The 55,237-nt window shown below is 65.5% G+C and carries 58 protein-coding genes and 4 pseudogenes (1 of these 62 cut by a window edge); 33 read left to right on the top strand and 29 right to left on the bottom strand.

The features are described 5' to 3' along the window. The 3 genes and pseudogenes from acnA to AUC69_RS13265 all read left to right on the top strand — a co-directional run. Positions 1–969: pseudogene (gene acnA / locus AUC69_RS13275) on the top strand (aconitate hydratase AcnA); it begins 1,826 nt to the left of the window's first position. Positions 970–1,041: 72 nt separating this feature from the next. Then, positions 1,042–1,794 (top strand): DUF1223 domain-containing protein, encoded by a 753-nt coding sequence (locus AUC69_RS13270; protein WP_069442570.1) that lies wholly within the window; start codon positions 1,042–1,044, stop codon positions 1,792–1,794. Between the two features lie 366 nt (positions 1,795–2,160). Continuing rightward, entirely contained in the window at positions 2,161–2,511 is a 351-nt protein-coding gene (locus AUC69_RS13265) for a DUF2794 domain-containing protein (RefSeq protein WP_069442619.1), read from the top strand. Positions 2,512–2,734: 223 nt separating this feature from the next. On the opposite strand, the gene AUC69_RS13260 is transcribed toward AUC69_RS13265, so the two are convergent. The 4 genes from AUC69_RS13260 to AUC69_RS13250 all read right to left on the bottom strand — a co-directional run bounded on the left by AUC69_RS13260 (position 2,735) and on the right by AUC69_RS13250 (position 6,899). Beyond that, the gene (locus AUC69_RS13260) at positions 2,735–3,496 is read right to left on the bottom strand and encodes a Bax inhibitor-1/YccA family protein (RefSeq protein WP_069442569.1); all 762 of its coding nucleotides are present in this window, start codon (positions 3,494–3,496) and stop codon (positions 2,735–2,737) included. A 115-nt stretch (positions 3,497–3,611) separates the two neighbouring features. Beyond that, positions 3,612–4,328: an ABC transporter permease gene (locus tag AUC69_RS16610; RefSeq protein WP_083239444.1), complete on the bottom strand. Its 717-nt coding sequence runs from the start codon at positions 4,326–4,328 to the stop codon at positions 3,612–3,614. Beyond that, on the bottom strand, positions 4,289–6,073 hold the full coding sequence (locus AUC69_RS13255; RefSeq protein ID WP_083239443.1) for an ABC transporter permease: 1,785 nt from the start codon (positions 6,071–6,073) through the stop codon (positions 4,289–4,291). The genes AUC69_RS16610 and AUC69_RS13255 overlap by 40 nt, the downstream gene beginning before the upstream one ends. A 109-nt stretch (positions 6,074–6,182) precedes the next feature. Next, on the bottom strand, positions 6,183–6,899 hold the full coding sequence (locus AUC69_RS13250) for an ABC transporter ATP-binding protein (RefSeq protein WP_069442568.1): 717 nt from the start codon (positions 6,897–6,899) through the stop codon (positions 6,183–6,185). A gap of 94 nt (positions 6,900–6,993) precedes the next feature. Here AUC69_RS13250 and AUC69_RS13245 point away from each other — a divergent pair, with 94 nt between their 5' ends. The 7 genes from AUC69_RS13245 (at position 6,994) to AUC69_RS13215 (ending at position 13,489) form a co-directional block, all read left to right on the top strand. Further along, entirely contained in the window at positions 6,994–7,665 is a 672-nt protein-coding gene (locus tag AUC69_RS13245; protein ID WP_342018599.1) for an arylesterase, read from the top strand. Between the two features lie 242 nt (positions 7,666–7,907). Beyond that, entirely contained in the window at positions 7,908–8,234 is a 327-nt protein-coding gene (locus tag AUC69_RS17160; RefSeq protein WP_141700801.1) for an NUDIX hydrolase, read from the top strand. 116 nt (positions 8,235–8,350) lie between these two features. Further along, positions 8,351–9,877, top strand: a complete 1,527-nt coding sequence (locus AUC69_RS13235) for an inorganic phosphate transporter (RefSeq protein WP_069442567.1) — start codon at positions 8,351–8,353, stop codon at positions 9,875–9,877. A gap of 172 nt (positions 9,878–10,049) precedes the next feature. Continuing rightward, positions 10,050–10,547, top strand: coding sequence for a CDP-alcohol phosphatidyltransferase family protein (locus AUC69_RS13230; protein WP_244500259.1), 498 nt, complete (start codon positions 10,050–10,052; stop codon positions 10,545–10,547). Between the two features lie 10 nt (positions 10,548–10,557). After that, a complete protein-coding gene (locus AUC69_RS13225) occupies positions 10,558–11,502 on the top strand; it encodes a phosphatidate cytidylyltransferase (RefSeq protein ID WP_204377331.1) in 945 nt (314 codons plus the stop codon). Positions 11,503–11,512: 10 nt separating this feature from the next. Beyond that, a complete protein-coding gene (locus AUC69_RS13220; protein ID WP_069442566.1) occupies positions 11,513–12,166 on the top strand; it encodes a lysophospholipid acyltransferase family protein in 654 nt (217 codons plus the stop codon). A gap of 255 nt (positions 12,167–12,421) precedes the next feature. Continuing rightward, positions 12,422–13,489: a glycoside hydrolase domain-containing protein gene (locus AUC69_RS13215; RefSeq protein WP_069442565.1), complete on the top strand. Its 1,068-nt coding sequence runs from the start codon at positions 12,422–12,424 to the stop codon at positions 13,487–13,489. An 8-nt stretch (positions 13,490–13,497) separates the two neighbouring features. On the opposite strand, the gene AUC69_RS13210 is transcribed toward AUC69_RS13215, so the two are convergent. Both AUC69_RS13210 and AUC69_RS13205 read right to left on the bottom strand, forming a co-directional pair. Beyond that, a complete protein-coding gene (locus AUC69_RS13210; RefSeq protein WP_069442564.1) occupies positions 13,498–13,998 on the bottom strand; it encodes an anthrone oxygenase family protein in 501 nt (166 codons plus the stop codon). Between the two features lie 38 nt (positions 13,999–14,036). Beyond that, a complete protein-coding gene (locus AUC69_RS13205; protein ID WP_069442563.1) occupies positions 14,037–14,324 on the bottom strand; it encodes a hypothetical protein in 288 nt (95 codons plus the stop codon). Positions 14,325–14,732: 408 nt separating this feature from the next. Between AUC69_RS13205 and AUC69_RS13195 the strand changes: the two genes are divergently transcribed. Both AUC69_RS13195 and AUC69_RS19100 read left to right on the top strand, forming a co-directional pair. Further along, positions 14,733–15,692 carry a glycoside hydrolase family 3 N-terminal domain-containing protein gene (locus AUC69_RS13195; RefSeq protein WP_069442561.1) on the top strand — a complete coding sequence of 320 codons (960 nt, stop codon included), beginning with the start codon at positions 14,733–14,735 and terminating at the stop codon, positions 15,690–15,692. Continuing rightward, complete coding sequence (locus AUC69_RS19100) at positions 15,659–15,895, top strand: hypothetical protein (protein ID WP_280136653.1); 237 nt, start codon at positions 15,659–15,661, stop codon at positions 15,893–15,895. Before AUC69_RS13195 ends, AUC69_RS19100 begins: the two co-directional genes overlap by 34 nt. 6 nt (positions 15,896–15,901) lie before the next feature. Here AUC69_RS19100 and cydB read toward each other — a convergent pair whose 3' ends face one another. The 5 genes from cydB to AUC69_RS13165 form a co-directional block, all read right to left on the bottom strand. Then, the gene (gene cydB, locus AUC69_RS13185; RefSeq protein WP_280136652.1) at positions 15,902–16,936 is read right to left on the bottom strand and encodes a cytochrome d ubiquinol oxidase subunit II; all 1,035 of its coding nucleotides are present in this window, start codon (positions 16,934–16,936) and stop codon (positions 15,902–15,904) included. A 10-nt stretch (positions 16,937–16,946) separates the two neighbouring features. Next, on the bottom strand, positions 16,947–18,332 hold the full coding sequence (locus AUC69_RS13180) for a cytochrome ubiquinol oxidase subunit I (protein WP_069442559.1): 1,386 nt from the start codon (positions 18,330–18,332) through the stop codon (positions 16,947–16,949). A gap of 141 nt (positions 18,333–18,473) precedes the next feature. Beyond that, positions 18,474–19,907: a cryptochrome/photolyase family protein gene (locus AUC69_RS13175; protein WP_069442558.1), complete on the bottom strand. Its 1,434-nt coding sequence runs from the start codon at positions 19,905–19,907 to the stop codon at positions 18,474–18,476. A gap of 4 nt (positions 19,908–19,911) precedes the next feature. Next, positions 19,912–20,433: a macro domain-containing protein gene (locus tag AUC69_RS13170; RefSeq protein WP_069442557.1), complete on the bottom strand. Its 522-nt coding sequence runs from the start codon at positions 20,431–20,433 to the stop codon at positions 19,912–19,914. A gap of 50 nt (positions 20,434–20,483) precedes the next feature. Then, a complete protein-coding gene (locus tag AUC69_RS13165; RefSeq protein ID WP_069442556.1) occupies positions 20,484–21,473 on the bottom strand; it encodes an MBL fold metallo-hydrolase in 990 nt (329 codons plus the stop codon). A gap of 73 nt (positions 21,474–21,546) precedes the next feature. Between AUC69_RS13165 and AUC69_RS18735 the strand changes: the two genes are divergently transcribed. Both AUC69_RS18735 and AUC69_RS18730 read left to right on the top strand, forming a co-directional pair. Further along, positions 21,547–22,023 (top strand): hypothetical protein, encoded by a 477-nt coding sequence (locus AUC69_RS18735; RefSeq protein WP_244500258.1) that lies wholly within the window; start codon positions 21,547–21,549, stop codon positions 22,021–22,023. Beyond that, positions 21,995–22,360 carry a helix-turn-helix transcriptional regulator gene (locus AUC69_RS18730; RefSeq protein ID WP_069442554.1) on the top strand — a complete coding sequence of 122 codons (366 nt, stop codon included), beginning with the start codon at positions 21,995–21,997 and terminating at the stop codon, positions 22,358–22,360. Before AUC69_RS18735 ends, AUC69_RS18730 begins: the two co-directional genes overlap by 29 nt. Here the strand turns inward: AUC69_RS18730 and AUC69_RS16595 are convergent. Continuing rightward, complete coding sequence (locus tag AUC69_RS16595) at positions 22,323–22,793, bottom strand: c-type cytochrome (RefSeq protein WP_204377330.1); 471 nt, start codon at positions 22,791–22,793, stop codon at positions 22,323–22,325. The two genes, AUC69_RS18730 and AUC69_RS16595, sit on opposite strands and share 38 nt — an antisense overlap. 387 nt (positions 22,794–23,180) lie before the next feature. Between AUC69_RS16595 and AUC69_RS13140 the strand changes: the two genes are divergently transcribed. The 8 genes and pseudogenes from AUC69_RS13140 to ispG all read left to right on the top strand — a co-directional run bounded on the left by AUC69_RS13140 (position 23,181) and on the right by ispG (position 29,061). Next, positions 23,181–23,597 carry a Fur family transcriptional regulator gene (locus tag AUC69_RS13140; RefSeq protein ID WP_069442552.1) on the top strand — a complete coding sequence of 139 codons (417 nt, stop codon included), beginning with the start codon at positions 23,181–23,183 and terminating at the stop codon, positions 23,595–23,597. A gap of 33 nt (positions 23,598–23,630) precedes the next feature. Further along, positions 23,631–23,780 (top strand): hypothetical protein, encoded by a 150-nt coding sequence (locus AUC69_RS17540; protein ID WP_158008119.1) that lies wholly within the window; start codon positions 23,631–23,633, stop codon positions 23,778–23,780. A gap of 83 nt (positions 23,781–23,863) precedes the next feature. Beyond that, positions 23,864–24,547: pseudogene (locus AUC69_RS13135) on the top strand (metal ABC transporter ATP-binding protein); the annotation flags it as partial. Next, a complete protein-coding gene (locus AUC69_RS13130) occupies positions 24,544–25,410 on the top strand; it encodes a metal ABC transporter permease (RefSeq protein ID WP_069442550.1) in 867 nt (288 codons plus the stop codon). The pseudogene AUC69_RS13135 and the gene AUC69_RS13130, both read left to right, overlap by 4 nt. 23 nt (positions 25,411–25,433) lie before the next feature. After that, positions 25,434–26,410 (top strand): annotated as a pseudogene (locus tag AUC69_RS13125) (metal ABC transporter substrate-binding protein). A 28-nt stretch (positions 26,411–26,438) separates the two neighbouring features. After that, positions 26,439–27,341: a hypothetical protein gene (locus AUC69_RS13120; RefSeq protein WP_158008118.1), complete on the top strand. Its 903-nt coding sequence runs from the start codon at positions 26,439–26,441 to the stop codon at positions 27,339–27,341. Between the two features lie 68 nt (positions 27,342–27,409). Next, on the top strand, positions 27,410–27,802 hold the full coding sequence (locus AUC69_RS13115; protein WP_141700798.1) for a VanZ family protein: 393 nt from the start codon (positions 27,410–27,412) through the stop codon (positions 27,800–27,802). Between the two features lie 14 nt (positions 27,803–27,816). Beyond that, positions 27,817–29,061 (top strand): flavodoxin-dependent (E)-4-hydroxy-3-methylbut-2-enyl-diphosphate synthase, encoded by a 1,245-nt coding sequence (gene ispG / locus AUC69_RS13110; RefSeq protein ID WP_244500265.1) that lies wholly within the window; start codon positions 27,817–27,819, stop codon positions 29,059–29,061. 17 nt (positions 29,062–29,078) lie between these two features. Here ispG and AUC69_RS13105 read toward each other — a convergent pair whose 3' ends face one another. Then, entirely contained in the window at positions 29,079–29,771 is a 693-nt protein-coding gene (locus AUC69_RS13105; RefSeq protein WP_158008117.1) for a DUF1345 domain-containing protein, read from the bottom strand. A gap of 400 nt (positions 29,772–30,171) precedes the next feature. Here AUC69_RS13105 and AUC69_RS18725 point away from each other — a divergent pair, with 400 nt between their 5' ends. Together AUC69_RS18725 and AUC69_RS19440 are read left to right on the top strand one after the other, a co-directional pair. Next, complete coding sequence (locus AUC69_RS18725; RefSeq protein WP_069442545.1) at positions 30,172–30,981, top strand: hypothetical protein; 810 nt, start codon at positions 30,172–30,174, stop codon at positions 30,979–30,981. 359 nt (positions 30,982–31,340) lie between these two features. Continuing rightward, on the top strand, positions 31,341–32,948 hold the full coding sequence (locus AUC69_RS19440) for an autotransporter outer membrane beta-barrel domain-containing protein (protein ID WP_342018601.1): 1,608 nt from the start codon (positions 31,341–31,343) through the stop codon (positions 32,946–32,948). A 14-nt stretch (positions 32,949–32,962) separates the two neighbouring features. Here the strand turns inward: AUC69_RS19440 and AUC69_RS13090 are convergent, their stop codons facing one another. Further along, complete coding sequence (locus AUC69_RS13090) at positions 32,963–33,856, bottom strand: polyprenyl synthetase family protein (RefSeq protein WP_069442543.1); 894 nt, start codon at positions 33,854–33,856, stop codon at positions 32,963–32,965. A 197-nt stretch (positions 33,857–34,053) separates the two neighbouring features. Between AUC69_RS13090 and mtgA the strand changes: the two genes are divergently transcribed. The 3 genes from mtgA to AUC69_RS13075 all read left to right on the top strand — a co-directional run bounded on the left by mtgA (position 34,054) and on the right by AUC69_RS13075 (position 37,185). Beyond that, positions 34,054–34,701, top strand: coding sequence for a monofunctional biosynthetic peptidoglycan transglycosylase (gene mtgA, locus AUC69_RS13085; RefSeq protein WP_244500257.1), 648 nt, complete (start codon positions 34,054–34,056; stop codon positions 34,699–34,701). A gap of 163 nt (positions 34,702–34,864) precedes the next feature. Next, on the top strand, positions 34,865–35,050 hold the full coding sequence (gene rpmF / locus AUC69_RS13080; protein ID WP_069442542.1) for a 50S ribosomal protein L32: 186 nt from the start codon (positions 34,865–34,867) through the stop codon (positions 35,048–35,050). Between the two features lie 320 nt (positions 35,051–35,370). Then, on the top strand, positions 35,371–37,185 hold the full coding sequence (locus AUC69_RS13075) for a putative bifunctional diguanylate cyclase/phosphodiesterase (protein WP_069442541.1): 1,815 nt from the start codon (positions 35,371–35,373) through the stop codon (positions 37,183–37,185). Here the strand turns inward: AUC69_RS13075 and AUC69_RS13070 are convergent. From AUC69_RS13070 to AUC69_RS13060, 3 genes are all read right to left on the bottom strand, one after another. Continuing rightward, on the bottom strand, positions 37,182–37,712 hold the full coding sequence (locus AUC69_RS13070; protein WP_069442540.1) for a gamma-glutamylcyclotransferase: 531 nt from the start codon (positions 37,710–37,712) through the stop codon (positions 37,182–37,184). The genes AUC69_RS13075 and AUC69_RS13070 overlap by 4 nt on opposite strands. Positions 37,713–37,779: 67 nt before the next feature. Beyond that, complete coding sequence (locus AUC69_RS13065) at positions 37,780–38,355, bottom strand: hypothetical protein (protein ID WP_141700797.1); 576 nt, start codon at positions 38,353–38,355, stop codon at positions 37,780–37,782. A 199-nt stretch (positions 38,356–38,554) separates the two neighbouring features. After that, entirely contained in the window at positions 38,555–39,739 is a 1,185-nt protein-coding gene (locus AUC69_RS13060) for an alkane 1-monooxygenase (RefSeq protein ID WP_069442538.1), read from the bottom strand. A gap of 140 nt (positions 39,740–39,879) precedes the next feature. Between AUC69_RS13060 and AUC69_RS13055 the strand changes: the two genes are divergently transcribed. After that, positions 39,880–40,725, top strand: a complete 846-nt coding sequence (locus AUC69_RS13055; RefSeq protein ID WP_069442537.1) for an SDR family oxidoreductase — start codon at positions 39,880–39,882, stop codon at positions 40,723–40,725. 92 nt (positions 40,726–40,817) lie between these two features. Here the strand turns inward: AUC69_RS13055 and AUC69_RS16590 are convergent, their stop codons facing one another. The 3 genes from AUC69_RS16590 to hisC form a co-directional block, all read right to left on the bottom strand. Further along, on the bottom strand, positions 40,818–41,693 hold the full coding sequence (locus AUC69_RS16590) for a diguanylate cyclase domain-containing protein (RefSeq protein WP_244500256.1): 876 nt from the start codon (positions 41,691–41,693) through the stop codon (positions 40,818–40,820). 301 nt (positions 41,694–41,994) lie between these two features. Then, positions 41,995–42,921 (bottom strand): prephenate/arogenate dehydrogenase family protein, encoded by a 927-nt coding sequence (locus AUC69_RS13045; protein WP_069442535.1) that lies wholly within the window; start codon positions 42,919–42,921, stop codon positions 41,995–41,997. After that, complete coding sequence (gene hisC / locus AUC69_RS13040) at positions 42,918–44,018, bottom strand: histidinol-phosphate transaminase (RefSeq protein ID WP_069442534.1); 1,101 nt, start codon at positions 44,016–44,018, stop codon at positions 42,918–42,920. Before hisC ends, AUC69_RS13045 begins: the two co-directional genes overlap by 4 nt. Before the next feature lie 183 nt (positions 44,019–44,201). On the opposite strand from hisC, the gene metX reads away from it, so the two are divergent. After that, positions 44,202–45,410 carry a homoserine O-acetyltransferase MetX gene (gene metX / locus AUC69_RS13035; protein WP_069442533.1) on the top strand — a complete coding sequence of 403 codons (1,209 nt, stop codon included), beginning with the start codon at positions 44,202–44,204 and terminating at the stop codon, positions 45,408–45,410. A gap of 13 nt (positions 45,411–45,423) precedes the next feature. After that, the gene (gene metW, locus AUC69_RS13030; protein ID WP_069442532.1) at positions 45,424–46,050 is read left to right on the top strand and encodes a methionine biosynthesis protein MetW; all 627 of its coding nucleotides are present in this window, start codon (positions 45,424–45,426) and stop codon (positions 46,048–46,050) included. On the opposite strand, the gene AUC69_RS13025 is transcribed toward metW, so the two are convergent. Continuing rightward, positions 45,997–46,782 carry a methyltransferase domain-containing protein gene (locus AUC69_RS13025; protein WP_069442531.1) on the bottom strand — a complete coding sequence of 262 codons (786 nt, stop codon included), beginning with the start codon at positions 46,780–46,782 and terminating at the stop codon, positions 45,997–45,999. The genes metW and AUC69_RS13025 overlap by 54 nt on opposite strands. 153 nt (positions 46,783–46,935) lie before the next feature. On the opposite strand from AUC69_RS13025, the gene gloB reads away from it, so the two are divergent. Then, positions 46,936–47,706: a hydroxyacylglutathione hydrolase gene (gene gloB, locus AUC69_RS13020; protein ID WP_069442613.1), complete on the top strand. Its 771-nt coding sequence runs from the start codon at positions 46,936–46,938 to the stop codon at positions 47,704–47,706. Further along, positions 47,707–48,134, top strand: a pseudogene (locus tag AUC69_RS13015) (cupin domain-containing protein). A gap of 30 nt (positions 48,135–48,164) precedes the next feature. On the opposite strand, the gene phbB reads toward AUC69_RS13015, so the two are convergent. Together phbB and AUC69_RS13005 are read right to left on the bottom strand one after the other, a co-directional pair. After that, positions 48,165–48,887: an acetoacetyl-CoA reductase gene (gene phbB / locus AUC69_RS13010; RefSeq protein WP_069442530.1), complete on the bottom strand. Its 723-nt coding sequence runs from the start codon at positions 48,885–48,887 to the stop codon at positions 48,165–48,167. Positions 48,888–48,997: 110 nt separating this feature from the next. Continuing rightward, positions 48,998–50,179, bottom strand: a complete 1,182-nt coding sequence (locus AUC69_RS13005) for an acetyl-CoA C-acetyltransferase (RefSeq protein WP_069442529.1) — start codon at positions 50,177–50,179, stop codon at positions 48,998–49,000. A gap of 195 nt (positions 50,180–50,374) precedes the next feature. Between AUC69_RS13005 and phaR the strand changes: the two genes are divergently transcribed. Then, on the top strand, positions 50,375–51,010 hold the full coding sequence (phaR, locus tag AUC69_RS13000) for a polyhydroxyalkanoate synthesis repressor PhaR (RefSeq protein WP_069442528.1): 636 nt from the start codon (positions 50,375–50,377) through the stop codon (positions 51,008–51,010). A 27-nt stretch (positions 51,011–51,037) separates the two neighbouring features. On the opposite strand, the gene AUC69_RS12995 is transcribed toward phaR, so the two are convergent. From AUC69_RS12995 to ftsE, 6 genes are all read right to left on the bottom strand, one after another. Continuing rightward, the gene (locus AUC69_RS12995) at positions 51,038–51,454 is read right to left on the bottom strand and encodes a hypothetical protein (protein WP_069442527.1); all 417 of its coding nucleotides are present in this window, start codon (positions 51,452–51,454) and stop codon (positions 51,038–51,040) included. A 147-nt stretch (positions 51,455–51,601) separates the two neighbouring features. Beyond that, positions 51,602–52,348 carry a lysophospholipid acyltransferase family protein gene (locus AUC69_RS12990; protein ID WP_244500255.1) on the bottom strand — a complete coding sequence of 249 codons (747 nt, stop codon included), beginning with the start codon at positions 52,346–52,348 and terminating at the stop codon, positions 51,602–51,604. Further along, the gene (locus AUC69_RS12985; RefSeq protein WP_244500254.1) at positions 52,345–53,052 is read right to left on the bottom strand and encodes a YdcF family protein; all 708 of its coding nucleotides are present in this window, start codon (positions 53,050–53,052) and stop codon (positions 52,345–52,347) included. Before AUC69_RS12985 ends, AUC69_RS12990 begins: the two co-directional genes overlap by 4 nt. 88 nt (positions 53,053–53,140) lie before the next feature. Beyond that, on the bottom strand, positions 53,141–53,863 hold the full coding sequence (locus AUC69_RS12980) for a cell division protein FtsX (RefSeq protein WP_069442526.1): 723 nt from the start codon (positions 53,861–53,863) through the stop codon (positions 53,141–53,143). Continuing rightward, a complete protein-coding gene (locus AUC69_RS17155) occupies positions 53,784–54,137 on the bottom strand; it encodes a hypothetical protein (RefSeq protein WP_141700796.1) in 354 nt (117 codons plus the stop codon). Before AUC69_RS17155 ends, AUC69_RS12980 begins: the two co-directional genes overlap by 80 nt. Next, on the bottom strand, positions 54,134–54,796 hold the full coding sequence (gene ftsE / locus AUC69_RS12975) for a cell division ATP-binding protein FtsE (protein WP_069442525.1): 663 nt from the start codon (positions 54,794–54,796) through the stop codon (positions 54,134–54,136). The genes AUC69_RS17155 and ftsE overlap by 4 nt, the downstream gene beginning before the upstream one ends. Positions 54,797–55,237 lie beyond the last annotated feature (441 nt).

Below are 55,237 nucleotides of genomic sequence, written 5' to 3'. Positions count from 1 at the left end.
GGTACCGACGCCAATGGCAAGCCCGTCTATCTCAAGGACATCTGGCCGACGACGAAAGAGGTGGCCAAGCTCGTGCGCAAGGCGGTGAAGAAGTCGATGTTCAAGGAGCGCTATGGCGACGTGTTCCGGGGCGATCCGGAATGGCAGGCGATCGAGGTCGCGGGCGGGCTCACCTATACGTGGGACACCAAGTCGACCTATGTGCAGGAGCCGCCTTATTTCGCCGGCATGACGGCTGCGCCCGACGCGGTGACCGATGTGGAGAACGCCCGCATCCTCGGCCTGTTCGGCGATTCGATCACCACCGACCACATCTCGCCGGCCGGCGCCATCAAGCAGGACAGTCCGGCGGGCCGTTACCTCACCGAGCATGGGGTGGCCGCGCACGACTTCAATTCCTACGGCTCGCGGCGCGGCAATCACGAGGTGATGATGCGCGGCACCTTCGCCAACACGCGCATCAAGAACCAGATGGTGCCGGGGGTCGAGGGCGGCGTGACGGTGCACTACCCCTCAGGCGAGCGCTTGGCGATCTACGACGCGGCCATGCGCTACGGGATGGAAGGCGTGCCGCTCGTGGTATTCGCCGGCAAGGAATACGGAACGGGCTCGTCACGCGACTGGGCGGCCAAGGGCACGCGCTTGCTCGGCGTGCGCGCGGTGGTGGCGCAGAGCTTCGAGCGCATTCATCGCTCCAACCTGATCGGCATGGGCGTGCTGCCGCTCGTCTTCGCCGAGGGCATGTCGTGGGAGACGCTCGGCCTCAAGGGCGACGAGACGGTGTCGTTGCGCGGCTTGACCGACATCAAGCCCGGGCAATGGCTGGAGGCGGATATCACTTATGCCGGCGGCGAGACGCGGGCGGTGCCGCTGCAAGTGCGGATCGACACGTTCGATGAGCTCGACTATTTCCGGAATGGCGGGATTCTCCATTACGTGCTGCGATCGCTCGCCCGCGATGCCGCGTAGGTCACTGAGTTGTGACCCCAGTTGAGCCGTTTTTCCCGGAAATCTCGGACTAATTCCGGCATTCTAACTGGCATGAGGTCAGTCTTCTTTCTTGCCGCGGGCGTGGGCGCCGTCGCTCTTGTCGGCCTGACGGCGCCGAGCCAAGCCGAGCCCTCCGGGGCCGGCACCGTGACTCTGCTCGAACTGTTCACGAGCCAAGGCTGCTCGTCTTGTCCGCCAGCGGACAAGCTTCTCGCCGAGTACGGCGGCAAGGAAGACGTGATCACGCTCTCTTTCTCGGTCGACTATTGGAATTATCTCGGTTGGCACGACACGCTGTCGAGCCCCGAGAACAGCGAGCGCCAGCGCGACTACGCGCTCGCCCGCGGCGACGGCCGCGTGTACACGCCGCAAGTCGTGGTCGACGGCATCATGCATGTGAACGGCAGCAGCGAGGCGGCGATCGAAATGGCGATCCGCAAGGCCACGGGTCGGCTCAAGGACGTGAGAGTGCCGGTGTCGATGCACGCCGAGGGCAACAGCCTGGTGGTCGAGATCGGCGCGGCGCCCAAGACCTCGGACATGCGCGAGGCGACCGTGTGGCTCGCCGTCGCCAAGGACGAGGAAACCGTCGCCATCACCCGCGGCGAAAATCGCGGCAAGAAGATCACCTATACCCATCCGGTGCGCGAGCTCACGCCCATCGGCATGTGGGCCGGCGAGAAGATGACTCTGCGATTGCCGCTGAAGGATCTGCAGACCATCGGCGGCGATTGCCTGGTGGCGCTGGTGCAGGTGGAGGGCGCGGGGCCGGTGCTCGGCGCGGCCGCCTATGAGCGCAAATAGGCGCTCGAGTTCACGTCCCGCGCGGCAGGATCTCTCGCGAAAAAACAAAAGGGCCGGCTTTCGCCGGCCCTTTTTCGTGGCCTCATGGAGAGTGGCCCGGTCCGAGAGAAGACCCCGGGGGGGGCTGGGGGGCTGAGATTCCGAAGCCTCTCTAGTTGGACCGGGCCGAGAGGCAACATGCATAATCATAGCGAGTTTTGGGGTCTTCCAAGGGCTGAACTTAGGCGGAACTGTGACTTATGTTTCGTTATGTTACAGTTCGTGTGATGGCCTTGTACCGCTTGAATTCCTTGGCCTGCGCGGTCATCATGAAGGTTCCGTTACAGGAGGCGCGCGTTGAGCGATACGGAACCGATAGTCTTGCCGCTGGCCCGCAAGGCTGGCGGCGATCTTACCCCTTCCGAGGGGGCCCGGCGCGCGGACATCTCCTTTAACCGCCAGGAACTCAGCCAAATCCTGAATGTCTACGGCCGCAAGGTGGCGAGCGGCGAATGGCGCGACTACGCCATCGACACGCTGAAAGAGAAGGCCGTGTTCTCGGTGTTCCGGCGGTCGTCCGAATGCCCCCTCTACCGCATCGAGAAGGCGCCCAAGCTGGCGCGGCGCCAGGGCGCCTATAGCGTGATCGCGGCGACGGGGCTCATCCTCAAGCGTGGCCACGACCTCGCCCGCCGTGTGCGCGCGCTCGATAAGGGCTTGCGGCTCGTCGAGGCTTGAAGACCCCCAGAAAATGGAGAAGCCCCGGGAGACGGGGGGGACTCGGGGCTTCTCCGGGTTCCTTATGGGGGGAACCTGTGATGGGGAGGGAAGCCCATCACCGCAAGCAAGTGGGCGCTGGGGGGCCGTTTTTCAACCGCATCCCCTTGCGGCTTGGCGGCATCATTAAAAAGGCCCCAACGCGGACGCTGGGGCCTTTTTTGGTTCGCTTGCCGGCTCGGCTCTAGCGGCGGTCGCCGAAGAGCTGGAGCAGCATCATGAACAGGTTGATGAAGTCGAGATAGAGCCTGAGCGCGCCCATGACAGCCTTGCGGCCGGAGACTGAGCCGTCGTCGTTGACGGAATACATCTCCTTGATCTGCTGGGTGTCGTAGGCGGTCAGCCCGGCGAACACCAAGACGCCGATCACCGACACCGCGAATTGCAGGGCGGTCGAGCCGATGAACAGGTTCACCAGCGAGGCGATGATGATGCCGATCAGGCCCATGAACAGGAAGGAACCCCAACCGGAGAGGTCCTTGCTGGTGGTGTAGCCCCACAGGCTCAGCGCGCCGAAGGAGGCGGCGGTGATGAAGAACACCCGGGCGATGCTCTCCCCGGCATAGACCAGGAAGATCGAGGAGATCGATGCGCCCATGAGCGCGGAGAACAGCCAGAAGGTGATCTGGGCCGTGCTCAAGCTCATGGAGTTGATGCGCGCCGAGATGAAGAACACCAAGGCGAGCGGCGCGAAGATCACCACCCATTTGAAGGCGCTGGCAAACATGAAGTTGCCGAACGGGGTCAGGCCCGTCACGGCGCCGTCGGTCCCGGTCACCACGGACATGGCGTAGATCGCATAGGCGACGACGCCGGTGATGGCGACGCCGGAGGCCATGTAGTTGTAGACGCGGAGCATGTAGGCGCGCAGGCCCTGGTCGATGGCACCTGCTTCGGCGCGACCGGCGGCCGCGCCCTGCCCATAACGTCTGTCGAGTTCCGCCATATAAGAGAATCCCTTGCTGAACGGTTGGTCAGAAAGCCAATTTGGCTATGAATATGGTGGCTTAAGGCTAGCGGCGCAAGGTGAAGACACTGTGTCCGCGCGGGCCGGAAACGCCTTATTCGGCCCGGAGATAAGGGGCCGCCTTGACCGAAAGCACCCGCCAGGTGGTGATGGCGCCGACCGCCAGGACCAGCGCCAGCGCCAGCAGCACGGTCTGAAGCGCGGCCCAGGGCGCGAAGACTAATTTGATGTCGAAGGCGAAGACGCACAGCGCATAGGCCGTGATCGTGGCGATCAGCAGGGCCAGCAAGGCGGTGGCGAGCCCGAGGGTGCCGAATTCCAAGAGCTCGGCGCGGATGATGCGGCCGCGCGTGGCACCCAGCGTCTTGTAGAGCACGGTCAGATATTTCCGCTGCTGCTGGCCGGCGGACACGGCGCCCGCAAGCACCGCGGCGCCGATCAGGAGCGTGACGCCGGCCGTGGCGGTGATGGCGGTCATCAGCTTGGCGAGCAGCGCCTTGGCCGCGTCGATGATGTCGCCGATCTTGATGGCGGTGACGAGGGGGAAGCGCTCGGCCAGCGATTGGATGATCTTGGCTTCCGTGGCGGGATCGGTGCCCTTGGGCAGCTCGAGCGTGGTGACGAGGCGATGCGGCGCGCCTTCCAGCGTGCTGGGCGAGAACACCATGACGAAATTGATGGCGAGCGACTCCCAGTCGATCTTGCGCAAGCTCGCGATCTTCGCCTTCACGTTGCGGCCGAGGATGTTGACCGTGATCTCGTCGCCGAGCTTCAGCCCGAGACCCTCGGCGAGCTCGCCGTCGAACGACACGAGCGGCGGGCCGTCATAGCCCTTGGGCCACCATTCGCCTTCCTCGATGGTCGAGGCGCCGGGCACGGCGCGGTATAGGTGAGGCCGCGGTCGCCGGCGAGCACCCAGCGGGCGTCGGGCTTGACCTCGACCTTGTCCACCGAGACGCCGTTGAGCTCGATGATGCGGCCGCGCAGCATCGGTGCGTCGTCGAGCTTGGCGGTGGGCTCGATGGCCTTGGCGGTGTCCTGGAAGGTCTTGAGATCGTCCGGCTCGACGTCGAGGAAGTAATAGGCGGGCGCGTCGACCTCCACATGGCTCTCGATCTCGGTGAGCAGCGAGGTGTGGATCAAGGCCACGGCGATGAGGAGGCCGAGGCCCAAGCCCAGCGACACGGCGATGGAGCGGGCGAGCGAGCCGGGTCCGCCGATGCTGGCCAAGGCCAGGCCCCAAGCGGGCGGCTTGGTGCGGCGGAAGCGGGCGGCAAGCCGCTGCACGATCACGCCGAAGCCGAGCAGCAGGCCGAAGGCGACGACGATGCCGGCGGAGATGGCCGCGGTGACGATGCGTTCCTCCGACGCGGCGATGGCGAGCGCGAAGAGGGCGAGGCCGGCCGCGGCGGAGCCGATGGCGAAGGGCAGGGCGGAGCGCTCGCTCTCCTCGGTGAGATGGGCGCGCATGAGCACGGCGGGCGAGATGCGGCTGGCGCGGCCCAGCGGCCACAGCACGAACAGCACCATGGTGAGGAGACCGGCCAGCGCCGCCACGAGCAGCGGAATGGGATGCGGCTCGACGGCGAGCGCGATGGGCAGCGCGTCGGCATAGCGGGCGGCGATGGCCGCGGGCGCCAGCGCCCCGAGCACGAGCCCGATGGTGATGCCGATGAGGGCCAGCAGCAGCGCCTGGATCAGATAGACGTTGAGAACCAGCCGGCTCGAGGCGCCGAGACATTTGAAGGTGGCGATGATGTCGCGCTTCTTCGCCATATAGCTTTGAATGGCGTTGCCGACGCCGATGCCGCCGAGCAGTAGCGCGGTCAGCCCGACGAAGTTGATGAACTGGGTGAAGCGCTCGGCATCGCGGCGGAGCGACGGCGCCGGATCGGTCCAGTCATGGATGGCGAAGCCGGCCTGCGGAAACTCGGTCTCGATGCCCTTGCGCGCGGCGGTCAGCGCCTCGCGGTCGATGGCGATCGCCTCGGGCATCTTCACGCGATACGTCCAGCGGATCAGGCTGCCGGGTTGCACCAGACCCGTTCGCTCGAGGGTGTCGCGCGACATCAGCAGCTTCGGACCGTAGGACAGCCGGTCGGCGAGGCGGTCGGGCTGGTCGCCGAGAATGCCGCCGATCTTGACGGTGGCCTCGCCGATCTTGAGCGGATCGCCGACCTTCAAGCCGAGCCGGTCGAGCAACACGCGCTGGGCGACCACGACCCCCGATTCACGCCAGAGCGGTCCGGCATCCTTCGGCTCCAGCACGGCGACATCGCCGTAGAGCGGGTAGGGGTCGTCGACCGCCTTCACCTCGACCAAGGCGCTCTTGCCGTCCTCGGCGCGGGCCATGGCGCGGAAGCTCGCCGAGCCGCTGATCTCGCCGAGCTTCTCCAGCGCCGCGGTCTCTTCCGGATTGGTCTGGCGGTGGATCAGCTCGAACGAGAGATCGCCGCCGATCAGCAGCCGTCCCTGGTTTGCCAGCGCCTTGTCGAAGGCCGCGGCCAGCGAGCCGATCGCGGCGACGGCGGCGACGCCGAGGGCGATGCACAGCACGAAGACGGCAAGTCCGCTCGCGCGGCGCGCAACTCGCGCAGTGCGATGCTCAACGCCAGCGGCAGCCGCGCGCGGGGCGTGGCAGCGTCAGCCGTTGTCACGGCCGCCGTCACGTGGCGCGCGCGCGGCGTTTGGCGCCGCCACTGACGATGCGCCCGTCGGCGACGTTGACGGTGCGGTCGCAGCGCTTGGCGAGTGTGTTGTCATGGGTGATGAGCAGCAGCGTGGCGCCGGTGCGCTCCTTCAGCTCGAACAGGAGATCCATCACCTGCTCGCCCGTGGCGAGGTCGAGATTGCCGGTCGGCTCGTCGGCGAGAATCAGCGTCGGCTTGGTGGCGAGCGCCCGGGCGATGGCCACGCGCTGCTGCTCACCGCCGGAAAGCTGGCCGGGGAAATGCGATTCGCGATGGGCCAGCCCCACCTCGGCGAGCGCGGCCTGCGCCACCGTGAAGGCGTCCTCCTGGTTGAGGAATTCCATGGGCAGCGCCACATTCTCGACGGCCGTCATGGTCGGCACCAGATGGAAGGACTGGAATACGATACCGATATTGGCGGCGCGCAGCCGCGCCAAGCCGTCCTCGTCCAGCGAGCCGAGATCCGTGCCGGCGACGGTGACACGGCCGGCCGTGGCGCGTTCGAGGCCGGCGATGACCATGAGCAGGGTCGATTTGCCGGAGCCGCTGGGGCCGACCACCGCCACAGCTTCGCCTTCCGGCACGCTTAGATCGATGCCGCGCAGGATGGCGACCGCGCCGGCGCGCGAGGGCAGGGTGACCTGCAGGCCTTCGAGATGGATCGCGGGATGCTGTTTCAAGGTCTGATCCATGGCAGGAAGGTCACCGGTCAAAAGCGAATGGCAGGATAGAAGTTAGATAGCCGTTTTAGACATAGCCGCATTAGACAAGGGCAAACAGGTCGAAATGATGATGGTTCGCATAGGCCTCATGGGCTTTGTCGCCGCAGCCCTGATTTTCGCGTCCGGTCCGCAAGCGTCCGCGGCCGACGGCGAACCGACCGTGATCGTCGCTTTGGGCGACAGCCTCACCGCCGGCTACGGCTTGCCGCAGAACCAATCCTTCCCGGCGCAGCTCGAGGCGGCGCTGAAAGCGCGCGGGGCCGATGTCAGGATCGTGAACGCGGGCGTCTCGGGCGATACGGCGTCGGCCGCGGAGAAACGCCTCGATTGGGCGCTTCCCGACGACGCGGGCGCGGTGATCGTCGAGCTCGGCGGCAACGACGCTCTGCAAGGCATTCCGCCCGAAGGGACCAAGGCGGCGCTTGCCAAGATCATCGAGCAGCTCAAAGCGCGCGGTCTGCCGGTGCTGCTCGCCGGCATGGAAGCGCCGCGCAATATGGGGGAGGACTATGTGACGGCGTTCGGCGCGATCTATCCGGATCTCGCCGCGCACTATGACGTGCTGCTCTACCCGTTCTTTTTGGAAGGCGCGGCGCTCAATGACGGGCTGATGCAGAAAGACGGCATCCACCCCAATGGTAAGGGTGTCGCAAAGATCGTGGAAAATATGCTGCCGAAGGTGGAAGAGCTGCTGGCGCGCGCGCGAGGTGACGCCGGGTCGGGCGAGGAGGATTAGGCTTTGCTCATGGGTAGGACGTCTTCCCCGACGTGGATCGCGGTTGCGATCCTCCCACATTTGAGTCTATTCCGGCGCGCCCTATCGGAGTGAACGCGCAGAGACGCGGCCGCGTGCACGCTCCCCCTCAGCCATCCGGTTTGCCCTATGAAGACGCCCATGAAGCAAGTCGCCGCGTTGCCCTTCGTGAATACGCAGAGCGGGCCCCTGGTCCTGCTGATCACCACGCGTGCCATGGGCCGTTGGACCATCCCCAAGGGCTGGGCCAAGCCCGACATGACCAACGCCGAAATGGCCGCGCGGGAAGCCTTCGAGGAGGCCGGCGCGAGGGCGACGTCTCGCCCGAGCCGCTCGGTTCCTACGACTACACCAAGCGGCTGCATCTGTTCTCCTGGACCCGCTGCAATGTCGACGTGTTCGGGCTCGAGGTGCGGTGCCAGGGGCTGGATTGGCCGGAAAAGCAGAGCCGGAAGCTGCGATGGGTGGCGCCGGATAAGGCCGCAGGCATGGTCCGGGAGGCACAACTTGCGGACGTGCTCAGGATTTTTGCCAGCCTCAAGCGCGCCTGAGGGCGACGATTTCCAAGCCAGGCGGTGAAAAGCCGGGACGAACGGCCGGGCGGAGTTGTGGCCGTCCCCCAGACCCCCTATGACCTCACCCTAGGGGACCCGGGGGCCTGACTCTCATGACAACGCGCGACGAGAATGCGGCGGCCGTACGGGTGAGCGGGATTCGCAAATCCTCGCTCGACAAGGATCTCCGCAAGATCGAGCGTCTGGAAGACGCGACGCGCGCCGTCTCGCGCAACCGCGTCGCCGTCGGCATCGCGCTCCTCTTTCTCGCCACGGCCGGCGCGCTGGCCAGCACTCAGATTGGCGTCGAGCAGCACAGCATATTGATGATCATGGCCGCGGTGATCGGCGGCTATATGGCGCTGACCATCGGCGCCAACGATGTGGCCAACAATGTGGGTCCGGCGGTTGGCGCCCGCGCGCTGACCATGACCGGCGCGCTCGTCATCGCCGCGATCTTCGAATGCGCCGGCGCGCTGATTGCGGGCGGCAACGTGGTCGAGACCATCTCCAAGGGCATCATCGATCCGGCGCTCGTGCCGGACGCGGGCGTGTTCGTGTGGGTGATGATGTCGGCGCTGCTCGCCTCGGCGCTGTGGGTGCATCTCGCCACGTTTCTCGGCGCGCCGGTGTCGACCACCCACGCCATCGTCGGCGGCGTGCTGGGTGCCGGCGTCGCGGCGGTGGGCTTCGGCGTGGTCGACTGGGTCGTCGTGTCGTCGATCTTCGTCAGCTGGCTGATCTCGCCGGTGATCGGCGGCGTCATCGCCGCGGGCTTCCTCGCCTTCATCAAGGTCAATCTCATCTATCAAGAGGACAAGATCGGCGCGGCGCGGCGCTGGGTCCCCGTGCTGGTGGCGCTGCTGGCGGCGATCTTCGCCGCCTATCTCGTCACCAAGGGCTTGAAGCATATTTGGCACCCCGGCTTCCCGGCGCTGGCGACGATCAGCATCCTCGTCTTCGCCCTGGTCTATCTGGCGGCGAAGCCTTGGGTGCGCACCAAGTCGCGCGGCATGGAGAACCGCAACCAGGCTTTGCGGCAGCTGTTCAACCTGCCGCTGATCTGCTCGGCGGCGCTGCTGTCCTTCGCCCACGGCTCCAACGACGTGGCCAATGCCGTGGGTCCCTTGGCGGCAATCCTCAACAGCGCGACTACGGGAGCGCTCAGCAGCCAGGTCGGCGTGCCGTTCTGGGTGATGCTGATCGGCGCCGTCGGCATCAGCCTCGGCCTGTTCCTGTTCGGCCCGCGCATCGTGCGGATCGTCGGCGAGCAGATCACCAAGATGAATCCGATGCGCGCCTTCTGCGTGGCGCTCGCCGCGGCGCTCACGGTGCTCGTCGCCTCGCAGCTCGGACTGCCGGTGTCGACGACGCATATCGTGGTCGGCGCGGTGTTCGGCGTCGGCTTCTTCCGCGAGTATTACACGACTCATAGCCGGCGGCGGCGGCACTATATCCGCACCCATAAGCGCAACCAGCCGCAGCGGCGATTCTCGCTCGCCGATCAGGACGAACTGCGCCGCCGCAAGCTGGTGCGCCGGTCGCATTTCATGGGCATCGTGGCCGCCTGGGCCATCACCGTGCCGTCTGCCGCTGGGCTAGCCGCTCTGATATTCTTTGCCGTCGACTGGGTTCGCTAGCCTCCTTCGAGTGACCTTCTCCAGGTGCTTTTCCCAAAGGCAGATGCAAGGCTGACCGCTTGGCCACCATCTACGATCTGAAGCCGAAGTTTCAGGCCTGCTTGCGCCCCATCGCCGCGTGGCTGGTGCGCGCCGGCGTTACCGCCAACGGGGTCACGGCCGCGGCGCTGGCGTGAGCGCGGCTCAAGGCGCGTGGCTGGCGTTTCAGCCCGGCGCCGCCCTGCCCTGGCTGGTGCTGCCGGTCACGCTGTTCGTCCGCATGGCGCTCAACGCCATTGACGGGCTGATGGCCAAGGAGCACGGCCAGGCGAGCACGAGCGGCGCCGTGCTCAACGAGCTGTCGGACGTCATCGCCGACGCGATGCTCTATCTCCCCTTCGCGCTCATCCCCGGCATCGATGGGAGCCTCGTGGCGACTGTGGTGGTGGCCGGCATCATCGCCGAGATGGCCGGCGCGCTCGGACCTCTCATCAAGGCGCCACGCCGCTATGACGGGCCGCTCGGCAAGAGCGACCGCGCCTTCGCCTTCGGCTTGCTGGCGGTGCTGGTCGGCATCGGCTTTGCGCCCGGATCATGGTCGAGCGTCTACCTCGCCATTCTGCTGGCGCTGTCCGCCGTGACCGTCGTCAACCGCGCGCGGGCCATCGTCGCCGAAAGCAGCGCAGAATGAGTCCGTCGCCATGAATATGATGTTCGGCTTGCCGGAGCATGTGGTCGTCGCCACAGCCGGGGTGTGGGGTCTGCTCCTCGCCGCCACGCTGCTGGTGCTGTTTCTGCACTGGCGGTGGCCCGGCCGCTATAGCGAGCTGATCGACCGCACCGCGTCGTGGTGGTGGATGATCGGCGCCTTCACGCTCGCGATCGTCTTGAGCCAGACGGCGGCGATCGTCTTCCTCGCCTTCATCTCCTATCTGGCGCTGAAGGAATATCTCTCGCTGATCCCGACGCGGCGCATCGACCGCGGCCTTCTGCTGTTCGCCTATCTCGCCATTCCCATTCAGTATTATTGGGCGGCGGACGATTGGTACACGATGTTCATCGTGTTCGTGCCGGTGTGGATGTTCCTGTTCTTCCCGGCGCTCATGGCGCTGCGTGGCGACACGCAAGGTTTCTTGCGCGCGGTGGGCACGCTCTCCTGGGGGCTGATGCTGACCGTGTTCTGCCTGAGCCACATGGCGATGCTGCTGGTCTCGGGCGAGGTCTACAACCCGGTCGCCGGCGGCGTCGGGCTCTTGTTCTTCCTCGTGGTGCTCACCCAGTTCAACGACGTGGCGCAATACACCTGGGGCAAGCTGTTCGGCCGGCACAAGGTGACGCCGCTGGTCAGCCCCAAGAAGACGTGGGAAGGCCTCGCCGGCGGGGTGTTGACGACGGTGCTGCTGGCCGCGGCCCTCGGCCCCTATCTCACGCCGATGAATTGGCAATGGTCGGCGCTGGCCGGCGCCGTGCTCGGTATCGCCGGCTTCCTCGGCGACATCACCATCTCGGCGGTGAAGCGCGATCTCGGCGTCAAGGACACCGGCGGTCTGATCCCCGGCCATGGCGGCATTCTCGACCGGGTCGATAGCCTCACCTATGCGGCGCCCGCTTTCTTCCACTTCTTCCGCTATTTCTTCACGCCATGAGGCGCGGCCCATGAACCAGAGCCCGCTCAACAGAGTCTTGCGCTTCCTGTTCTTCGCGGTCGTGGTGCGCGCGGTGATCCTGGTGGCGATCGGTCTCACGGTGCGCCACCGCGAGCGCCTGCCGAAGGACGGCCCCGCCGTGCTCGCGGCCAATCACAATTCCCATCTCGACACGCTGGCGCTGATGTCGCTGATGCCGTTGAAATTGCTGCCGCGCCTGCGGCCCGTCGCGGCGGCCGACTATTTCGCCACGTCGGGCATGTTCGGCTGGTTCGCCAAGAACATCATCGGCATCATTCCGGTGGTCCGGGGCGGCGGGCTAAAAGGCAACCCGCTGGCGGGATGCGAGGCGGCGCTCGACCGCGGCGACATCCTCGTGCTGTTCCCGGAAGGATCGCGCGGCGCCCCGGAAGCCCTGCAAGCCTTCAAGAAAGGCATCGGGCATTTGGCCTGCGCGCGGCCGCACGTGCCGGTCATCCCGGTGTTCATGCACGGGCTCGGCAAGGTGCTGCCCAAGGGCTCTATGCTGCCGGTGCCGTTCAATTGCATCGTCAGCGTCGGCGAGACGCTGCACGGGACGGGCGACCGCGTGGCCTGCGTCACCGCGCTGGAGGCGGCGATGACGGGGCTCGCGGCGGACGAAAAGGTGCCGGCCTGGGAATAGCGCGAGGGCTCAATGGCTTGACCCTCGAGTCCAGGCTTGTAGCTTGGCCACGATTCGACCACCCGTTCGGGGCAGATTCGCTCCTGAAAGAGGATTTCGCGCACTTGGTCCGTTACGGCACGGCTTTGCTGATGATGACGCTCCTGCTGGCGCCGTTCGCGCTGCGGCCAATGACGATGCCGGCCGCATCGCCATCATCGACACCTCCCACAACGTGATGCCGCATCTGCCGGAGCTGCGCGCGGCGGCGTCGAGGTGATCGGGCGCTATCTCGGCCGCTGCGCCCAATGGCGGGGCAAGCGGCTCATCGACAACGGTCTGGCGGGGCAACCGGGGAGCGAGATCGACGCGATCCTCGACCATGGCTTCGCGGTGCTGTCGATCTACCAATATCTTTCCAGCAGCAAATACAAGTTCCAAGGCAAGAGCTTCGACAGCCGCGGCCGGCTGTTCACGCTCAAGGACGCCAATTGCGCGAAGGCCGCGAGCCCGCCGCATTCGACCAAGACGGAAGCGGAGCTCGATTCACGCGCCGCCGTGGCGCAGGCCCGGGCGCTCGGCCAGCCCGCCAACACCGCCATCTATTTCGGTGTCGACTTCAATTTCGACCGCAGCGACGCGGCGACCGCCAAAAAGATGGTCGAGTATTTCACGGTGGTGAACCGCAATCTGCGCAGCGCCGGTTATCTGGTAGGGGCCTATGGCAGCGGCGATGCGCTCATGCTGCTCAAGCATCACAGGCTGATCGATTTCACCTGGCTGTCGGCGTCGCGCTCCTTCGGCGGCTCGACGGCCTTCCACAATTCAGGCCAGTGGCATCTCTTCCAGAACTGGACCGACACGCGCTGGTTCGCAGCGAGAGCCGGCGGCAAATGCAAAGGCGGGCTGCCGCTCGACACCGACATCCAGAACGCGGCTTTCGCCGGCCAGTCGATCGGCTTCTGGACGCGCGAAGGACCTTATGCGGTGCCGAAGGCGCGCACGGTCGCGATCTTCAATCAGCGCCGCTTCGCCTGTAACGGCGATGCGCTGATCCGCGCCACCGGCGCGCTGCCGCCGGGACCGCTGGCAAGCACCGCCCATTGCGGCCGTCCCTATATCGAGTGCGAGCCGCGTCTCGGGCGTGGGCTCGTGGCGCAGATCTGCTACGCCAACACGGCGCGCGTCGGCGAGAGCAACGGCGTCCTCGTGCGCGTGGACTATGACGACGACGGCCGTTTCGACGGCTGGACCATGGTCGACAATCTGTCGAGGTCGTTCGCGCACAAGCCCACCTATATCAAGGACCAGGCGGCGCGGCGGAGCGCGGTCTGCCCGCGCTGATGCATGCGCTAGTGGGTGAAGGGGTTGCCGCTTGCCGCGAGCGCCAGGATCAGCGCGGCGCAAGCGAGAAACGCGGTGAGCGAGCGCACATGGTTCCACGCGCCCCAAGACGACAGGAACCGCTTCCACAGATCGCGGCCTTCCTTGGCGTCGGGCGAGGCGACAGCGAGACGGGTGTTGAGCGGCGCGTGGATCAGCATGGTCACCGGGAAGGCGCCCAAGAGAAAGAGTAACGTACCTGCGAGGCGGTAGCCTGAGCCGGGCTCGCCCCAGGTAAGAAGGGCGAGCCCTGCCAGCACGGCGCAGAGCACCGCGGTGCCGAAGAACAGGACGAGGAAGGCGAGGCTCTTGATCGCCGCGGTGATCGCCTGCATAGCGACGATGCCGCGCTCGGCCGAGAGGCCGGCGAGCGCGCGCATCAGATAGGCCGAGAAGGCGAAGAAATTGCCGGCGAGCAGTCCGGTGCCGAGCGCCGCCAAGAGTGTCAGCACGAATATGAGTCGATCCAAGCCTGGGGCCTCCCCGTCCCTGCGGTCTTCTTAGTCTTCTACCAGTTCGGGTTGGTGCACCTGACGCCCTTGGTGTCGGTCTTGGCGATCTTGCCGGGCGCGGGCTCGGCGGCGTCGCCTTCCGCTTTGGCTTCACTCTTGGACGCGGTCTCGGCCTCGGCCTCGGTCTCAGCCTTGGCTTTGGGCTTTGGTGGGAGCTCGATCGCCCAGGCGCGGCGGACCTCGGTCCACCATTCCCTGTCCTCCGGGCCTCTTGCGTCGCCGATGAAGCGCAGCGTGAAGTCGTCGCCTTGGGTGCAGGCGATGGAGATGGCGTAGCCTTCCACGGCTTGGAGATGATCAGCGCATCGGTCACCTCGTGGGTTCCCGACGACAATTTGCTGGTGAGCACCAGGGACGTGCCGTCCTCCTCGCGCCGATAGAGATGAACATAGATTGGTGGCGAGACGAGGCCGCCGCCAAAATCGGTCCAGCCCTCGATGGGAAGCTCACCGTCATAGGTCTTGCCCAACAGGCTTTGAACGAGCGTCGCGTCCGGATCTTCCTCCTCGGCCGGAGCCTCTGGCTCGGCGAAGGCCGGGACCGCAAGAAGCGCCACGGCGACGCATGCCCCTGACAGGGACCTCAAGATGCTACTGTGCATGGGGCCTTTCCCTCCGCGACCCGTTCGTCCTTTACCCGCGGCCGAGTTTATTCACAATCGCGGCAGATTTCGTCCCTAAACCCACCGGCACATGTCCTTCCCCCGTTTCTTCCTCGTTATCCTCGCCGTCCTCCTCGCGCCGCTGCATCTGCCGAGCGTGACGGCGGTTGGCGCCGCGCCGCTGCCGAGCGGCTGCGGCTCGCCCCGGCTGTCGGCGATGATCGGGCAGATGATCATGGTGGGGTTTCCCGGCGACGACGAGAAGGACGCCGGCGTCATCGCCGTGCGCGATCAGCTGAACAAGGGCCTGATCGGCGGCGTGGTGCTGTTCCCGGAGAATATCCGGTCGGCGGGCGAGTTGAAGAATCTTATCGCCTATTTGCGCAACGCCCATTCCAACCCGCGGCCGTTCATCGCCGTCGACCAGGAAGGCGGCAAGGTGCAGCGGCTCAACAGTTGGAACGGGTTCACACGCTATCCCTCGGCGCAGGCCGTGGGGCGGAATCCGAGCTACGCCGTGCCCGGCGCGGCGCGGCGTCTCTACGACAAGATGGCGGCGGAGTTGGCCGATGCCGGCTTCAACATGAATTTCGGCCCCGTGGTCGATCTCAACCTCAATCCGCACAACCCGGTGATCGGGGGGCGGGGGCGGAGCTTCAGTGACGACCCCGATACGGTGACGGCGCTGGCTGGCGCCTTCATCGAGGCGCATCGCGCGGCGAATGTGGTGCCCGTGGCCAAGCACTTCCCCGGCCACGGCTCAAGCCGCGTCGACAGTCACAAAGCGCTGGCGGACGTGTCGGAGACCTGGCGCGAGGTGGAGCTCGAGCCCTACCGCCGGCTTGCCGCATCAGGAAAGCTCGACGCGGTGATGATCGGGCATCTCTACCATCCGCGCTTCAGCGACATAGAAGGCATGCCCACGTCGCTGTCGGCGAAGACAGTGCGGGCGTGCGCAATAAAAAGTGGATCGACTTCCACGGTGTCGTCATCAGCGACGACATGGAGATGGGCGCGGTGCGCGGCTACACGCGCGAGGACCTGGCGGTGAAGGCAATCAACGCCGGCATCGACATCATCGTGTTCTCCAATGTGGAAGCGAGCGACCCGGACCTCGGCGAGCGCGTGCACGCGGCCATCGCCAAGGCCGTGTGCGAAGGGCGCATCTCGCGCAACCGCATCCATCAGGCTTACGGCAAGATCATGCTGCTCAAGCGGCGGCTGAAGCAGAAGGACCTGGCCGGGACGCGGTGACGTCGCCTAGTGGTAGGCGTCACTCTCCGGCGCATCCCACAGCACGTAATAGGAATAGGCCGTGTAGCCGAGGATGATCGGCAGGAGCGGAACCGCGCCGTACAGCATGAAGAGCTGCGAGTCGGGTGCGGCGGCGGCCTGCCAGATCGTGATGTCCGGCGGGATGATGTAGGGGAACAGGCTGATCGCCAGCCCGATATAGCAGAGCAGGAAGATGGCGGCGCCCCACAGGAAGGGCGCGTAGCGCTGGCGGGTGGAAATGCCGCGCCACAGGCCGAGAACGGCGACTGCGGTGAGCAGCGGCACGGGCGAGAACATCACCATGTTGCCGGGGGAGAACCAGCGCGCGGCGATCTCCGGATGGAGGAACGGCGTCCACAGCGAAAAGACGACGATGAACAGCGTCACCGCGATCAGCGCGTAGCGGGCGACGCTATAGGCCCAGTCGCGCAGCGCCTCGTCGGCCTTCATGATGAGCCAGCCCGCCGACAGCAGGACGTAGCCCGACAGCACGGCGATGGCCGTGACCATCGAGAAAGGCGACAGCCAGTCGAAGGCGCCGCCGGAGAATTTATTGTCGGTCACGGCGAATCCCTGGACGAAGGCGCCGATGGCGCCGCCTTGCATGAGGGCGGCGAGAATCGAGCCGCCGGCGAAGGCGAGATCCCACGCCCAGCGGAAGCGGCTCGACTTGAAGCGGAACTCGAAGGCGACGCCCCGCAGGATTAGACCCAGCAGCATGAGAATGAGCGGGATGTAGAGCGCGGGCAGCATCACCGAATAGGCGAGCGGGAAGGCGGCGAGCAGCCCGCCGCCGCCGAGCACCAGCCAGGTCTCGTTGCCGTCCCAGAAGGGGGAGACCGAGGCCATCATGGCGTCGCGGTCGCGATGGGACGGGGCCAGCGGAAACAGCACGCCGAGGCCGAGATCGTAGCCGCCCAGCAGCACGTAGAGGAACACGCCGAGCGCCAGGATCGCGGCCCAGACGAGCGGCAGGAAGATCGGCAGCAGCTGGCTCATGTCCATGGCGTTGGCTGTCATCTCACGACCCTCATGGATTTCCCGCTGCGGCCATGGGCCTGTGGGACAGGTCCGCCTCGTCTTTCTCCGGCACGGGCGGCGTCTGGCCGGGACCGCGCCGCACGAGCTGGCCCATGTAGTAGACGCCGGCGCCGAACACGATGCCGTAGACGATCACGAACAGGATGATCGAGGTGAGCACGCTGCCGCCGGGCACCGGCGAGACGGCGTCCGCGGTGCGCAGCACGCCGTAGACCACCCAGGGCTGGCGACCGACCTCGGCGACGAACCAGCCGGCGAGCACGGCGATAAAGCCGAGCGGCGAGGCGAGTGCCATGGCGCGTAAGAACCAGCGGCTTGTGTAGAGCCGGCCCATGAGCCACAGCACCGCGCCGGTGAAGCCCAGCGCGATCATGATGAAGCCGATGCCGACCATGATGCGGAAGGAGAAGAAGGGAATGACCGGGTCGGGCCGGTCCTCGACCGGGAAGGATTTCAGGCCGCGCACCTCGCCGTCCCATTCATGGGTGAGGACGAGGCTGCCGAGATCGGGAATGGCGATCTCGTAGAGATTGCTTTCGGTCTTGACGTCGGGCCAGGCGAACAGGACGAGCGGCGCGTCGCGGCGCGTCTCCCAATGGGCCTCGACGGCGGCGATCTTGGCCGGCTGATGCTCGCGCGCATTGAGCCCATGCAGGTCGCCGATGACGAGTTGCAGCGGCGCGAGCCAGACGATGAGGCTCAAGCCCATGCCGAGCATGATGCGGCCGTGGGCCGCGCTCTTGTCTTTCAGGATGTACCAGGCGCCGATGCCGGAGACGACGAAGGCCGTGGTGAGATAGGCGGCTGCCACCATGTGGGCGAAGCGGTAGGGAAAGGACGGGTTGAAGATGACCTGCCACCAGTCGGTGACATGGAGCACGCCGTCCGCGGCGACCCGGTAGCCTTGCGGCGTCTGCATCCAGCTATTGGCGGAGAGAATCCAGAAGGCGGAGATGGCCGTGCCCGCCGCCACCATGCAGGTGGCGAAGAAATGCACCCATTTCGGCACGCGGTCGCGGCCGAACAGCATGATGCCGAGGAAGCCGGCCTCGAGGAAGAAGGCGGTGAGCACCTCGTAGGACAAGAGCGGGCCGATGACGTTGCCGCCGAGCCGCGACAGCTCGCTCCAATTGGTGCCGAACTCGTAGGACATGACCACGCCGGAGACGACGCCCATGCCGAAGGATACGGCGAAGATCTTGGTCCAATGGCGGGAGATGTCGGCATAGATCTGCTTGCCGGTCTTCAGCCACAACGCCTCGAGCACCATGAGCCACGCGGCCAAGCCGATGGTGAAGGACGGAAAAATAATGTGGAAGGAGATCGTGAAGGCGAACTGGATGCGCGAGAGAAGTAGCGGGTCGAGCTCGGACATCGTTCGTTTCCCACCTGCCCAGTCAGAAGGCCGCCTTCGATGGCGACTCATTCACTTGCGGGCAGAGTACCTGGCTTTGACCCAGAAGCCTAGGAGGTGCATGGCCGCAGGGGGTGCTGACATGAGTCATTTGGCCGCCGTTCAGCGGCGGATGGTGTCGAAAGCGCGCAGCGCACGGGCCCGCGCGGCGGCGTGATCGACGATTGGCTTCGGATAGTTGCCGCCCAGCGCAACGTCTGCTTGCGCCAGGATGAGGTCGGGAGTCTCCCATGGCGCATGAATGTCGGGCGCGGGCAGGTTCGCAAGCGCCGGCACCCAGGTCCGCACATAGTCGCCGCCGGCATCGAATTTCCGGCCCTGCAGCACGGGATTGAACACGCGGAAATAGGGCGCTGCATCGGTGCCGCAACCGGCGACCCATTGCCAGCCCGCGGCGTTGTTGGCGAGGTCGGCATCGACCAGCGTGTCCCAGAACCAGGCCGCGCCCGTCTGCCAGGGGATGAGCAGATGCTTCACCAGAAAGGATGCGACGATCATACGCGTGCGGTTCGGCATCCAGCCCGTGTGCCAGAGCTGGCGCATGGCGGCATCGACGATGGGGTACCCGGTCTCTCCACGCTGCCACGCGGCGAGTGAGGCCTCGTCGTTGCGCCATGGGAAGCCGGCGAAGTCGGGCCGCAACGGCGCCGTGGCCATGGCAGGGAAGTGGTGCAGCAGATGATGCGAGAATTCGCGCCAGCCGATCTGCCGCAGGAAGGCTTGCGCCCCTTGGGCCACGCCCGGGGCCGCATCGCTCGCATAGCGCACCGCATGCCACGCCTGGTTCGGGCTGATCTCGCCGAAATGAAGATGCGGCGACAGGCGCGAGGTCGCGTCAGGCTCGAAGCTGTCGCGACTGTTTGCATATCCCGCGACTCCGTCATCGATGAACGCCGCGAGCTGCGCTTGCGCCGCTGCCTCGCCGGGCGTCCACGCGGCGCGCAAGCCGCCCGCCCAGTCGGGCTTGGTGGGCAGAAGTTTGAAGCTGCTTAGAGACTCGCTCTTGGCGTTCGCGAATTTTTCAAGCTTCGGCGCTTTCAGCGGCGAGGCCGGCGCCGGCGCGGCGAGGCAGGCTTTCCAGAACGGGGTGAACACGCGATAGGGCTGGCCGCTTCCCGTTTGAATGGAATCCGGCGCGAAGAGAAGCGCACCGGGATGCAAATGAAGCGCGGCGCCTTTTCCGTCGCAGAGCTTGGCGATCGTGTCCTCGAGGGCGGCGTCCCACGGGTCGTAACCCTTCGAGGCATGCACGGCGGTCGCGCCGGTCTCGTCGAGAAGGCTGGCGAGAGTTTTCGCCGCCGGTCCTTTACGCAGCACGAGATGTCCGCCGAGACTGTCGTTCAGCGCTGCGAGGCTCCCATGCAGCCACCAGCGCGACGCGCCGCCCATTCGAAAATCGCCCGGCGTCTCGTCGTCGAGGATGTAGAGGGGGAGGAGCGGCGCGCCCGATCTCACGGCGGCCGTGAGCGCGGCATTGTCCGCAAGGCGAAGGTCGCGGCGGAACCAGACGATGACGGGCGCGTCCTGTTTCGCCATGGGATCAGTCTTGCGGCGCCGTGGCGGCGAGCGCCGCCTCGTGCAGCTCGTAGGACTCGCGGCCGAAGCAGCAGAACACGACGCGCTCGATGCCAGGACGCTGGCGAAGCGTCTCGCGCACGGTGCGCGCGGCGATGAAGGCGGCGCGGTCGGCGGGGAAGCCGTAAATGCCGGTGGAGATTGCGGGGAAGGCGATCGATTTCAGCCCGGTCTCGGCGGCGAGGTTGAGCGCGTTCCGATAGCAATCCGCCAACAGCTTGCCTTCGCCCCGCTCGCCGCCACCCCATACCGGGCCTACGGCGTGGATCACATGGCGGGCGGGCAGGCGAAAGCCGGCGCATCTTGGCCTCGCCGGTGGGGCAGCCGCCGAGCTAGCGCAAGCCGCCGCCAGTTCAGGCCCCGCTTTGCGGTGAATGGCGCCGCACACGCCGCCGCCCGGCGCCAGCGCCTCGTTGGCGGCGTTGACGATGGCATCGACGGGGAGGGAGGTGATATCGCCTTCGACGATGTCGATTCGGGCCGGCATGGCCGCATTGCACGCCGAAAGGCCTTGCCGATCAAGTCCCTAGCGTCGTCCTAAAGGTCGAGCTGATAGGACTGGGGAATCCAGCGATAGCCGCCCTCTTTCCGCCGCTCCACATAGCCGAGAGAGGGAAACGGCATATGAAACGCGCTGACGGCCACACGGTCCGTCGCCACCCGGTCGAACATGCGGGCGCGGGTCTTCGCCCCTTGCGCCTTGTCGACATCGAACACGCAATGCCAATCGGGGCGCGCCAGCGAGGCGACCTGGTGATGGGCGCAATCGCCCCAGAACACGAGACGCTTGCCGATACTTTCGATGTCGAAGGCGAGGTGGCCGGGCGTATGGCCATAGGCTTCTATCGCGCGAATGCCGGGCGTCACGTCATCGCCCGGCTTGAGGAAGGTGGTCTTGCCGGCGAGCGGCACGACATAGTCGCGGAACAAGGCGGCGAAGGGCTGCAAATCGCCAGCCGGTTTGTCACCCGCCCAAAAGCCGTACTCCTTGTCACCGATCACGTAGCGCGCGTTGGGGAAGAGCGGCCGGCCCTTCTCGATCACGCCGCCGATGTGGTCGGGATGGCCATGGGAGAGCACCACCACGTCGATCTCCTCCGGTTTGAAACCGGCGGGGCCGAGCTGAGCCTTGAGCCAACCGCCGGCGGGGCGCGGGACGAAGCCGCGCTCGCCATTGCCGGTGTCGAACAGGATGAGCTCGCGGCCGGTGTTGACGATCATGGGGGTGAATCCCGGCCGGTATTTATTCGTCGGTAGCAGGTCGTCGCGCATCACCTGATCGACCTCGGCCTGCGTGGCGTTGCCGCCGATGAGAGGCCACGGCCCGTCGATGAACGCGGCCGCGTCGGAGATCGTCGTCACCTCGAAATCGCCCAGCTTGAAGCGGTAATAGGTCGGCTGCGAGACGCCGAGCATCGGGGCTGCGGCCAAGGCGCGGCGTGGGGCGAGAGCGGCGGCAAGAGGCGCCAAGGTCAGCGCGCCCGCGCCGGCAATGAGCCGGCGGCGGTTGGTCGTAAGTTTGGGCATTTGCGGTCTTTCCATTTGCGACATGGCGCGAGACTATCGGCGCCGCCCCGAAGCCCGCTTGAACGAACGTGCTGTGTCAGATCCATCCGAACTCAAACCGCTCTGGTATCTCGACCGTTCGCGGGCGCTGTTCGCCGGGTCGCTCGGCCGCAATGCGCGCCATCGGCACAGCACGCCGGTTTTTCTCGCCGGCCTCTATGGCAAGTTCGCGCTTCGCATCGAAGGGTGTACCTGGCGCGCCTGCCGGACCGCGGCGATCCCCGCCGGTGTCGCCTACGAGTTCGACATGGCAGGCGAGCCGCTTGCCGTTCTCTACGCCGAGGCAAGTGCCGGCGCGGACCGCCTGTCACGCCTCGTGCATCAGGCGGAGGACATGCGCGGCGCGCGCGTGGGAAATGACGGAGAGATCGCCGTGCTGCGGAGCATCTATGAGGACAGCGACAGCCTGTCCTGGCTGCCGCGCGGTCTGGACGATCCTGCTCGGCTTCGCCGGCCGCGGCACACGCCCCCTCGATTCGCGCATGGCGCGCGTCGTCGAGACCTTGCATGAGAGCTACGGGGATCTTCACCGCGTCGGGGTGGTGGCGCACGCGGTCGGGTTGTCGCCGTCGCGCTTCCAGCATGTGTTCACGCGAGAGCTTGGCGTGCCCTTCCGCCGCTACCGCGCCTGGTGCCGCATGCGGGCGGCGATCGGCGTGGTCTTGAACGGCGGCAATCTCACCGCCGCCGCCCATGAAGCGGGCTTTGCCGACCAAGCCCATTTTGCCCGCGATTTCCGCCGCACCTTCGGCGCGCCGGCCACGCCGAGCCTCGCGAAAGTGCGCGGTGCGCGGCGTGACGGTAAAAGCGCTACTGCGCCGAGGCGGCCTTCTTGTCCGGCGGATTGATCGACCAGATCCAGGCGATGATCTTCCACATATCGTCGTTGGATTTCACGATGCCGCCATGAGGCGGCATCGGCCCGACCACGTTCTCCGAGCCCTTGCGCACATAGCCTTGCTCTTTCAGGCCGTCGCTGCCGAGGGCGATGAGACGGAAGAGCGTGTCGCCGTCATTGCCGTAGATCCAGACCTCGTTCGACAGAGGCGGACCCATGCCGCCGCCGCCGGTGCCGCCATGGCAGCCGTTGCAGCCGGCGGCCATGAACTTCTTGTGGCCTTCCTCGGCCACCGACTCGTAGTTGTCGCGGTAGGGGCTCTTCAGGCTGCCCTTCTCGGCGCTTGGCCGTCTCGGCCGGATTGCCCGCCGGATCCACGCCGCCGGCGGCCTCGCCCTCGGGCGTTGCCGCAGCATCGCCGCCATCGGCTGCCATGGCGGCATCGGGCGCGGCTTCGCCGTCCTTGGGGGCGTCCTTGGGCTCGTCTTTCGCCTCCGCTTCGGGTTCATCCTTCGGCTGGTCTTTCGGCTCGGCCTTCGCATCCTTCGCCGCCGTGTCGGCGACCTTGGTCTCCGCGGTCCGCGACGTCATCAGCCAGTCCCGACCGCCGGACATGACAATCAAGGACCAAGCGAGGAAGGCGATACCAATTGCCACCACGATGATGGTGAGTGCTCTCAGCATGGGCGTTTCCTTATCCCTATTGATGGGGCTCTTGCGCGCGGGTTTAGCCCGGCGGCTTTTTCACCCTAGAAAACGACGGCCGGCGCCCACGGTTCCTCATATTGGTCCTTGACGGGCGGTCTCGCTGTTATGTTATATCATCAGCCATGAACGCCCATCATCACGACCACGCGCCCAAGCTGTCGCGCAATCAGAACGAGATCCTGTCCTGTTTGCGCGATGCCAACGAGCCCATGAGCGCCTACGCCATTCTCGACCGGGTGCGGAAAACGGGCATTTCCCATCCGCCCACGGTCTACCGCGCGCTCAACGACCTCATGCGGAAAGGCATGGTGCACCGCCTCCAGTCGCGCTCCGCCTTCGTCGCCTGCGATCACGGCGCCTGCGACGGCAAGTTCGCCTTCGCCATCTGCCGGGCTTGCGACAAGGTCGTCGAGATTTCGCTTTCCGACGAGGACCAGGCCGGGCTGCTGGCGCTGGCGCCGGATGAGATTGCGCCGGAGCAGGTGACGCTTGAACTGGCCGGGCTGTGCCAAAGCTGCCGTCCGGCTGCGTCGGCCTAAGACACAAGACATAAGACACAGGGACCGATCGTCATGGCGTCGCAGGGAGCAGTGGAGCGGCACGAGTCTGTTACGCCCGCGCGCGGCGTCTCGCTCCTGCGCCTGTCGGTGCCGGCCCGGCTCGCCATCGTGGCGGCGGCTGTTTGTCTACTGTGGCTCGCGGTCTATTGGGCGCTGCGATGAAGACGACCGCGCCCGCCATCAGCTTTCACAACGTGACGCTCGGCTATGACCGGCACCCGGCCGTGCACCACATCAGCGGCGAGATCTCCCGCGGCGAACTTCTGGCCGTGGTGGGTCCGAACGGCGCCGGCAAGTCGACGCTGCTGAAGGGCATTGTCGGCGAGCTCAAGCCCTTGAGCGGCAGTCTGAGCCTCGACGGTCTCGGCAAGCGCGACATCGCCTATCTGCCGCAAGTCATCGAGATCGACCGCTCCTTTCCCATCTCGGTGTTCGACTGCGTCGCCATGGGGCTGTGGCGCACCATCGGCGCCTGGCGCGGATTGCGCGCGCGCGACAAGCAAGCCGTGATCGGCGCGCTTCGCACGGTGGACCTGGTGGAACTCGCGGACCGGCCGGTGGGCTCGCTGTCGGGCGGACAATTCCAGCGCATGCTGTTCGCGCGGCTCCTTCTGCAAGACGCCGCGGTGATCCTGCTCGACGAGCCGTTCCGCGCCGTCGACACCAGAACCGTCGCCGAGCTCATCGCGCTCATCGAGCGTTGGCATCGCGAGGGGCGTACCGTGCTCGCCGCGCTGCACGACATCGAGCAGGTGCGCGCGCATTTTCCCGACACATTGCTGCTGGCGCGCGAGGTCGTGGCCTGGGGAAAAACGCCACAGGTTCTGACGCCGGCCAATCTCGCCAAATCGCGCACACTCACCGAGGCCTTCGACAGCCACGCGGAGATTTGCGAGCGCGACGAGGAGTTGGAGCGCGAGACCGCATGATCGACACGCTCGTCCAGCCCTTCATCGAGTTCGCCTTCATGCGGCGGGCGCTGGTCGGCTGCCTCGCCATCTCTTTGACGGCGCCGCCCATCGGCGTGTTCCTCGTCTTGCGGCGCATGAGCCTCATGGGCGACGCCATGGGCCACGCCATCCTGCCGGGCGCGGCCATTGGCTATCTGCTCGCCGGGCTGTCGCTGTTCGCCATGAGTCTCGGTGGTTTCGCCGCTGGCCTCGCCGTGGCGCTCGCCGCCGGCCTCGTCGCCCGCTCCACGGTGTTGCGCGAGGATGCGAGCCTGGCCGGGTTCTATCTGGTGTCTCTGGCGCTCGGCGTGATGCTGGTGTCGGTGCGCGGCAGCAATGTCGACCTCCTGCATGTGCTGTTCGGCACGGTGCTGGCGCTCGACGACGCGGCGCTCCTGCTCATCGCCAGCATCGCCACGGTGTCGCTCGTGGCGCTGGCGGTGATCTACCGGCCGCTCGTGCTCGAATGCTTCGATCCGGAGTTCCTGCGCTCGGTGAGCCCGTTGAGCTCGCCGACCCATCTGCTGTTCCTGTTGCTGGTGGTGCTCAATCTCGTCGCCGGCTTCCAGGCGCTCGGCACGCTGATGGCCGTCGGCATCATGCTGCTGCCGGCGGTGGCGGCGCGGTTCTGGGCCGAGGACGTGTCGGGAATGATCGGCGTGGCTGTGGCGACCGCCTTCGCCGCCAGCGTCACCGGGCTGCTGATGTCCTACTACCTGAACGTGCCCACCGGCCCCGCGGTCATTCTCGCCTGCGGCGCCTTCTATTTCCTGTCGATGCTTGTCGGCGTCAAAGGCGGCGTCCTGTGGCGGCTGATGCCGCGCAAGCATCTCGAAGCCTGATCCAACGCTCAAGGAGTCGCGTCATGCGCAATCGCTTCATCACACTCTTGGGGACTGTCCTTGTACTGCTCGGCCTGACCTGCGGTGCGCAGGCCGCCGACACGGTCAAGGCCGTGGCGTCGTTCAGCATTCTCGGCGACATGGTGAAACAGGTGGGGGGCGACCGGGTCGAGGTCACGACGCTGGTGGGACCGGACAGCGACGCCCATGTGTTCAGCCCGACACCCGCCGACGCCAAGATGCTGGCGGGCGCCGACATCTTCTTCGTCAACGGGCTTGGCTTCGAAGGCTGGATGGAGCGGCTGGAGAACGCCTCGGGCTTCAAAGGCACGCTCGTGGTGACGAGCGGGGGCGTCAAGCCGCTGACCATGGTGGAAGAAGAGGGCCACCATCATGGCGCCGATGCGGAGGACGATCACGACGACCATGCCAAGGGCGAGGACCACGACGACGAGGACCATGACGCGGCGGTGGTGACCGATCCCCATGCCTGGCAGAGCCTCGCCAATGGCAAGCTCTATGTGGAGAATATCCGCGACGGGCTGATCGCCGCCGATCCGGACGGCAAGGCCGTCTATGAGGCGAACGCCGCCAAATACCTGGCCGCCATCGACGCCGAAGACAAGGCGGTCAAGGCGGCCATCGCCAATCTGCCGCCGGCCCGCCGCAAGATCATCACCTCTCATGACGCCTTCGGCTATTTCGCCGATGCCTATGGGCTCGAGGTCATCTCGCCGGAGGGCGTGAGCACCGAGAGCGAGGCCTCGGCCCAGGACGTGGCCAAGATCATCCGCCAGATCCGCGCCGAGCATATCCCGGCGGTGTTCATCGAGAATGTCACCGACCGCCGCCTGCTCGATCAGATCGCGCGGGAGACCGGCGCCAAGATCGGCGGCGTGCTCTATTCCGACGCGCTGTCGGGCCCGACGGTCCGGCGCCGACCTATCTCGGCATGTTCAAGCACAATGTCGGAGCGCTCACCGCGGCGCTATCGTCTTGAGCTGGCAATTCATCGGGGGGCCGAACACGTGATTCAAGAACGACTGCTCTGTCTTCTTCCCTATACCGGCAGACGTTTTTGGTTGATGACCCTGTGGCTCGCGGCCCTTGGGTCGCCGGGAACCGCGACACTCGCCGAGGAAGGCGATACCGCGATGGAGGAACCACCCGGCGTCGAGTTTGGGACCGAGTTCTATGCCGGACGGCGAGGCTATCTTCATGGTGGGATGCATCTCCATGCCCCGCTAAACGAAAACCAGGAAATAGGACTCAACGGGCACTTCGTCCGGGAAGAAACCGGCGGACCAGTATTCCCGTCGCTTGGCGCGACCTTCCACCAGGACTTCACGAGTGGGTTTGGCTTGGAAGCCTATTCGTTCACCTACATACCCGTCGACGAGCAACATGCCTGGGCGATTGGATTGCGCGGCTCCCGGCGTTTCTCTCTCGGAGATGAAGCTACGGTCACGCCATTTCTCGGTCCGGTCTATGCGAGCGTGCAGGCCATTGACGAAGCGACGGAGAGACCCACGGACATCGACCATGTGATGCTGCTCGGAGGGTTCGCTATCGAGACCGGAAAGCTCGAGCTCACCGTGTTCGGCAGTCATTCGTTTTTCAGCCGTGACCCCGTTGGCCTGGAAACCCATGTTGATCTTCAGGAAATGACGCAGTTCGAGGCCTATGAGAATAATGATGGATTCGCGCGAAACAGCTTGGCGACCGAGCTGGCCTATTCGCCGACCGATAGAATCACGCTCACCGGACGTTACGCGTTGATCGAATACGACGACGGGACCCGCAACTCGATCGCATTTGTGCCTTCGATCGCGTTGGGCCCTCGCTGGGAGGCCTTCGCCGGTGTTCAGTTTCTCCGCGGCTATGGGCCGGACCAGGACCTCGTCACGGGCGGTCTTTCCCTTTCTTTCTAAGCTGGAGGCGCCTGTGGACAGACGCGAGCCAAGAAACGATCGCCAGGTTTTGCTTCGCGTTGCCTGACTTGCGCAGGTCGCTGTGGTTCATACTTGCGGTGCTGGCCGGCGCCATCGTGTTCGCGGCGCTGGGGCCGCCTGAGTGGCAATTCCGCCTCGGGCTGCACTGGCTGGTGGAGCATTTCCTCGCCTTTTTCGGGCTGACGATATTCGCCTGTCTCGCCTGGCCGCGGCCGATGGCGGTGGCGGCGGTGCTGCTGCCTTTCGCGGTCCTGCTCGAGGCGGCGCAAGCCCTGACGGCGGACCGCACGGCAGACCCGGCCACGGCGCTCAGTGCGGCCTCGGCGGTCGCGGCCGCGGCGCTTCTTGCAGATGCGGTCCTGTCGGTGCGGAGCCTGGCTGTGCGGAAAAGCGCGGGAAACCCTGAGATCCGGGCGGTAGCGCGGCCTCCACAAATGTGATGTATCCTGGCGCCATGGAGATGAAAGCGCGCAAGCGTACCATAGCGGTCCGGATCGGCGGCGTGACCATGGGCGGCGGTGCCCCCATCGTCGTCCAATCCATGACCAATACGGACACGGCGGATGTGGGCGCGACGGTGACGCAAGTGGCGGCGCTGGCGCGGGCCGGCTCGGAGCTCGTGCGCATCACCGTGGACCGGGCAGAGGCCGCCGCGGCGGTACCTGAGATCCGCGACCAGCTCGCGGCGCTCGGGGTCGACGTGCCGCTGATCGGCGACTTTCATTACAACGGCCACACGCTGCTCGCCGCGTATCCGGCTTGCGCGGAAGCGCTCGCCAAATACCGCATCAATCCCGGCAATGTCGGCTTCAAGGACAAGCGCGACAAGCAGTTCTCCCAGATCATCGAGATCGCGCTCCGCCACGACAAGCCGGTGCGCATCGGCGTCAACTGGGGCAGCCTCGACCAGGATCTGCTCACCCGTCTCATGGATGAGAACGCGCAAAGTCCCGACCCGAAGGACGCGCGCGCAGTGATGCACGAGGCCATCGTGCAGTCGGCGCTGATCTCGGCGGAGCGCGCGCAGGAGCTGGGGCTCGGCGCCGATAAAATCGTGCTGTCGGCCAAGTCTTCCGCGGTGCAGGACCTCATTGCCGTCTATGCGATGCTGGCGGCGCGGTCCGACCTCGCGCTGCATCTCGGGCTGACCGAGGCCGGCATGGGCTCGAAAGGCATCGTCGCTTCGTCGGCGGCACTTTCCGTCCTGCTCCAGCAAGGTATCGGCGACACGATCCGCATCTCGCTGACGCCGGAGCCGAACGGCGACCGCACGCTCGAGGTGAAGGTGGCGCAGGAGCTTTTGCAGAGCATGGGCTTCCGCGCCTTCGTGCCGCTGGTGGCGGCGTGTCCGGGGTGCGGGCGCACCACGTCCACCACGTTCCAGGAGCTCGCCCGCGACATTCAGGATTTCATCCGCGACCAGATGCCGGAGTGGAAGCGCCGCTATCCCGGCGTGGAGACGCTCAACGTCGCGGTGATGGGCTGCATCGTCAACGGGCCGGGCGAATCCAAGCATGCCGATATCGGTATCTCGCTCCCCGGCACCGGCGAGTCGCCGGCGGCACCGGTGTTCATCGACGGCGAGAAGGTGACGACGCTGCGCGGACCGGGGGCGGCGGCGGAATTCAAGCAGATGGTGCTCGACTATATCGAGCGCCGCTACGGCACCGGCGCCATGGGCCGCAGCGCGGCGGAGTAGACGCTAGCGCCCCGCGCCTACTTGATCGAGATCGCGTCGCCCGCGATCGACACCGTCAGCGCGATCATCGTGACATTGAAGACGAAGGCGACGAGGCCGTGTGTCGTCACGGTCTTGCGGATGGTGGCCGAGGTCACTGCCACGTCGGAGACCGCCGTCGAGGTCCCGATGACGAAAGCGAAATAGACGAAGTCCCAATAGCCGGGCTTGTCGCCGCCGGGAAAGCGCATGCCGCCACCAGCCCCGCGATGCTCCGCGTAATATTCATGGGCGTAATGCAGCGCGAACATGGTGTGGATGAACAGCCACGACAGCAAGGTGGTGACAAACAGCAGCGCGAGAAGGCCGGGCTGAATATTCTCGCTCTGCGATGCCGTGCGCAGCCAGAACACGATGGCGATGAGGCTCGTCATGCCGGCGGCCACGGTGAGAATGGGAATGGCGACGCGGCCATCGTCCTGCAGCGGCGATTCGCGGCGCACCCGGTCGGGATCCGAGCGCAGGATCATGACGACCACCAGCAGGAGATAGAGCGCCACGCCAGCGTCGAAGCCGATCAAGAAGCGCGACGTGAGATGATAGCTGTTCGGCAGGACCGCGCCGAGCGCCAACCCGAGAATCACCGCGAAGACGAATCGCCAGCGCGCCTGGAGGAAGCGGGAAACCCGCATGTCCCGCAAGCGATATGAAGGCTGCGGCGTCGTGGCCATGGGCGCCATTCGATCCGGATTCGCAGGTTTCCTCAAGCGCGCCCTTTGCGACAGGCCAAGTCGGTGAGCGCGCGGGGAAAAGTAGTGCCGGCTCCGGATAACCAGAACCATGGCGGGCAAAGTTTCCTGTCACCCAAATATCACAGGGTTCCAGTGAAGTGCGGCTGACCGGAAAATTGCCGTGGACCGGGGCGGGTCCCGGTTCTACAGATTGGGAGCGCGAGGGGGCCGCGCATCGACTGTTTTCAGGGGGTGAATGGGCCGGAACCGCAAAGCGGCCGGACCGCGTTGTCAAGCGTCTGTCTCGCTCACAGGCGATCTCACGATCGCTCGTGCTGCCATCCAGTCCAAACCAACCGGTCTTCGGCGTTCCACACTGCTCGGCACAGTCGCGGCGGGTATGCTGCTGTGCGGGTATGGGCGCCCCGCCCAGGCGCAGGTCGTGCCGCCGGCAGCCCCGTGCAACACCGTCTCGGGCTCGACGGTCACCTGCTCCGGCAATGTCTCCGCCGGCATCGCTATCGATCAGGTCGGCGCCCCGGCCGACACGTTCAGCACCCTCAATGTCAATGGCGTCACCCGGGACATCGCCCCGGCTTCGATGATCGACGGCATCTATTTCGGCAGCGACGGCAACGTCACCATCAATTCCGATACCGGGCCGTTCTCGATCACGACCACCGGCGACAACGCCGATGGTATCGAGGCCTATTCCTATAACGGCAACGTCAAGGTCACGCACGCGGGCGACATCATCACGCGCGGCGACTATGCCCGCGGCATCTACGCCGACGGCGTCGCCAGCACCATCGTCGATCATACGGGCAATATCACGACGCGCGGGTACGGGAGCGAGGGCATCTACGCCACCGGCTACGGCCGCGTCAGCGTCAAGCAAACCGGAACGATCACGACGCAAGGCGTGTATAGCGACGGCATCTACGCCACCGCTTTCGGCGGGCCCATCACTGTCAATCAGACCGGATCGATCGTCACCCACGGCGACGGCGCATGGGCATCAACGCGTTCAGTCCGGTCGCCGACATCACCGTCAACCAGACCGGCAATATCACGACCCATGGCGATGGCTCTTACGGCATCGGCGCCTTTTCGCCTTCTGGAAACATCACGGTCAGGCAGACCGGCAACATCACCACCCATGGCTATGACGCCAACGGCATCACCGCGATCTCCTACGGGGGCGACGTGACGGTCAAGCAGACCGGCAACATCACCACCAGCGGCCACTACGCTTACGGCATCTCGGCTTTCACGTTGGGGGGCGCGCTCACGGTCAACCACACCGGCACGATCAGAACGAGTGGCAGATACGCCGACGGCATCTACGCGGAGATTTGCTGCGGCGGGCCGATCAGCATAACGCAGAGCGGCGACATCACGGTCACCGGCAACGGCTCGGACGCCATCGACGTGAACGCCGGCTACGGGGAAAGCTTCGTGACCATCAAGCGTGGCAGCACCATCACCGGCGGCCCAGGTTCGGGCGACGGCATCGATTTCGATGGCGGCACCACCAACCGGCTCTTCAATTTTGGCACCATCACCACGATGGGCGAGAACGCCATCGAGGGCGAGGGGCCGGGCGCGGAGATCGTCAACAACTACGGCACGGTCACCGGCAATGTGCATCTCGGCCCCGGCGCCAACCGGTTCAACAACCGGTCCGGCGGTCTGTTCAACACCGGCACGGTCGCGTTCATTGGCGATGGCAATCTCTTGCGCAACGCGGGCACGCTGGCGCCGGGCGGCGTGGGCAAGGTGCGCACCACGGCGTTGACCGGCAATATGGTGCAGACGAGCGGCGGCACGTTCGCCGTGGATTTGAACCTGGGCAACGCCACGACGGACCGCGTGAACGTCTCGGGGACCGCGAAGCTCGACGGCACCGTGAAGGTCGCCGTGCAGAACCCGGCCTTGCTCAAGCAGGAATTCGTCATCCTGTCGGCGGACGGCGGCACGACCGACAACGGGCTCGGTCTGCTGGCGAGCCCGGCCTTGCAGGCCGAGCTGCTGTTCCCCAACGCCAACGACGTGGTGCTCGGCATCGATGTGAACTTCGCGCCGGCCGGCCTCAATCGCAACCAGACGCATATCGGCAACAATCTCAATCAGGTGCTTGGCGCCGGGGTCGGCACGCTGGGGCCCGTCTTCGGCGGCTTGTTCAACGTGTTCACCCTCAACGCTTACGCCGACGCGCTCGATCAGCTGTCGCCGGAGATCTACGCCGATGCGGAGATCGCCGCGCTCTACTCGGCCTTTGACTTCTCCAACAGCCTATTGAGTTGCCACGTGAACGGCATGGAGACCGCCGCCATTAACAAGGAAGGGCAGTGTCTGTGGGTGGGCGGCAAGGGTCGCTTCGTCGAGGGCGACGACACCTTCGAGGATATCGGCTTCGATGAGACCGCGGTGCAGTTCGCCGGCGGGGCGCAGTTCGCGCTCAACCCGGTCTGGCGGCTCGGGCTCGGTGCCGGCTATCAGTCGAGCACGCTGCAGACCAATTCCCTCGCGGAGAGCGAAGGCGATCAGCTGCAAGGCGGCGTTGCGCTCAAATACAATCCCGGCGCGCTGCTCCTGGCCGGCGTGCTCAGCGGCGGGCATGGCTGGTACGACACGACGCGGCCGATGGATTTCGGCGGCTTCACCGAGACCGCGCGGGCCGATCACGAGATCGACATTCTGCAAGGCCGCCTGCATGCGAGCTACGTGCTGGGCGATCCCGGCCTCTACTACAAGCCGATGCTCGATGCCGCGGCGACCGGCGTGACGCTCGACGATGTGCGGGAGACCGGCGCCGGCGGCGCGAGCTTGCTGGTGCGTGGCGACGACCACACGGTGTTCAGCATTTCGCCGGCGCTCGAGGTCGGCACCGAATGGTGGTGGGCCAACGGCACGCTGGTGCGGCCCTTCCTGCGCGGCGGGCTCACTTGGTACAGCGAGGACGACGTCACCGTGTCGGCCTCCTTCTCCGGCGCGCCGTCTGGCGTCGCGCCTTTCACCATCGCCGCGGCCACGGACGAGGTGCAGGCCGACGTGGCGGCGGGGATCGAGATGATCGATACCGAGGATAGCGCGCTGCGCATCTTCTATGACGGGCATTTCGGCGACCGCATCGCCGTGCACGCGGCCGGGCTCAAGGCCTCCGTCAAGTTCTAGCTCTGCCGGACACTTTACGCGCGGCGCTCGGCCACGAAGCGGGCGGCGTCGATCAGCATGGCCGCCTCATCGCCGAAGGGGGCGAGCGCATCTTCCGCTTCCGCCACGAGACCGGCAAGCCGCGCTTTGGCGCCCTCGATCCCGAGCAGGGCCACGAGCGTCGCCTTGCCCTGGTCCGCATCCTTGGCCACCGCCTTGCCCATGGCTTCAGCGTCGCCTTGCGCATCGAGCAGGTCGTCGGCCAGTTGGAAGGCTCGACCGAAGGCGGCCGCATAGGCGGTGAGGGCCGCCCGGCCGCGGCCGTCGGCGCCGCCAAGCACGGCGCCCGCCTCGCAGGCGAAGCGGAACAAGGCGCCGGTCTTCAGCGTCTGCATGGTCACCGTATCCTCGGGCGTGAAAGCGCGGTGCGCGGCGGACAGATCGAGCGCTTGACCGAGCGCCATGCCCTGCCACCCGCTGGCGCGCGCGAGCATCAGCACGAGCTCGGCGCGGACCGCCGCATCCGCGTGGGTCGCCGGCGCGCTCAGAATCTCGAAGGCGAGCGTGAGCAGCGCATCGCCGGCAAGGATGGCCGTCGCCTCGTCGAATGCGATATGGAGGGTCGGCCGGCCGCGGCGCACCGCATCGTCGTCCATGGCCGGGAGGTCGTCATGCACCAGCGAATAACAATGAATGCATTCAAGGGCGCAGGCCGCATCCAGCGCGTGGGCCTCGTCCACGCCGAACAGCCGCGCCGACTGGATCAGCAGAAACGGGCGTAAGCGCTTGCCGCCGCCGAGCGCCGCATAGCGCATGGCGTCGGCCAGCGCCGTGCCGCTTTGCGGGGCGCCCTGGACGGCGGCCAGGTGGGCGCCGAGCCGTTGCTCGATGGCCGATGCTGTGCGTTCGAGCTCTTGCGGGAAGGTCATCTTGGGGGACAGGGATAACGGAGGCGGGGTCCGGCGGCAAACCCCCCGTGGGTTCCGCGCAATCCGGCGTTGCTCCAGGCGGGGGCCGGGAGGTACAACCCGATTCCATGGCGGTATCGGCGGCTTCAGGAGCTCGAAAGCGCGGCAAGGGACGGGCTGGCGGGCGCAAGCATCATCCATGGCTGCGGCGTGTAGCGTTGGCATTGCTCGTCATTGCCGGCGCGCTCTTGCTGTCCATCGTCGTGTTTCGCTTCGTCACTCCGCCGATCACCCCGGTCATGCTCGCCGACAAGCTGAGAGGCGCGACCCTGAAGCGCCACTGGGTGCCGCTCGACAAGATCTCGCCCAATCTGCGCTTGGCGGTGGTGGCGAGCGAGGACGGCCGGTTCTGCGCTCACTGGGGCGTGGACTGGGCGGCGGTCAAGGACGCGGTCGAGGCGGCCCATAGCCTGAAGGGGGTGCGCGGCGCGAGCACGATCTCCATGCAGACGGCCAAGAATCTCTATCTGTGGAATGAGCGCAGCTATGTGCGCAAGGCCCTGGAGGTCCCGTTCGCCTATCTCATGACGGCGATCTGGCCCAAGCGGCGCATGATGGAGGTCTATCTCAACATCGCCCAATGGGGACCAGGGCTCTACGGGGCCGAGGCGGCCAGCCGGTACTACTTTCGCAAGCCCGCTTCCGCGCTCACCCGGCGGGAGGCCGTTCTGCTCGCCGCGGCGCTGCCGAACCCCCGTTTGCGCAACCCCGCCAAGCCCAGCCGGAGGATGCTTCTGGTCGCCAATGCCGTGGAGGGCCGCATGCCCTATATGGTCAAGCGGGCCCAGTGCGTCTTGAAGCCCTGAAAAAGGGTGGTTGTGAGCCCTGGCCAGGGGAAAAGATTGCCCTTATAAGGGCGCCAAGACAGCCCGATGAGGGCACGAAGACAGGCCCCTAAAGGGCTGAGACAGGCTCCCCGCGGGACCGCGTGGGCGAATTGAGATTTTACGACTTTGAGGCTTTACGACTATGGCTGTTCCTAAAAGAAAAACCTCCCGCATGAAGCGGGGTTTTCGGCGTAGCGCCGATGCATTGGAGTCCCCGACCTATGTCGAGGATAAGGACTCCGGCGAGCTACGCCGGCCGCATCACATCGACCTGAAGTCCGGGCGCTATCGCGGCCGTCAGGTGATCGTGATCAAGGAAGAGGCCTAAGCCGCCGCGCGTTTGCGCCTGGCGGCCGCCTCATCAACCTCCTTTGCTGCGCTTCTCCTGCCGCTCCTTGGGCGGCGGGCGTTTTCGCGCGTCCAAGGCCTGCCATGGCCCTTGTGGCAATTCCGCAAGCATTCATCAACCAAGCTACATGAAAGCCGCCGTTCGAGGGGCTCCAGGCCGGTAAAGCTGCGCCGGGGATCCTTAAAGGGAGGCCGGGCTTTCGGCTTTTTTAAACCTTATCGCCTAGCCTCCCGATCAATAAACCGAGGCGCCGAATGGCGCTCCCATGGTGGGTCCGTGGGGCAAAATGGGGGCGGTCAGTGGTTGCATCCTCTAACGAGTTTGCCGGAGGCGGCGGTGTTCCTTCGCGCCAACCGGGAAATGCCGGCGTCGCGGATTTCGGTCAGCTTGGTGGCGAGTCGCCGGAACAGGGGCCGCTCGATCTCGACCAGGTTCTGGAGAGCGTGCATGCCACGGCCTACCGCTGGGACGTCGCCGGCGACACGATCGACTGGGCGGACAACGCCGGAGTCGTGCTCGGCGTGGACGACATCGCCAAACTTCGCCGTGGGCGGGCTTTCGCCTTACACATCGATGCCGAGCATGCCGGCGCGCGTTACGACGGCGTCACCGGCGGCCCGCATGCCACGCCAGGCGCGGCGCTGCATTACTGCTTGCACTACCGGCTCCTGCCCGAGGGGCGCCGGGGCAAGAGGGCCCTCTGGGTCGAGGATACGGGTGTTTGCTTCACCGATGCCGACGGACGCCCCATGCAGGCGCAAGGCACGCTGCGGGTCATCGCCGACCGGCGCCAGCAGGAGCGGCAACACCCCGCCGCAAATCATGACGAGCTCACCGGCCAACTCAACCGGACGCGGTTGACCGAGGCTCTGACGACGCTTCTGTCGAATGCGTCCCGCTCGCCCATCAATGGCGCCTTCTTGCTGGCCGGGGTCAACGACCTGACCCTGATCAACGAGACCTATGGCTTCGATGTCGGCGACGAGGTGATCACCGTGGTGGGCCGGCGCTTGGGCCGCGTGTTGCGCGGTAAGGATTGCATCGGACGCTTCTCATCCAACAAATTCGGCATCGTGCTGCACGATTGCGACACCAACGGTATCGAGGCGATTGCCCGCCGCCTCATGGAGGCGATCAGCTCGAGCGTCGTCGACACCAGCGTCGGCGCGGTGGCGGCGACGATCTCCGTGGGCGCGGTGATCATTCCCGAGAACGCCTCGAGCGCCCGGAGCGCCATCGGCCACGCGCTACAAGCGCTCGATACCGGACGCAGCAACCGCGGCGACCAGTACTGCCAATATGTTCCCTGCGAGCGGCACGAGTCGGAACGCCGGCATAAAGTGGCCATCGCCGACGAGATCATCCGCGCTCTGAACGACCGCCGCATGATGATCGCGCTCCAGCCGATCGTCACCTCGCGTAGCCACGAGCCTGAGGTCTACGAATGCCTGCTCCGCATGCGGCGGACCGACGGCACGGTGATCAGCGCGAGTGAGTTCATCGGCGTGGCCGAGCAGTTCGGCCTCGCCAAGCTGATCGATTATCGCGTGCTTGAGCTGGCGATCGATCTCTTGCGCGCCTCGCCCAAGATCAAGCTGGCGCTCAACGTATCGGCGGCGACGGCGACGGACCCGCAATGGATGGCTGGGCTCGAAGGCTTCACCGGCAAGGACCGTTCGCTAACCGAGCGCCTCACCATCGAGATCACCGAGACGACCGCCATCTCCGACGTGAAGGCGGCGGTGAAATTCGTCACGGCCCTGAAGGAGCTCGGCTGCCGCGTGGCGCTCGACGATTTCGGCGCCGGCTACACCTCGTTCCGGTCCCTGCGCCAACTCGGCGTGGACATGGTCAAGATCGACGGCTCGTTCATCCAGAATCTCGGCAACGACGCCGAGGACGAAATGTTCGTGCGCACGCTGATCGATCTTGCCCGCAGCTTCGGCGTCGTCACCGTCGGCGAGTGGGTTGGCGACGAGCGGACCATGAAGCTGTTGGAGAAGGCGGGCGTCTCCTACATGCAGGGCTATTTCTTCGGCAAGCCGGAACTTGCCAAGGATGCCGGCGAGACGAAACCCGCCGCGCCCTCCAAGCCGGCCAAGCCAGCCGGCTAGGCGTTGCGCCTCAAGTGCGTGGCGAGGTGCGCCAGGCCGACGTCATGCACGCCTTCCTCCTCCAAATGCCGCACCGTGTTCAGAACATATTCGACATTGTCGCCCGCTTCGCCGCAGCAGGTCCGCACGATGCGGAGCTGCTCGTCGAGACTGAGCCTGCCGGCATATTGGGCGTGACTGGGATTGGCGAGAAAGGTGAGGGCGCGCACCGTCCGGCCCGAGCCGTCGAGCAGGCGCACGGGGCGGTAGGCTTCGCGATAGACCTCGGTGACTTGTTCGCGATCGCGCAAATACGCGACGGTCGCTTCCTCGGCGCCTTTGCTGACGCGGAAGGCCACGCCGCGGCAAGCGCCGCCGCGGTCGAGTCCGAGCACGAGACCCGGCTGTTCGTGGGTGCCGCGGTGCACGACGGAATAGACGCAAAGCGCGCGGTGGGCGCCCCGGAGCAGACCCGGCGTTTGCATGTCATGGGGAAAGCCCGGCCGCCACATCAGCGAGCCGTATCCGAAGACCCAAAGCTCAGTCATGTAGCGCCCTGTCCTGACTTTGCTCCGATCTAGGACATGCGGTCGTCAACGCGTGGCCGCCCGCAAGTCATGAGTGTGGCGCCTCCTGACCGCTCGCGCGCCGCCGCAGGATGATCATCCACATACCAAAGGCCGCGAGGAAACCACAAAGGACGATCAAGGCGAGCGCGGTGAGCCAGTTAGCTGGGTCGACGATAAGCGTGACAACACCGACACCGACACCGGCAAGCAAGCCAATTTCAAGCCACCACAGGTGAGCCGGTTTGAGCGTAATTGCCTCGGAGGTGTAGGCCCCTTTCAGCGACAGTCTTTCGTCGGAAGGCTGCATGCCACGCACAAGGTATGGGACCACAGCCATGTGGTAGAGAAATAGTAGAACCGCTGCGCCGATGAAGAGCGCGAGGTACCTCTCTAGGAGGACACCTAGCGTCGTGAAGCCAATTCCCAGAACCAGCCCGACGACGCAAAGGGCCTTGGTTTGCCGCACTAGGCGTTCGTAGTCCTGCTCCGAGGCAATGACGTAACCGCGGCCCAATACCCCCCTCGGAAAGAACAGTTTGCGCCCGTCTTTTCCGGTCTTGAAAATGCTGCTCGTCCAGGCGTCTAGGTAGTTTTGTATGAGTTGGCTCAGATATTTGATCAAGTCACTCCCCCGTTGAGTCAGGTAGTGGGCACGAGCCTTGAAACTGGCCGTGCCGTCAGCCGGCCCGGCTAAGACCACATTCGCAAAAGTGGCCGAGCACTTCCAGCATCGCCTCCTTGTTGTTCAAGAACACGTCGCGGCGCATGACGGGATCAGTAGACGCGGTGATCCGAAACCGCACGCCCTATGCGCGACGTCGTTAAGCGAGGCCTTCCCAGCCGCGGGCGCGCACAATCTCGCGCTCGGCATCGCTGGCAAAGTTCTTGTCCCAGTCCACCAACAGCTCCCGCATGATCCGCCGCCAGAGCGGGGGCGTAAGCGCGATGAACGCCATGGTCTGGTAGCCGTAGGGCAGCATCGGGGCGTTGTCCGGTGCGTCCAGCTGCCAAAACGGCTTGGTGGCGAACATGTGATGGTCGGAGTGACGCGGCAGATTGTAGTGCAGGATGTTGGAGATCGTCCGGTAGCTGTCCCAGCTGTGATGCGGCCGGATCGGCGTATTCTCGACGCGCACCAGCCCAAAATGCTGCACATAGTTGATGAGCTCGTGGAATAGGCGCCCGAGCAGGCCGGCGAGGAAGATCGCCAAGAGACCGGCGGGCCCCCCGAGGATCAGCGCAAGCACGAGGATCGACAGCGGCGCGAGATGCGCCTGGATTAGCCGGTTGTGCCAGGACCAAACGGTGAGCCCCTTGCGGCGCAGGCGTGCCGCCTCGACCTGCGCGGCTTGAGCGAATTGCTGCACCAAAGCCCGCGCCACGAAAGTCCGCAAGCGTTCGCCGCGCCGCGCCGTCGACGCATCGTCAAAGGTGCCCACCTGCCGGTGATGGACATAGACATGATAGATGGCGAAGGAGGAATTTCCGGTGAAGCCGAGCAGGATCTGCGCGACCAGCTTGGCCAGCGTGCCGGGCCGATGGGTGAGCTCATGGCCGACCGTGGCGCCGACCAGGGCAAAGAGATAGCCCGTCACCCACAAGGCGCCGATCCATTCCAGCGGCCACTCAAGAGGGTTCGGGCGCTCCGCGGCGAACCGCACGAGCAGAATGGCCAACAGGCTGATCAGCGGGAGAGACAAATAGAGATTGAAATTGCAGAAGGCGCGGGCGCGGTCGCTCAGCGTGATGCGGTCGTCGCCGCTGGCCTCGTCGGCGAAGGATGCGACGGCCATGGCCACGGCGATAACCAGGAAGGGCGCATAGCCGCCAACGACCAGCGAGCCCGCGCCGAGCGCCAGGAGGACATTGGCCGACATATAGCGCCAGGTCGCCAGCAGACTGTCGCGGCGGAAGAGGGAGGGCTTGGCCGCGTCTTTCGCGTGGGGCGCGGAGGCCCCGGCATCGGCGCGAGCCAGTCTACGGGCGCTGTCGGTATCGGTCGTCATGAAGCAAATATGCCGGTCAAGATCAGGGGCAAAAATAGGGCTGACCACCAAGAGTGTCTGTAACAAATTGGCAACAGACTGTGCTTCTCGATTACCATAGCCGGGCGCGGAAAGCGGGCAAGCGATCGGCAGGAGGGTAAATGCCAACGGTTCTCATCACCGGCACATCGACAGGCATCGGGCGCGTCACGGCCGAGCTTCTTGCCGCGAAAGGCTGGCGCGTGTTCGCCACCATGCGCGACCTGGCCAAGAAGGATCGGCTCGAGCGCGGGCTGAAGAAGGCCGGCGTCGAAAGCCAAGTCACCCTCCTGCAACTCGACGTCAACGATCCCGCATCAATTGAAGCTGCGGTCGCCGCGGTCCTGGCCGAGACCGGCGGTTCGCTCGACGCGGTCGTGCAAAATGCGGGGGTGGCGGTCGCCGGGGCGCATGAGGACATGCCCGACGCCGACATCCGTCGGGTGATGGAGACGAATTTCTTCGGCGTTCTGGCCCTGACGCGGGTGTTGCTACCGACATTCCGCGCGCAGAAGCACGGCCGCATCGTCATGGTCTCGAGCCAAGCGGCGTTTGCCGGCCAGCCGGCCAACTCGATCTACTGCGCCTCGAAATGGGCGCTCGAAGGTTGGGCCGAGTCGATCGCCTTCGAGCTCGACGGTTTCGGCATCCACGTCATCCTGGTCGAGCCCGGCCCTTACCGCACGGAGATCTGGCGCAGCACGCCGCGCATCCTGCCGGAAGACAGCGAATATCTCCCCTGGCTTGAGCAGGTGTTCCGCGGCGCCGACCAGCACGAGGCCAAGACGGCGCGCGACCCGCAGGAGGTGGCGGAGGCGATCGCCACCGCGCTCGAAGCCAAGAGCCCGAAATTCCGTTATCCGGTCGGCTTCTTCGCGCGGCTCGATCATTTCCTGCGCGGCAAGATCCCGACCCGCTTCATCCGCCGGGGCACCACGCGCTATCTGGGCATTCCACGCACGCGTTAGCTATGGGCTACTCCTGTGACCGTGCGGGCGGCCGAAGTCGGCGTCCGGCGTGTCCTGGCCGGCCTCGATGATGCCGCGGCCAACTCGCCTATCTATGGACAGAAGACGTAAGTGCTGCGTCCAGATGTCTTTGCATCATAAAGTGCGAGGTCAGCTTTCTTCATGAGGACTTCGGGATCGCAACCGTCTTTCGGTGCTAAAGCGATGCCGATGCTAGCGCCCATGGCGACTTGGTTCCCGAGTACACAATGAGGTTCAGCGAGCGCACGCTGAATGCGCTCGACCAACTTTATCGCCTGAGATTGGTCGGCAGCCCCGGCTTGGAGGACTGCAAATTCATCACCACCCAGCCGGCCCACGGTATCCGTTCCGCGCAACACCTTGCGAATTCGATTGGCCACACTCTTTAGCAAGGCATCCCCAGTGGGATGTCCCAGAGTGTCATTCACCTCTTTGAAGTGATCGAGATCAATCCAGTGAAGGGCAAATGCGTGTCCTTCTGGCAAAGCCGCACACCATTCTTCCAGTTGCTCATTGAATTGATGCCGGTTGGCAACCTCGGTCAGCGTGTCATGACGCGCAAGCCAATCGATCTTATTCTCCGCTCGTCGCCTCTCCGTTATGTCCTCCTGAATATCAACCCATCCACCACCGGCAAGGGGCTGATTGCTTACTAGGACGATGCGGCCGTTCTTTAGAGATTGGGTATGCGAGAATGACCTTCCCAAAGCCAACGCCGCGACGTGAGTCGCGATCCACTTTCGCTGTCTTTCCAACTCCTGCGGATCATCTCGACCTGTTTCGTTCTTGACGTGATAGCGCAAGATCGCGGCCAACGGGGTACCCGGTCGAGTCAGCGTCTCGGGTAACGAATATATTTCGCAATACAGCTTGTTGCAGACGATTAGCCGTGCTTCGGCATCGAACATGGAAAGGCCGCGGCCCATGTTGTTGAGCGCGACGTCCAAGCAGCGATTAAGCTCCCCGAAGAGCCTTGCCTGCGCGTCATCCGGCCGGAGTGCCGTTAATGCCTGAGCAAGAGATGCGAACGGCACGTCGTTTCGAACGGTAACAGCCCCCCGTTTGGACCCAGGATGGGGGGTCGGGTTCTTTGATTTTGCCCTGGCAGAGGGCTTAATGCGTGGCGACGGTTCCATGACCGCAGGTCCTATCGTTCGGCTGTGGCCGCTAGCGGTACATGGTTGCCCTTGCAGTCTGGTGAAGATGAAATCCTCAAGTTGATCGATCAGAGGATGCGAAACGGCGCGTCTAGTCGTCATGCCCGTGGGGGCGGCCGAAATCGGCGTCCGGCGTGTCCTGGCCCGCATCGATGATGCCGCGGCGGATGGCGCGGGTACGGGTGAACTGCTCGAACAGCGCGTCGCCATCGCCATGACGGATGGCCTTGGTCAGGGCGGAGACGTCCTCGTTGAAGCGGCCGAGCATCTCGAGCACCGCGTCCTTGTTGGCGAGGAAGATGTCGCGCCACATGGTCGGATCGGAGGCGGCGATGCGGGTGAAGTCGCGGAAGCCGCCGGCGGAGAATTTCAGCACCTCCGAGCGGGTTACCGTCTCCAGCTCGTCCGCCGTGCCGACAATCGTGTAGGCGATGAGATGCGGCAGGTGGCTGGTGACCGCGAGCACCAGGTCGTGATGCTCCGGCGTCATGATCTCCACATTGGCGCCGAGCAGGGTCCAGAAGGCGCTGAGCCGGTCGACGGCCTCTTTGTCGGTGCCCTCGGGCGGCGTCAGAATGCACCAGCGATTCTCGAACAGCTCGGCGAAGCCGGCATCGGGGCCGGAATGCTCGGTGCCGGCAACCGGATGGGCCGGCACGAAATGCACGGTGTCCGGCAGATGCGGGCCCATGTCGCGCACGATGGAGGCCTTCACCGAGCCGACATCGGACACGATGGCGCCGGTTTTCAGATGGGGCGCGATCTCTTGCGCCACGGCCCCGCACACGCCGACGGGCACGCAGACGATGACGAGGTCGGCGTCCTGGACGGCTTCCGCGTTGGTCGCGACGACCTTGTCTGCGATGCCCAGCGCGACCACGCGGGCGCGCGTCTCAGGCGACCGCGAGCTGGTCACGATGCTGCGCACGGCACCTTGCGCACGTGCCGCCCGCATGATCGACGACCCGATCAGGCCGGGGCCGATAATGGCCAGCGTGTCGAATAACGGCTTGCTCATCGCGCTCCGTCCATGAATTCGGTGAGTGCTTCGAGCACCGCGTTGTTCTCGTCCTCGGTGCCGATGGTCAGGCGCAAGGCATTCGGAAAGCCATATTCCTCCACCCGGCGCAGGATGATGCGCCGCTGATGCAGGAATGCGTCGGCCTCGCGCGCGGAGGTCCCGTCCGGAAAATGCACGAGCAGGAAGTTCGCCGCGCTCGGCGTGGTGTGCAAGCCGATGCGGTCAAGCGCCTCGGCCACGCGGGCGCGCCATACCGTGTTGTGCGCGACGGCCTGCTCCATGTGCGGCTGATCGGCCAGCGCGGCGACGCCGGCGGCGATCGACGGGCCCGTCACGTTGAACGGACCGCGGATGCGATTCAGGACATCAGCGACGGCGGACGGACAATAGGCCCAGCCGAGACGCAATGCCGCGAGCCCATAGATCTTGGAGAAGGTGCGGGTCATCACCGTGTTCTCGCTCGTCGCCACCATCTCGATGCCGGCCTCGTAGTCGTTGGCGCGGACATATTCGGCATAGGCCGCGTCGAGCACGAGGATGACATGCTCCGGCAGGCCGGCATGCAGCCGCTTGATCTCGTCGAACGGCAGGTAGGTGCCGGTCGGATTGTTGGGATTGGCGATGAACACCAGGCGCGTGGCCTCGGTCACCCGCGCCAGGATGGCATCCACGTCGGCGGTCAGGTTGCGTTCGGGCGCCGGCACCGGCGTGGCGCCGTGCGCGAGAATGGCGATCTTGTAGACGAGGAAGCCGTGCTCGGAGTAGATCGCCTCGTCGCCCGGCCCGAGATAGGCGGCGGCCAGCAGGTTCAGGATCTCGTCGGAGCCGGCGCCCGCCACGATGCGGGCCGCGTCCAGGCCGTAGAGCTTGGCGAGCGCCTCGCGCAAGGGCCGCGCCGAGCCGTCGGGGTAGCGCGACAGATGGGCGGCCTGCTCGAGATAAGCCTCGACCGCGCGCGGGGACGGCCCCAGCGGCGTCTCGTTGGAGGACAGCTTGACCACCGCGCCGGCGCCAGGGAGCGCGCTCGTGCCCGGGACATAGGGCGCGATGTCGAGAATGCCTGGACGCGGGTTTGGCCCACGTTTGGCCGTCATCGTCTCTCTCCTTGGCGGCTGGCTTTGCGAAGGGCCTCTCATAGGGCTATTCCCGAGGCCAAGGCAAAGAAAAGATTGACTTTCAAGGTTGAGGTCATAGCTAACCCGGCATTGTATAATCTTGAGCCATAGTGCTCCCAAGCGCGCGAGGATGGGCCTTTGCGCGTCCAGAATAGGCAAGTGATGAACGAGACTCCCGGAGCGGAAAGTTTCGCCGATCATGCGAAACGGCTGGCGCAGGGCGCCAATCCGCAGAGCGATATCGTGCATTTTCCCGAGGCCGAGCCCTTGCCGCTCGACAGCGGTTCCGCGCTTGCGCCCTTCTCCATCGCCTATCAGACCTACGGGACCCTTAACGCCGACAAATCCAATCTGGTGCTGGTCTGCCATGCGCTGACCGGCGACCAGCACGCGGCGAATCTCCATCCCCTGACCGGCAAGCCCGGCTGGTGGGACACGATGATCGGGCCGGGCAAGCCGATCGATACGGACCGCTATTTCGTGCTGTGCCCCAATGTCATCGGCGGCTGCATGGGCTCCACGGGCCCCAGCTCGATCAATCCGGCCACGGGCAAGCCTTACGGGCCCGATTTCCCGGTCATCACCGTGCGCGATATGGTGCGGGCGCAGGCGCGCCTGCTCGATCACCTCGGCATCGAGCAGGCCTTGTGCGTGCTCGGCGGCTCCATGGGCGGCATGCAGGTGCTGGAATGGGCCGCGACCTACAAGGACCGGGTGTTCTCCGCGGTGCCGATCGCCTGCGCCGCGCGGCATTCCTCGCAGAATATCGCCTTCCATGAGGTCGGGCGCCAAGCGGTGATGGCCGATCCGGACTGGTGCCAGGGCCGCTATCTGGAAGAGGGCAAGAGCCCGCGCAAAGGCTTGGCCGTGGCGCGCATGGCCGCCCATATCACCTATCTGTCGGACGAGACGCTGCACGACAAGTTCGGCCGCAATCTTCAGGACCGGGAGAAGGTCACTTTCGGCTTCGACGCCGATTTCCAGGTGGAGAGCTATCTGCGCCACCAAGGCATGACGTTTGTCGACCGTTTCGACGCCAACGCCTATCTCTACATCACGCGCGCCATGGACTATTTCGACATCGCCGCCGACCACGGGGGCGTGCTCGCCAATGCCTTTGCCGGCACCAAGACGCGCTTCTGCCTGGTGTCGTTCACGTCCGACTGGCTGTTCCCCACCGAGGAGAGCCGTGAGGTGGTGCATGCGCTGAACGCGGTCGCCGCCAATGTGAGCTTCGTGGAGATCGAATCCAACAAGGGCCACGACGCCTTCCTGCTGCACGAGCCGGAGCTGTTCGACGCCGTGCGCGGATTTTTGACCGCCGCCGCGCGCCATCGCGGCGTGGTGTTCCCGGACGGCGGCAAGGTGTGACCATGACGCCCCGGTGAAAGCCCACAGCGTCCGGCCGACGGACACGACCCGCGTCGACCTCCTGCTGATCGCCGAGATGGTGACGCCGGGCTCGCGCGTGCTCGATATCGGCTGCGGCGACGGCACGCTGTTGCGTATCCTAGCTGAGAAGCACGGCGTCGACGGGCGCGGCATAGAGCTCAGCCAAGCGGGGGTGAACTCCTGCGTGGCGCAAGGGCTCGCGGTGATCCAGGGCGATGCGGACGACGACCTCGCTTACTATCCCGATCTCGCCTTCGACTACGCGATCCTGTCGCAGACCATCCAGGCGACCTACTCGCCGCGATTGGTGCTGGAGCAGCTGCTGCGCATCGGCAAGCGGGCCGTGGTGTCCTTCCCGAATTTCGGCCATTGGCGGGTGCGCACGCAGCTGATGTTCGGCGGACATATGCCGCGTACGGACAATCTGCCCGAGCGCTGGTACGACACGCCCAATATCCATCTGTGCACGATCAAGGATTTCCTCAATCTGTGCGACGACGTGGGCGCCAAGGTGGAGCGGGCGATCGCGCTCAACGCCTACGGCACCAAGCTGGTCGCCATGCCGTTATTCGCGCAGAATCTCTTCGGCGAGCAGGCGGTCTTTCTGCTGTCGCGCTAGGCGCGGCGTCACGGCGCCGGCCGGCACCGGCACGATGCGGCGGCGGACCTGCCGCTCGGTCTCGCGCACCGGCATCGCCGCGTAGACCTGCTTGGTCGCCTCCACCAGGATCACGCCGGAGAAGGTCGGCCACAGGATGAGACCGAGGCGCTCCCAGAAACCGGGCCAGCGCGTCAGCACGCGCCAGTTGAAGGGCGGCGTGTAGAGCGCGTATTGCCAGCCTTCCGGCGAGAACATCGCCTCTTTCAGAAGCTGTGTGAGCTGGGAGCGGCTGAACGGGCTGCCATAGCCGAAGGGCGTGGTGTCGACCCGGGCCCACAAGCCCCGCCGGTTGGGGACGACGATGAGCAGCTTCCCTTGCGGGCTGAGCACGCGCCAGATCTCGCGCAGCAGGACGCGCGACTGCTCCGACCATTCCAGCATATGCACGAGCAGGATGCGGTCGGCGGCCTCGTCGTCCAGAGGCAGCTCCGTCTCGTCCACGAGCACGCTCATGGACTGACCTCGATCAGGCCAGGTCAGGGCGCCGAGCCCGGCCGGCATCAGCGCGCCGAGGCTGCGCGCCTCGCCTCTGAACTCGCCGAGATAGGGCGTGGCATAGCCGAGGCCGAAGACGTTCAGGCCCTTCACGTCGCCCCAGCGCGCGCGGATGGTCAGCCGGAGCAGGCGGCGCACCATCAGCCCGAGCCGGCGGGCGTAGAAGTCCTTGAGGTCGAATGCGTCGAGATGCATGGCTGAAGTGTCGCGCGGCTTACGTTTAAAGTTCGTTCTTGAGACCCGGATCGTCACCCACTTAAGGCTCAAGCGCGCGCGGTTTCAATCGCCGCGATTTGGGTGTTACGGTCCGCACCCCCGAAGGCTAGCAGCGAAAAAGAAGAAAGCATGATGGCGAAGCTCGAGATTTATCAATTTCCGACGCGGGCCGACAATTACGGCGTGCTGATCCATGACGCGGAGACCGGCGCCACGGCGGCGATCGATGCGCCCGAGGCGGAGCCGATCTTCGCCGCCCTCGAAGACAAGGGCTGGAACCTGACCGACATCCTGGTCACGCATCATCATGCGGACCATACGGCGGGCATCGGCCCTCTGAAGAAGAAGACCGGTTGCACCGTCACCGGACCGGCGCGCGAGGCGGGCTCGATCCCCGGTCTCGACGTGGAGGTGAAGGAGGGCGACACGGTGGACATTGGCGGCGCCAAGGGCAGCGTGATCGAGACGCCCGGCCATACGCGTGGGCATGTCAGCTATTACTTCCCCGACGAGGCTGCGGTGTTCGTCGGCGACACGCTATTTTCGGTCGGCTGTGGCAAGCTGCTCGAAGGCGATGCCCCCACCATGTGGTCGTCGTTGTCGAAGCTCGCGGCGCTGCCGCCGGAGACGGATGTTTACTGCGGCCACGAATATACCGGCGCCAATTGCCGCTTCGCGCTGACCGTCGAGCCGGAGAACGAGGCGCTGAAAGCGCGCGCCGCCGAGGTCGCGGAGAATGACGCGAAGGGCGCGCCGTCGCTGCCGACGACGATCGGCCAGGAGCTCGCCACCAATCCCTTCCTGCGCGCGTCGAGCCCCGCGATCCAGCAGCGGCTCGGTCTCGAAGGACAGCCGCTCGACGTGGTGTTCGGCGAGGTCCGCAAGCGCAAGGACCGGTTCTAGATGGCCGAACCGCTCACTGCCGACGAGGTCATCGCCCATCTGAAGCTCGTGCCGCACCCCGAAGGCGGCTGGTTCCGCGAGACGTTCCGCGACGCGCCCGGACACGAGGGCCGCGCGCACTCCACGGCGATCCTGTTCCTGCTGAAGTCGGGCGAAGTCTCCCACTGGCACCGGGTCGATGCGGTCGAGATGTGGCACTGGTATGGGGGTGCGCCGCTTCTGCTCGAGATCGCGGACGACGCGGGCACACGGCGCGAGGTGAAGCTCGGTTCCGATCTGATCGCTGGCGAGCACCCGCAAGGGTGGTGCCGGCCGGTGCGTGGCAGTCCGCGCGGAGCTTAGGCGCGTGGACGCTGATCGGCTGCACCGTGGCGCCCGGCTTCGACTTCGCCGGGTTCGAGCTCGCCCCCCAAGGCTGGGAGCCGTAAGGCCCCGGCGCCTCGGAGAGCGAAAGCCCGTTAGTCCATCAGCTGGCCGCCATTGATGGTCAGCGTCGAGCCGGTGATCCAGGCGGATTCGTCGGCGGCAAGGAACACGACGCAGCGGGCGACCTCGTCCGCTTCGCCGAGACGGCCCACGGGAATCTGGCCGACGATGTGCTCCATCACTTTCTCGGAAACGCCCGACAGCAACTCGGTCGCAACATAGCCCGGCGCGATGGCGTTGGCGGTGATGCCCTTGCGCGCGCCTTCCAGCGCCACGGCCCGGGTGAAGCCGATCATGCCGGCCTTGGCCGCGCAGTAATTGCTCAAGCCGAGCATGCCTTGCTGGCCGTTGATCGAGGAGATGTTGACGATGCGGCCGAAGCCCCGCTCGCGCATGCCGTTGATCACCCTGGCGCGCATGTTGAACACGGAGTCGAGATCCGTGCGCATGACCTGCTCCCACTGCTCGCTGCTCATCTTTTGGAGCATGGCGTCGCGCGAGATACCGGCATTGTTGACCAGCACCTCGACCGGGCCGACCTCGTTCTCGACGGCGATGACGCCCTGCTCGCAAGCCTGGTAGTCGCCGACGTCCCATTTGAACACCGGGATGCCGGTTTCCTTTCTTGAGGCGTTGGCGGCGTCGTCATTGCCGGCATAGCTGGCGGCGACCTTGTAGCCGGCCTTCTTCAGCGCCTTGCAGCAAGCTTCGCCGATGCCGCGTGTTCCTCCCGTGACCAGAGCCACACGTCCCATAGCTTCCTCCCTTGGCGCACGTTGGCGCCGGCTTCTTGGTGATAAAACCCGCGTGTGGGGCGGCGAACGGCCACCCCACACAAAACCCTACGCCTGCTTGAGGCCGGGACCTAGTCGCGTTCGACGCACATGGCGATGCCCATGCCGCCGCCGATGCACAGCGTGGTGAGACCCTTCTTGGCGTCCGCCTTCTGCATCTCGTGCAGCAGGGTGACGAGGACGCGCGCGCCCGAGGCGCCGATGGGGTGACCGATGGCGATGGCGCCACCGTTGACGTTCACCTTGCTGGTATCCCAGCCGAGATCCTTGTTCACGGCGCAAGCCTGCGCGGCGAAGGCCTCGTTGGCCTCGACCAGGTCGAGGTCCTGCGGCTTCCAGCCGGCCTTTTCCAGCGCCTTGCGGGAGGCGGGGATCGGACCGGAGCCCATGACGGCCGGGTCGACGCCGGCCTGGGCCCAAGAGGCGATTCGGGCGAGAGGCTTGAGGCCGCGCTTCTTGGCCTCCTCGGCGGTCATCAGCACGACGACGGCGGCGCCGTCATTGATGCCCGAGGCGTTGCCGGCGGTGACGGAGCCTTCCTTGCTGAAGGCAGGCCGCAGCTTGGCGACGCTCTCGAGGGTCGCGCCGTCGCGGATATACTCGTCCTGATCCACCACGATGTCGCCTTTGCGGGTCTTGATGGTGACAGGCACGATCTCGTCGGTGAACTTGCCGGCCTTCCTGGCGGCCTCGGCCTTGTTCTGGGAGGCCACGGCGAAGGCATCCTGCTCATCGCGGGTGATTTGCCACTTGTTGGCGACGTTCTCGGCGGTGTTGCCCATGTGATAACCGTTGAAGGCATCCCACAGGCCGTCCTTGATCATGGTGTCGATGAGATCGGTGTTGCCCATCTTCACGCCGTTCCTGAGATGGGCGGCATGAACCGACTGGCTCATGCTTTCCTGACCGCCGGCGATGACGATGTCGGCGCTGCCGAGGGCGATCTGTTGGGCGCCGTTGACCACGGCGCGAAGGCCCGAGCCGCACACTTGATTCAAGCCCCAAGCCGGGGTCTCAATGGGAAGGCCTGCGCCGATCGACGCCTGGCGCGCCGGGTTCTGCCCTTGCGCCGCCGTAAGAACCTGTCCGAGGATCACCTCGCTCACATCTTCGGGCTTCAGCTTGGCCCGCTCCATCGCCGCCTTGATCACGATCTGGCCCAGCTCGTGCGCCGGCAGGCTGGCCAGCGAACCGTTGAACGATCCAACCGGCGTCCGCGCGGCGGCGACAATGACGATCTCATCCGCTTTCATTCGAATTCTCCATACCCCTAGGGACCACAGGTCATACCCTAGGGATTTCCATAGGGAAAGCCTACCAATGGCCTAGGGGCCCTTAAGCCTCCGGCGAAGCCTCTGGTGCCCCGCACAAGGAACGTGCTAGTTATCTTCGCAGGTGCGGCATAGAGTAGCCTTAGGCGCTGCCACAGAGCGTAGGAGTGAAGGCAATTGGCTAGGGACGCGGACCAAGAGGGTCGGCCGGTCATTATCAAGAAATACGCCAACCGGCGGCTCTATAATACCGATACAAGCACGTATGTGACGCTCGAGGACCTGGCCGAAATGGTGCGGGGAGAGCGGGACTTTGTCGTCTACGACGCGAAGACCGGCGAAGACCTCACCCATGCTGTCCTTACCCAGATCATCGTCGATCAGGAAAGCAGAGGCACCAACCTTCTGCCGATCGGCTTCTTGCGCCAGCTCATCCGCTTCTATGGCGACAGCATGCAGAAGCTTGTACCGAGCTATCTTGAGTTCAGCCTCGACTCGCTGACCCGCCAGCAGGAGCAGTATCGCCGCCGCTTCGCCAATGCCTTCGGCACGGCGGCCTTTGATGCGATGCAAGAACAGGTGCGGAAGAATTTCGACACGTTCGAGCGGGCTTTCGGCATGTTCACGCCCTTCTCCGGGTCCGACGCCAATGCCAACGGACTTCCTGCAGAGGACGCCAAGGAAGGCGCCGAGGCGAGTTCCGCGCCGGTGGCCAAGATCGGCGCCGGGGCGCCGGGCGGGGACGATATCGATACGCTCAAGGCCGAACTCTTGGCCATGCAGCAGCGGCTCGAGAAGCTGTCCCGCAACTAAGCGTTCTTCGAATTTCGGAAGTCGGTCCTACGCGGCCTCGGCCGTGCGCCGGCGCATATGGGCGGCGGTCAGATCGGCCTCGACCAGCGCCCGGTCATGGGCGTTGTCGGCCAGGAGGTGGACATGCACCTCGTTGGCGCCGCACTTGGCGCCCTCATGGCGGAGATGGGCGAGGTTGAGCGAGGCGGCGTCGTCCTTGGTGTCGCCGAAGGCGATCGCCTCGCGCGTGCCGTCCTGATAACGGCGCACCAGGATGTAGTTTGCTTGGGGCAGGGCAGGGCAGCCCACCAGCGTATAGACGCTGTGGAGATAGCGGCGGCCCGAAGCGCCACGCCAATAGTGGAAGGCCTGAGCGAAGGCGGCCTCGGCGCAGACCAGCGCAGGCTCGTCGGCCGGCCCCCAAGGGGCCGTCGTCTCAGCGGCTATGGCTTCGCTCGTCCACATGAAAATCCGTCCCGTTAACTAAACAGACCTACCTGAAATGGGTTGACCGATGACAAATTCAAGACCCGCCGGCGATCACGATTCTTTCTGGAACAAAGGATGAACTTTGCTCCGGACCGCGTCAAGCTTTTAAGTGTTAACAAGGAGTTAACCGATGCCGTCCACGGTCTTCGCCTCGGCCAACAGACGGGCGGAGGCGGTCTCGATGTCGTCCTCCAGCCGGTTCATGAATTCGGCCTTGGGGAGGCCCGGCGGCAGGGGTTCGAGGATCTCGACCACGATTTTCCCGGGCTTTCTGAGCCAACTGCGCCGCGGCCAGAAAAATCCGGAGTTCAGCGCGACGGGCACGCAAGGGACGCCGAGCGCCGAATAAATCAGGACGATGCCCGTCTTGTAAGCGGGGGGCGCACCCGGCGCGCGGCGGGTTCCTTCGGGGAACAAAATGATTTCGCGCCCAGCCTCGATTCGTTCCTTGGCCGCGCGCAGCATGCGGCGCAGCGCCGTCGGACCCTTGTCGCGGTCCACCGGGATCATCCCGAACTTGTAGGAGAACCACCCGTGGAACGGGATCCAGAACAGCTCGCGCTTCATCAGCAAGGCGGGATCGCGGAACATGGGAATGAGGGCGAAGGTCTCCCACGCCGATTGATGCTTGCAGGCGATGAGGCAGGGGCCGTTCGGCAGCTTGTCGAGGCCGCGTACCTCGTAGTCCAAACCGACGACGTGCTTCAGGAGCCAGAGCTCGGTGCGGGCATGCACCTTGAGCGCCGCCATGGCCCAACTGCGCGGCGCGAACAGGAGCGGGCTGCCGAGCACCACGAACAGCGCCGTCGTCACATAGAACAGAAGAGCGAAGAGGATTGAGCGGAGCATGATCACGGGAGCCGGGCTCAAGGCTCCGGCTGGTCCTCGGGGGGCACGGAACCGCCCCGCACGGTCATGCGCACCAGATTGGTGGCGCCGAGCCGGGCCAGCGCCGGGATGTATTTGAGATATTCGGACAGCAGCAGCTTGGTGGTGCCGGGGAAGGTCCACCAGCGTTCCACATGCACGTTGTTGTCGACCACGGCATAGGGGATCAGCGTCACCCCCGGCATGGCCCGGGCGAGCTCGGCCAGGGCGCGGGGCATGTGATAGTTGGAGGTGACGACGATGACGGAGCCATATTTATGCAGCGCGACCCATTGAGCGGTCTCGGTAGCGTTGTCGATGGTGTTGCGCGCCTCCTTGTCGATGTCGACGCAGCAGGCGAAATACTGGTCGCCTTGGCTCGCCAGCGTCTTCAATTGCTCCCGTGTGGTGTCGCGATTGACGCCGGTGATCAGCACGCGCTTGGCTTTACCCTTGGCCAGCAGCTTCATGGCCTCGTCGATGCGCGCCACGCCGCCGGTCAGCACGGCGATGCCGTCGGCGGCATAGGCCGGCTCGCGCCGCTCTCGGTCCACGCTGTTGGCGAACACGATGAAGCCGATAATGAGCATGACGAGCGCCAGGATGGTCGCGTCGAAGAGCAGCCGGACGCTGCCCACGAAGCCGCCGAAGCGCCGGAAATGCCGCCGCCCCGCGCTCTCCTGGACCTCCTGCACGTCCTCCGTCACCACTTACTCCAAACCCACCCCGGCGCGGCGCAGAATAGGCAATATCGCACGGCCGCGAAATCCGCTTCACCGGGGGTCATTACAGCACTCATGCGTAGGATTTTAAGACGCGGAACACGCCAAGCCGCGAGGTGATCATGCACAGGCCCGCGACCACGATAACCACGAGCACACAAAGCAGGTAGCCGCCAAAATCGAGCTCGCCGGAGCCCAGCAGGCGGCGCGTCTCCGCCTCGGTGACGACGCCGCCGCCCAGCAGATGCATGGCGAAGGGCAAAAGGAGGAAGGCGACTGCCGCGGATACGGCCCCGATAAGGCCGGCCCGCACGCCAAGCCCCAGGAAGTGACGTTCGAACTCGCCTGAGATGAAGCGCTCATTGGCGCCGACGAAATGCAGCACCTCGATGATCTCGCGGTTGGACGCCATGGCGCTGCGGGTGGCCGAGATGATGGCGGCGATGGTGGCGGCGGCGACCAGACCGAGCACGGCGATGCCGCCAAGCGCCGCGGAGCGGGTGATGGAGCGGATCTCCGCCTGCCAGCGGCGGTGGTCGTCGAGGGTGACGCCCTCGAAATTCTGATTGAGCGCGTTCTTGATGAGACCGATGTCCGGCGGGCTGGAGCGGTCGATCTCCACCGCGATCAGACGGGGGATCGGCAGCGCAGACAGGGCGGCGGTGGAGCCGAGCCACGGCTCGAGCAGCTTGGCCGAATCGTCGGCGGTGAGCGGCTTAACCCGGGTGATGCCCCGCTGTTTGGCGAGAAATAGCGAGACCAGCGTCATCTTCTTCTCGATGTCGGCGGTGTTCACCGGATCGAGCTCGATGGTGATCTCGCTGGCGATGTCGTCGACCCAGCTGCGCCGATTGGTTGATCATGTAGACGCCGCCGGCGGTGAGGCAGGCGAGAAACGTCATGATGGCGATGACCACGGCCAGCGCGTTGCCGGCGATGGAGGCGGACGGCACGATCTGCGAGGGCGCGGCTTGGAAGCGCTTCGGCAGCAGCGCGGTGAGCCGCGCCGGCAGCACGGCGGCCAGCAGCGTGGTCCAGGGATAATCCCGGATGTCAGTGACGACGCTCACGGAGTGCTGACCTGCAACTGGCCGTCATAGAGCATGAGGCGCGGGGCCTCGAGCTGGTCCATGAGCGCGTAATCGTGGGTGGCGATGATGACCGAGGTGCCGAGCCGATTGAGCTCGACGAACAGCCGGAGCAGGCGGTTGCCGATGGCGGGATCCACATTTCCCGTGGGCTCGTCGGCGAGAAGCAGCTCGGGGCGGCCGATCACGGCGCGGGCGATGGCCGCGCGCTGTTTCTCGCCGCCCGACAGGATCTCGGGATAGGCATGGATCCGTTCGCCGAGGCCGACCCAGCGGAGCAGATCGGTCACGTCCTCGGCATAGTCGGATTCTTTCCGGCCCATGACGCGCAAGGGGAGGGCCACATTCTCCCAGGTGGTGAGATGGTCGAGCAGGCGGAAATCCTGGAAAACGATGCCGATTCGCCGGCGGAGCGCCGCCCGGCCGTTGCGCGGGAGATCGGCGACATTCTCGCCAAACACGAAAATCAGCCCTCTGGTCGGCCGGAGGGACATGAAAAGCAGGCGCAAAAGCGAGGTCTTTCCGGCGCCCGACGGTCCGGTCAGGAAATGAAAGGACCCGGGAAGCACGTGAAAGGTGACGTCACGCAAGATTTCCGGGCCTGAGCCGTAGCGGAGCCCGACGTTGTCAAAGCGGATCACCCGTCTTCCTTAAGTCTCTTAAGATTGCCCACCACAGGCTCTTTATGCTGAACTCCCCGTCCGGTATCAATGGAATTGGGCAACACATGGGGCGTTCGTAAAGTCCTCGCGTAACGGACGATTTTCGGCTTCTGAAATGGCAACACAGATCATCTGCCCGGCGTGCGGGACCCGCTATGAGATCAAGGCGGCGTTTCCACCCGAAGGACGCAAGGTCGCTGCGCGAAGTGCAGCCATGTCTGGATGGCAAAGCCAGCCGGTGCCGAGGCGGTAGCCGCGGCGCCCCAGGCCGCGCCGGCTCAGGCGCCGCAGCCACCCGCGGCGCCGGCGCCACAAGCGCCAGCTCCACAAGCCGCCCCGCAGGCTCCGACGCCTCAGCCGCAAGCTCCGCGCGAGCGCCCGTGCCGCCACCCCCGCCAATGGCGCCGCCGCCTCAGGCCG

This window comes from Methyloceanibacter superfactus, assembly GCF_001723305.1.
GTDB lineage: Bacteria > Pseudomonadota > Alphaproteobacteria > Rhizobiales > Methyloligellaceae > Methyloceanibacter > Methyloceanibacter superfactus.
Note: the sequence above shows the minus strand (reverse complement) of the source record. Positions and strands in the feature narration are given on the sequence as shown.

Excerpts from the sequence above, each read along its gene's own strand:
- AUC69_RS13270 (WP_069442570.1), top strand. The coding sequence starts at position 1,042 with ATGAGGTCAGTCTTCTTTCTTGCCGCGGGCGTGGGCGCCGTCGCTCTT.
- AUC69_RS13260 (WP_069442569.1), bottom strand. The coding sequence starts at position 3,496 with ATGGCGGAACTCGACAGACGTTATGGGCAGGGCGCGGCCGCCGGTCGC.
- AUC69_RS13250 (WP_069442568.1), bottom strand. The coding sequence starts at position 6,899 with ATGGATCAGACCTTGAAACAGCATCCCGCGATCCATCTCGAAGGCCTG.
- AUC69_RS13245 (WP_342018599.1), top strand. The coding sequence starts at position 6,994 with ATGATGATGGTTCGCATAGGCCTCATGGGCTTTGTCGCCGCAGCCCTG.
- AUC69_RS13235 (WP_069442567.1), top strand. The coding sequence starts at position 8,351 with ATGACAACGCGCGACGAGAATGCGGCGGCCGTACGGGTGAGCGGGATT.
- AUC69_RS13225 (WP_204377331.1), top strand. The coding sequence starts at position 10,558 with ATGAATATGATGTTCGGCTTGCCGGAGCATGTGGTCGTCGCCACAGCC.
- AUC69_RS13220 (WP_069442566.1), top strand. The coding sequence starts at position 11,513 with ATGAACCAGAGCCCGCTCAACAGAGTCTTGCGCTTCCTGTTCTTCGCG.
- AUC69_RS13195 (WP_069442561.1), top strand. The coding sequence starts at position 14,733 with ATGTCCTTCCCCCGTTTCTTCCTCGTTATCCTCGCCGTCCTCCTCGCG.
- cydB (WP_280136652.1), bottom strand. The coding sequence starts at position 16,936 with ATGACAGCCAACGCCATGGACATGAGCCAGCTGCTGCCGATCTTCCTG.
- AUC69_RS13180 (WP_069442559.1), bottom strand. The coding sequence starts at position 18,332 with ATGTCCGAGCTCGACCCGCTACTTCTCTCGCGCATCCAGTTCGCCTTC.
- AUC69_RS13175 (WP_069442558.1), bottom strand. The coding sequence starts at position 19,907 with ATGGCGAAACAGGACGCGCCCGTCATCGTCTGGTTCCGCCGCGACCTT.
- AUC69_RS13170 (WP_069442557.1), bottom strand. The coding sequence starts at position 20,433 with ATGCCGGCCCGAATCGACATCGTCGAAGGCGATATCACCTCCCTCCCC.
- AUC69_RS13165 (WP_069442556.1), bottom strand. The coding sequence starts at position 21,473 with ATGCCCAAACTTACGACCAACCGCCGCCGGCTCATTGCCGGCGCGGGC.
- AUC69_RS18730 (WP_069442554.1), top strand. The coding sequence starts at position 21,995 with ATGGCGCGCGTCGTCGAGACCTTGCATGAGAGCTACGGGGATCTTCAC.
- AUC69_RS16595 (WP_204377330.1), bottom strand. The coding sequence starts at position 22,793 with ATGCCGCCATGGCAGCCGATGGCGGCGATGCTGCGGCAACGCCCGAGG.
- AUC69_RS13140 (WP_069442552.1), top strand. The coding sequence starts at position 23,181 with ATGAACGCCCATCATCACGACCACGCGCCCAAGCTGTCGCGCAATCAG.
- AUC69_RS17540 (WP_158008119.1), top strand. The coding sequence starts at position 23,631 with ATGGCGTCGCAGGGAGCAGTGGAGCGGCACGAGTCTGTTACGCCCGCG.
- AUC69_RS13130 (WP_069442550.1), top strand. The coding sequence starts at position 24,544 with ATGATCGACACGCTCGTCCAGCCCTTCATCGAGTTCGCCTTCATGCGG.
- ispG (WP_244500265.1), top strand. The coding sequence starts at position 27,817 with ATGGAGATGAAAGCGCGCAAGCGTACCATAGCGGTCCGGATCGGCGGC.
- AUC69_RS13105 (WP_158008117.1), bottom strand. The coding sequence starts at position 29,771 with ATGGCCACGACGCCGCAGCCTTCATATCGCTTGCGGGACATGCGGGTT.
- AUC69_RS18725 (WP_069442545.1), top strand. The coding sequence starts at position 30,172 with ATGCTGCTGTGCGGGTATGGGCGCCCCGCCCAGGCGCAGGTCGTGCCG.
- AUC69_RS19440 (WP_342018601.1), top strand. The coding sequence starts at position 31,341 with ATGGGCGAGAACGCCATCGAGGGCGAGGGGCCGGGCGCGGAGATCGTC.
- AUC69_RS13090 (WP_069442543.1), bottom strand. The coding sequence starts at position 33,856 with ATGACCTTCCCGCAAGAGCTCGAACGCACAGCATCGGCCATCGAGCAA.
- rpmF (WP_069442542.1), top strand. The coding sequence starts at position 34,865 with ATGGCTGTTCCTAAAAGAAAAACCTCCCGCATGAAGCGGGGTTTTCGG.
- AUC69_RS13070 (WP_069442540.1), bottom strand. The coding sequence starts at position 37,712 with ATGACTGAGCTTTGGGTCTTCGGATACGGCTCGCTGATGTGGCGGCCG.
- AUC69_RS13060 (WP_069442538.1), bottom strand. The coding sequence starts at position 39,739 with ATGACGACCGATACCGACAGCGCCCGTAGACTGGCTCGCGCCGATGCC.
- AUC69_RS13055 (WP_069442537.1), top strand. The coding sequence starts at position 39,880 with ATGCCAACGGTTCTCATCACCGGCACATCGACAGGCATCGGGCGCGTC.
- AUC69_RS13045 (WP_069442535.1), bottom strand. The coding sequence starts at position 42,921 with ATGAGCAAGCCGTTATTCGACACGCTGGCCATTATCGGCCCCGGCCTG.
- hisC (WP_069442534.1), bottom strand. The coding sequence starts at position 44,018 with ATGACGGCCAAACGTGGGCCAAACCCGCGTCCAGGCATTCTCGACATC.
- metX (WP_069442533.1), top strand. The coding sequence starts at position 44,202 with ATGAACGAGACTCCCGGAGCGGAAAGTTTCGCCGATCATGCGAAACGG.
- AUC69_RS13025 (WP_069442531.1), bottom strand. The coding sequence starts at position 46,782 with ATGCATCTCGACGCATTCGACCTCAAGGACTTCTACGCCCGCCGGCTC.
- gloB (WP_069442613.1), top strand. The coding sequence starts at position 46,936 with ATGGCGAAGCTCGAGATTTATCAATTTCCGACGCGGGCCGACAATTAC.
- phbB (WP_069442530.1), bottom strand. The coding sequence starts at position 48,887 with ATGGGACGTGTGGCTCTGGTCACGGGAGGAACACGCGGCATCGGCGAA.
- AUC69_RS13005 (WP_069442529.1), bottom strand. The coding sequence starts at position 50,179 with ATGAAAGCGGATGAGATCGTCATTGTCGCCGCCGCGCGGACGCCGGTT.
- AUC69_RS12995 (WP_069442527.1), bottom strand. The coding sequence starts at position 51,454 with ATGTGGACGAGCGAAGCCATAGCCGCTGAGACGACGGCCCCTTGGGGG.